Source organism: Flavobacterium glycogeni, from assembly GCF_048286775.1.
Lineage (GTDB): Bacteria > Bacteroidota > Bacteroidia > Flavobacteriales > Flavobacteriaceae > Flavobacterium.
Genome location: NZ_JBLVPV010000019.1, coordinates 1 through 57,671 on the forward strand (window position 1 = coordinate 1; position 57,671 = coordinate 57,671).

The 57,671-nt window shown below is 32.1% G+C and carries 32 protein-coding genes and 1 pseudogene (1 of these 33 running past the window's edge); 23 read left to right on the top strand and 10 right to left on the bottom strand.

The genetic code is table 11. The annotated features are described in order from the left end of the window. The 16 genes and pseudogenes from ACNQGX_RS13775 to ACNQGX_RS13850 form a co-directional block, all read left to right on the top strand. Positions 1-2,060 (top strand): condensation domain-containing protein (locus tag ACNQGX_RS13775; RefSeq protein ID WP_417977156.1); only part of this gene is annotated, 2,060 nt, incomplete at its 5' end. Further along, positions 2,057-9,892 (top strand): amino acid adenylation domain-containing protein, encoded by a 7,836-nt coding sequence (locus tag ACNQGX_RS13780; protein ID WP_417977158.1) that lies wholly within the window; start codon positions 2,057-2,059, stop codon positions 9,890-9,892. The genes ACNQGX_RS13775 and ACNQGX_RS13780, both read left to right, overlap by 4 nt. Beyond that, positions 9,889-10,491, top strand: coding sequence for an AMP-binding protein (locus ACNQGX_RS13785; protein WP_417977160.1), 603 nt, complete (start codon positions 9,889-9,891; stop codon positions 10,489-10,491). Before ACNQGX_RS13780 ends, ACNQGX_RS13785 begins: the two co-directional genes overlap by 4 nt. Further along, positions 10,484-11,758: an aminotransferase-like domain-containing protein gene (locus tag ACNQGX_RS13790; protein WP_417977161.1), complete on the top strand. Its 1,275-nt coding sequence runs from the start codon at positions 10,484-10,486 to the stop codon at positions 11,756-11,758. The genes ACNQGX_RS13785 and ACNQGX_RS13790 overlap by 8 nt, the downstream gene beginning before the upstream one ends. Continuing rightward, positions 11,755-12,870, top strand: coding sequence for a VOC family protein (locus tag ACNQGX_RS13795; RefSeq protein WP_417977163.1), 1,116 nt, complete (start codon positions 11,755-11,757; stop codon positions 12,868-12,870). Before ACNQGX_RS13790 ends, ACNQGX_RS13795 begins: the two co-directional genes overlap by 4 nt. Positions 12,871-12,873: 3 nt before the next feature. Next, positions 12,874-14,250 carry an FAD-binding oxidoreductase gene (locus ACNQGX_RS13800; RefSeq protein WP_417977165.1) on the top strand — a complete coding sequence of 459 codons (1,377 nt, stop codon included), beginning with the start codon at positions 12,874-12,876 and terminating at the stop codon, positions 14,248-14,250. A gap of 2 nt (positions 14,251-14,252) precedes the next feature. Next, a complete protein-coding gene (locus ACNQGX_RS13805) occupies positions 14,253-15,521 on the top strand; it encodes a non-ribosomal peptide synthetase (protein WP_417977167.1) in 1,269 nt (422 codons plus the stop codon). 138 nt (positions 15,522-15,659) lie between these two features. Further along, positions 15,660-17,264, top strand: coding sequence for an MBL fold metallo-hydrolase (locus ACNQGX_RS13810; RefSeq protein WP_417977169.1), 1,605 nt, complete (start codon positions 15,660-15,662; stop codon positions 17,262-17,264). Positions 17,265-17,282: 18 nt separating this feature from the next. Next, positions 17,283-21,950 (top strand): amino acid adenylation domain-containing protein, encoded by a 4,668-nt coding sequence (locus tag ACNQGX_RS13815; RefSeq protein WP_417977171.1) that lies wholly within the window; start codon positions 17,283-17,285, stop codon positions 21,948-21,950. A gap of 455 nt (positions 21,951-22,405) precedes the next feature. After that, a complete protein-coding gene (locus ACNQGX_RS13820) occupies positions 22,406-23,116 on the top strand; it encodes a thioesterase II family protein (RefSeq protein WP_417977173.1) in 711 nt (236 codons plus the stop codon). Positions 23,117-23,254: 138 nt separating this feature from the next. Then, positions 23,255-24,883 (top strand): cyclic peptide export ABC transporter, encoded by a 1,629-nt coding sequence (locus ACNQGX_RS13825; protein WP_417977175.1) that lies wholly within the window; start codon positions 23,255-23,257, stop codon positions 24,881-24,883. 6 nt (positions 24,884-24,889) lie between these two features. Next, positions 24,890-29,422, top strand: a complete 4,533-nt coding sequence (locus ACNQGX_RS13830) for an amino acid adenylation domain-containing protein (protein WP_417977177.1) — start codon at positions 24,890-24,892, stop codon at positions 29,420-29,422. 102 nt (positions 29,423-29,524) lie between these two features. Beyond that, positions 29,525-30,415, top strand: a complete 891-nt coding sequence (locus ACNQGX_RS13835; protein WP_417977179.1) for a DUF6734 family protein — start codon at positions 29,525-29,527, stop codon at positions 30,413-30,415. An 11-nt stretch (positions 30,416-30,426) separates the two neighbouring features. Continuing rightward, the gene (locus ACNQGX_RS13840) at positions 30,427-32,388 is read left to right on the top strand and encodes a lanthionine synthetase LanC family protein (protein ID WP_417977181.1); all 1,962 of its coding nucleotides are present in this window, start codon (positions 30,427-30,429) and stop codon (positions 32,386-32,388) included. Next, complete coding sequence (locus tag ACNQGX_RS13845; protein WP_417977183.1) at positions 32,389-33,027, top strand: 4'-phosphopantetheinyl transferase family protein; 639 nt, start codon at positions 32,389-32,391, stop codon at positions 33,025-33,027. Between the two features lie 669 nt (positions 33,028-33,696). Next, positions 33,697-34,191 (top strand): annotated as a pseudogene (locus tag ACNQGX_RS13850) (Glu/Leu/Phe/Val dehydrogenase dimerization domain-containing protein); the annotation flags it as partial. Here ACNQGX_RS13850 and ACNQGX_RS13855 read toward each other — a convergent pair. From ACNQGX_RS13855 to ACNQGX_RS13880, 6 genes are all read right to left on the bottom strand, one after another. Beyond that, positions 34,156-34,275 carry a DUF6943 family protein gene (locus ACNQGX_RS13855; RefSeq protein ID WP_417977248.1) on the bottom strand — a complete coding sequence of 40 codons (120 nt, stop codon included), beginning with the start codon at positions 34,273-34,275 and terminating at the stop codon, positions 34,156-34,158. The pseudogene ACNQGX_RS13850 and the gene ACNQGX_RS13855 sit on opposite strands and share 36 nt — an antisense overlap. 950 nt (positions 34,276-35,225) lie before the next feature. Then, entirely contained in the window at positions 35,226-36,206 is a 981-nt protein-coding gene (rhuM, locus tag ACNQGX_RS13860; protein WP_417977185.1) for a virulence RhuM family protein/type II toxin-antitoxin system death-on-curing family toxin, read from the bottom strand. After that, positions 36,206-36,547 carry a RhuM family protein gene (rhuM, locus tag ACNQGX_RS13865; protein ID WP_417977187.1) on the bottom strand — a complete coding sequence of 114 codons (342 nt, stop codon included), beginning with the start codon at positions 36,545-36,547 and terminating at the stop codon, positions 36,206-36,208. The genes rhuM (ACNQGX_RS13860) and rhuM (ACNQGX_RS13865) overlap by 1 nt, the downstream gene beginning before the upstream one ends. 354 nt (positions 36,548-36,901) lie before the next feature. Then, entirely contained in the window at positions 36,902-38,884 is a 1,983-nt protein-coding gene (gene mobC, locus ACNQGX_RS13870; protein ID WP_417977250.1) for a conjugal transfer protein MobC, read from the bottom strand. Between the two features lie 17 nt (positions 38,885-38,901). After that, positions 38,902-40,218 (bottom strand): relaxase/mobilization nuclease domain-containing protein, encoded by a 1,317-nt coding sequence (locus ACNQGX_RS13875; protein ID WP_417977189.1) that lies wholly within the window; start codon positions 40,216-40,218, stop codon positions 38,902-38,904. Further along, entirely contained in the window at positions 40,206-40,595 is a 390-nt protein-coding gene (locus tag ACNQGX_RS13880; RefSeq protein ID WP_417977190.1) for a plasmid mobilization protein, read from the bottom strand. Before ACNQGX_RS13880 ends, ACNQGX_RS13875 begins: the two co-directional genes overlap by 13 nt. 668 nt (positions 40,596-41,263) lie before the next feature. On the opposite strand from ACNQGX_RS13880, the gene ACNQGX_RS13885 reads away from it, so the two are divergent. After that, entirely contained in the window at positions 41,264-41,554 is a 291-nt protein-coding gene (locus tag ACNQGX_RS13885) for a hypothetical protein (protein WP_417977192.1), read from the top strand. 175 nt (positions 41,555-41,729) lie between these two features. Here the strand turns inward: ACNQGX_RS13885 and ACNQGX_RS13890 are convergent, their stop codons facing one another. Then, positions 41,730-44,153: an aminotransferase class I/II-fold pyridoxal phosphate-dependent enzyme gene (locus tag ACNQGX_RS13890; RefSeq protein ID WP_417977194.1), complete on the bottom strand. Its 2,424-nt coding sequence runs from the start codon at positions 44,151-44,153 to the stop codon at positions 41,730-41,732. Positions 44,154-44,320: 167 nt separating this feature from the next. Between ACNQGX_RS13890 and ACNQGX_RS13895 the strand changes: the two genes are divergently transcribed. The 4 genes from ACNQGX_RS13895 (at position 44,321) to ACNQGX_RS13910 (ending at position 47,801) form a co-directional block, all read left to right on the top strand. After that, entirely contained in the window at positions 44,321-44,785 is a 465-nt protein-coding gene (locus ACNQGX_RS13895) for a DUF7793 family protein (protein WP_417977196.1), read from the top strand. 33 nt (positions 44,786-44,818) lie between these two features. Beyond that, positions 44,819-45,739 carry a helix-turn-helix domain-containing protein gene (locus ACNQGX_RS13900; protein ID WP_417977198.1) on the top strand — a complete coding sequence of 307 codons (921 nt, stop codon included), beginning with the start codon at positions 44,819-44,821 and terminating at the stop codon, positions 45,737-45,739. Positions 45,740-45,898: 159 nt separating this feature from the next. Beyond that, positions 45,899-47,431, top strand: coding sequence for a MauE/DoxX family redox-associated membrane protein (locus ACNQGX_RS13905; protein ID WP_417977200.1), 1,533 nt, complete (start codon positions 45,899-45,901; stop codon positions 47,429-47,431). A gap of 88 nt (positions 47,432-47,519) precedes the next feature. Beyond that, a complete protein-coding gene (locus tag ACNQGX_RS13910; protein WP_417977202.1) occupies positions 47,520-47,801 on the top strand; it encodes a DUF6520 family protein in 282 nt (93 codons plus the stop codon). 78 nt (positions 47,802-47,879) lie between these two features. Here the strand turns inward: ACNQGX_RS13910 and ACNQGX_RS13915 are convergent, their stop codons facing one another. The 3 genes from ACNQGX_RS13915 to ACNQGX_RS13925 all read right to left on the bottom strand — a co-directional run bounded on the left by ACNQGX_RS13915 (position 47,880) and on the right by ACNQGX_RS13925 (position 54,988). Further along, the gene (locus ACNQGX_RS13915; protein WP_417977203.1) at positions 47,880-50,504 is read right to left on the bottom strand and encodes a S9 family peptidase; all 2,625 of its coding nucleotides are present in this window, start codon (positions 50,502-50,504) and stop codon (positions 47,880-47,882) included. 10 nt (positions 50,505-50,514) lie between these two features. Beyond that, complete coding sequence (locus tag ACNQGX_RS13920) at positions 50,515-51,870, bottom strand: RagB/SusD family nutrient uptake outer membrane protein (protein WP_417977205.1); 1,356 nt, start codon at positions 51,868-51,870, stop codon at positions 50,515-50,517. Between the two features lie 82 nt (positions 51,871-51,952). Beyond that, positions 51,953-54,988, bottom strand: a complete 3,036-nt coding sequence (locus ACNQGX_RS13925) for a SusC/RagA family TonB-linked outer membrane protein (RefSeq protein ID WP_417977207.1) — start codon at positions 54,986-54,988, stop codon at positions 51,953-51,955. A gap of 1,029 nt (positions 54,989-56,017) precedes the next feature. Between ACNQGX_RS13925 and ACNQGX_RS13930 the strand changes: the two genes are divergently transcribed. Continuing rightward, a complete protein-coding gene (locus ACNQGX_RS13930; protein WP_417977209.1) occupies positions 56,018-56,344 on the top strand; it encodes a hypothetical protein in 327 nt (108 codons plus the stop codon). A gap of 544 nt (positions 56,345-56,888) precedes the next feature. Further along, positions 56,889-57,671, top strand: the 5' portion of a protein-coding gene (locus tag ACNQGX_RS13935; RefSeq protein ID WP_417977211.1) for a nucleoid-associated protein. 231 nt of this gene lie beyond the right edge of the window; only the first 783 of its 1,014 coding nucleotides appear in the window; it begins with the start codon at positions 56,889-56,891; the stop codon falls past the right edge of the window.

The window sequence follows — 57,671 nt, forward strand, 5'->3', positions numbered from 1 at the left end:
TAGGAGGTTCAGGCTTAGCGCGAGGTTATTTGAATCGAGCAGAATTGACTGTGGAGAAATTTGTGGATAATCCATTCAAAGAAGGCGAACGCATTTATAAAACAGGTGATTTAGGTAGATGGTTACCCGATGGAAACATTGAGTATTTAGGAAGAATAGACGATCAAGTAAAGATAAGAGGATATAGAATTGAGTTGGGAGAAATACAATCAACCCTTTTTCAATATTCAGAGTCTATAAGACAAGTAGTTGTAGATGTAAAAGAAATTAACAATGAGAAAGTCATTGTAGCCTATTATGTTTCAGAAGCAGAAATAGATAAATCAGAATTGAGAGGATATTTAGTAAAAAATCTTCCAGAATATATGGTTCCTAGTTTTTATGTAGAACTAGATTCTATGCCATTAACTTCAAACGGGAAAGTAGACAGAAAGGCATTGCCAAGTGTGACAGGTGAGGATGTAATTAAAAAAGAATATGTAGCTCCAAGAAATGCAACGGAGCAAAAAATGGTGGAAATATGGCAAGAAGTATTAGGAGTTAAAAGAGTAGGAATCACCGATACTTTTTTTGAATTAGGAGGACATAGTTTATTGGCTTTTCAATTATTTAATAGAATAAATAAAGAGCTTGGTAGAAAAGTAAATTTTGGATTATTTTTTGAAAATCCAACCATAAAAGATTTATGTACTCATCTGCAAGAGTCAGAATATGTAGCCATTCCAAATGCATTAGAATCAGAATCATATCCATTAACAGCTTCACAAAATAGGATGTGGATTTTAAATCAATCGGATAGTAGTTCTTCAACTTATAATATGTCAACATTAATTAAATTTAAAGGATATATTGATGTGCTCAAATTTGAGGAAGCATTTATATTGTTAATTCATCGTCATGAGATATTAAGGACTTTTTTTAAAATTAATAAAGAAGGAGATATTAGGCAGTATATTATGCCTCAAGATCAAATAAACTTTACGATTTTAAAATTAGATTACAGTTTTTTAGAAAATAAAGAGGATAAAGCTCTAGATTATTTGAAAATGAAAGATGTTGAAACCTTTGATTTAGGAAAGGGGCCATTACTGCATTCTACTATAATTAAATTAGAGCAAGAATCTATTTTGTTTTATTTATCTATCCATCATATTATTGGAGATGGATGGTCTATGGAATTATTGAGATCAGAAGTGGTGAAAATTTACAATGCTTTAATTTACAATCAGAAAATAAATTTGCCTGATTTAAAATTACAGTATAAAGATTATGCAGCATGGCTCAATGAAGAAAATCAAAAAGAAAAATTTATCTTAGCAGAGAAATATTGGTTGAAACAATTTACTGGAGAATTACCAGTATTAGATTTACCAAGTTTTAAAACACGACCATTAATTAAAACTCATAATGGAGCTAGTTTCAATCATGAATTTTCAAAAGAATTTCTAGAGATTTTGAAAATGTTTTCAAACGAGCAAGGGATTACTTTATTTATGACTTTAATGGCAGGTATAAATATTTTGTTACATATCTATACCAATCAAGACGATATTATAATAGGAACACCTATAGCAGGAAGAGGACATCCTGATTTAGAAAATCAAATAGGCTTGTATATGAATACACTAGCTATTCGAACGAAATTTGAGGAGGGGGATACTTTTCTAAATTTTGTAATGAAACAAAAAGAAATCTTGTTAGGTGCTTATGAACATCAAATTTATCCATTTGATTCATTAATTGATAAGTTAAATTTAAAGAGAGATCGGAGTAGATCTGTTTTGTTTGATGTTTTAATTATTTTACAAAGTCAGGTAGATATGCATAATGTTAGTGATAATGGATCTTTACTAGGTTTAACAGTTGAAGGCTATGGTTTGGAATTGAAAACTTCAAAATTTGATATTGAGTTTGAATTCACTGAGACCTTAAGGGGTTTATCTTTTAGGATTGTTTACAACACAGATATTTATGATTCGTATTTGATTGAAAGGATCTTTCCACATTTTGAGAATTTGCTGACTAAATTTATAAATGAACCTAAAACTAGTATAGAATGATAGAATTTATAAGTAATGAAAAAAATTATCAATTATTAATAGAATTTAATGATACAAAAGTTGATTATCCTAAGAATAAAACAATAATAGATTTATTTGAAGAACAAGTTGAAAAAAAACCAGATGATATTGCAGTTGTCTTTAAAAATACTGAGCTTACGTATAAAGAGCTTAACGGTAAGGCGAATCAATTGGCGGGATATTTACGTAATAATTACGCAATTGAGCCTGATGATTTGGTAGGAATAAAACTAGATAGAAGTGAGTATATGATCATTGCTCTTTTAGGAGTATTAAAATCAGGAGCGGCTTATATTCCGATAGATCCAAGTTATCCAGAAGAACGAATAGCTTATATTGAAAGCGATAGTAATGCCAATATTATTGTTGACAATAAAGAGTTATCTAAATTCTTAGAAACTCGTAACGATTATTCTAATGAAAATCTTGAATATGTTAATCAATCTAGTAATTTAATTTGTTGTATTTATACCTTTGGTAGTACAGGCCTTCCAAAAGGTGTTAAGATTTCAAATGATAATTTAAATAATAGATTAAATTGGATGTGGCAAAAATTTCCATTTGAGAGAAACGAAGTTGGATGCATTACGACATCTATTGGGTTTGTGGATCATTTATGGGAGTTGTTTGGACCTCTTTTAAAAGGGATTAAAACAGTAATTTACAGTAAAGAAACATTACTAAATTTTAATGTGTTATTGGAAAAACTGATCCAAGATAAGATAACCAGAATTGTATTGGTTCCAACGTTATTGAAAAATATATTAGAATATATTGATGAAAACAATATTCAGTTGATTCATTTAAAATATTGGACTAGTAGTGGTGAAAAATTATCAATGTCATTAGTACATCAATTTTATAAAATATTTAAAAAGCATAAACTATTAAATATTTATGGATCAACTGAAGTGACTGCTGATGTGTTATGCTATGATACCTCAAAACTTTTAGTAAAAAATATTGAAGAAGATATATTTGTTCCAAAATTGTTTTCTAATCTACCTGTTGATTCAAAATATTATCAACTAATGATTGAGGATGTGTTTGAGAAAAAGATTATAACAAATAATATATATGATGTATGTCTTGGTTCTGACGATTTTGAAGAATCAATTTTAGAAAAAACAGTCTCACTTTCAGAGTATAATGATTTTTTAGCGAATCAATTAAATCCGAATTTAGTTAATGTTTATTCAAAAAAATTTATTGGTCATATGACAGGTCCGGTACCTCCAATAATGCAATATTTACAAGAAAATGTTACAAAAAAGAACCTAAATCTTGTTAAATACGAAACTGCTGGCGCTGGAATTCACATTGAAAGACAAGTGATAAAGTGTTTTCATCAATTAATTTTTAACAATTCCGATGATTTTTATTCTAAGTCAACACATGATCCAAATTTATCCTTAGGGATATTCACTAATGGAGGAACTTTATCAAATATAACGGCACTTAGTTTTGCACTTTCAAAAAAATTAAACGGTAATGAAACTGAAGGCATAAATAATATTGGTTTGATAAAAGCTTTACAAAAATCAAATTATTCTGATATTGTTATTTTGGCTCCTTCACTTTGCCATTATAGTATTCAAAAAGCAGCAAAAATATTAGGGCTTGGTATGAATTCAGTTGTCAAATTTGAATTGAGTTCGGATAATTCAGAGCAAAACAAAGCTGAAATGATCGAGGAAATTGAAAGTCTTCAAGATCAAAATATTTTAATTCTTGCTATTATTGGTGTAGCTGGAGCTACTGAGTCTGGTGAGATCGATGATTTGAGTTTACTTGCTGAAATTGCTCATAAATATGAAATACATTTTCATGTCGACGCTGCATTTGGTGGAGCATTTGTGTTTTCAGATACTGTGTCCAAAAAAATTAAAGGAATCGAGAAAGCTGATACAGTTACTATTTGTGGGCATAAGCAATTATACGTTCCAATTGGTAATAGTATGTTACTTTTTAACAATCCTGAATTTGGAAAATTTTCAGAAAATAATTCGGATTATCAGGCAAGGAAAGGCAGTAATGATTTGGGTAAATATACTATCGAAGGGACCAGGTCATTTTCAACATTGCTTTTACATGGTGCAATAAAAATTGTTGGAAAGAAAGGCTATGAAGAAATTTTAGATGATAATATAAGAAGAGCAGAATTATTTTATGATCTTTTATTTGAAAGACCTGAATTCCAAGTTTACAAAAAACCGGAGTTAAATATTTTATTATACCGTTACATCCCCGTTAGTTTAAGGCAGAAATTAATTCAAGGAGAAATTTCAGAATCAGATGAAATGGAAATTAATGAAATTAATGAAAAAATTCAGAGCACTCAATTTCAAAACGGAAATTCATTTGTTTCTTATACGAAACTTAAAAGAAAAAGAGATATTATAAAAAAGGTTTGGCTGAGAACAGTTTTTATGAATCCATTTACGACCGAGGAAGACCTTAAATCGATTTTAGATGAACAAGTTGAAATCATCGAAGAAAATAAAAATAGTAGTTCTGTTTTACTTATAGATTCAAGTATAAAAGAGATACCTATTGGCACTCCAATTTCGAACACAAAGGTTTACATTTTAGATGAGAATTTAATTTTATTACCTATAGGAGTGCCAGGGAAAATTTATATATCGGGATTAAGTTTGTCATCTGGTTATTTGAACCAACCCGAATTGACGAAAGAGAAGTTCTTGAAAAATCCTTTTGAAGAAGGCCAAAAAATGTATGATACGGGTGATTTGGGCAGATGGTTGCCTGATGGTAATATAGAATTTTTAGGCAGGAAAGATCAGGTTAAGATTAGAGGATTCAGAACAGAGTTGGGAGAAATAGAAAATACAATTCTGCAGTTCTCTGATTTTTTAAAACAAGTTGTTGTTGAAGTAAAAGAAATCAACAACGATAAAGTATTGGTTGCTTATTTTGTTTCTACTTTAATTATAGACAAATCACAGTTACGAAGTTTTATAGAAACTAAGCTTCCTGATTATATGATTCCTAGTTTTTATGTGGAATTAGAAGAATTACCCTTAACACCCAATGGAAAAATAGATAGGAAAGCATTACCGAGTGTAGATGGAGAAGATCTTATCAGAAAAGAATACGTGGCTCCAAGAAATGAAACAGAAGAAAGTTTAGTTGCTATATGGAATGAAGTGTTAGCAATCGAAAAAATAGGTATAACCGATAATTTCTTTGAGTTAGGTGGTCATAGTTTAATTTTGGTTCAGGTCGTTAATAGAGTTTATAAGCAACTAGGAAAAACAATTTCTTTTCAAGTGTTTTTTGCTAATCCAACCATTAAAGAATTAAGCAAACAATTAAAAGAAAATGAATATCTACCCATACCCAAAGCAACCCAGGCGCTCAGCTATCCATTGACAGCTTCACAAAACAGATTCTGGATAATGAGTCAATTACAAGGAGGTTCTTTGGCTTATAATATGCCAGCTGCTGTCAAACTTACAGGGGTCGTTGATTTTAATAAATTTGACGAATCCTTCAAATTATTAATTCATCGTCACGAAATTTTAAGAACCTATTTTAAATCCAATGAAGAAGGGGAAATCCAACAATATATTTTACCTTCTGAACAAGTTGACTTCAAGATAGTAACGAAAGATTTTAGCATAAAAGAGAATCCAGAAGATGAAACTACTCATTATTTAGAAGAAATAAACAACATACCCTTTGATTTAGAGCAAGCACCTCTTGTTAGAAATTCGCTAATCAAATTAAAAGAAGAAGAATATGTTTTTTTCTTATCCCTACACCATATTATTAGCGATGGATGGTCAATAAGGTTATTGATATCAGAAGTCGTAAAAACATACAACAATTTAATTGCAGGACGAACAATAGATCTACCCGAACTAAGTATCCAATACAAAGATTATGCAGTTTGGCTTAATACATCAGAACAGCATCAGAAGAATCAGAAATCTGAACAGTACTGGCTGCAACAATTCGAAGGAGAACTACCGGTATTAGACTTGCCGAGTTCAAAGGCACGACCATTAATCAAAACCTATAATGGTGATAGCCTTCCTTATCAATTCCCGAAAGCATTTCTTGATAAGTTAAAATCTTTTTCAAAAGACCATGATGTTACCTTGTTTATGACCTTGATGGCGGGAATTAATGGATTATTGTATAGATACACAGGTCAGGATGATATTATACTTGGAACACCAATAGCAGGTAGGGAACATCCTGATTTAGAAAATCAACTTGGTTTATATCTTAATAAATTGGCAATCCGAACTAGTATCAAGAGAGGAGGTACCTTTTCGGATCTAATAAACAGTCAAAAAGAGAATTTATTAGCAGCTTACGACCATCAAAATTATCCTTTTGATGAATTAGTCGGTAAGTTGAATTTGAAAAGGGATATGAGCCGTTCGGCTTTATTTGATGTTTTAGTTGTTTTACAAAATCGGAGTCAGTTAAACAATCTCAATAGTGAGGAACTCATAGGTCTTGAAGTAAGTGGATATAATTTTTCCAGAAAAAAGTCTCAATTTGATGTTGGCTTTACCTTTGTTGAGACTGAAGGACTGGGCCTCGTTATAGAATACAATACAGATATTTATGACAAATATCTAATACAAAGAATGTTTGTTCATTTTGAAAATCTGTTACAAGAATTAATAAAAAACCCTGAAAGAAAAATTCAAGAAATTGATTACTTAACAGAACAGGAGAGGCAGCAGCTTTTGGTAGAATTCAACGATACAAAAGTTGATTATCCTCAGGATAAGATGATAATAGATTTATTTGAGGAGCAAGTTGCCAAAACTCCAGATAATATTGCAGTTGTCTACAAGAATACAGAGCTTACATATGAAGAGCTTAATAGTAAGGCGAATCAATTGGCGGGATGTTTACGTGAAAATTACGCAATTGAGCCTGATGATCTAGTAGGAATAAAATTGGATAGAAGTGAGGATATGATCATTACTATTTTAGGGATATTAAAATCAGGAGCAGCATATGTTCCAATTGATCCTGCTTATCCTAAAGAAAGGATTGCCTATATAGAGAATGACAGTAATAGTAAGATTGTCATAGATAAATCTTTTTTAGATTTATTTGTAGCTGTTCAGGATATGTATTCCAAGGAGAATATAGAGAAGATCAATAGAGCTTCTGATTTGGCATATGTGATTTATACCTCTGGAACAACTGGGAACCCTAAAGGGGTTATGATTGAGAATAGAAGCTTGTGTAACTATATAAATTGGTGTTCTAACTTTTATTTTGAAAAAGAAGGACATGGAAGTTTTGGTTTGTTTAGTTCATTATCTTTTGATTTGACCATCACAAGTATTTTTTTACCATTAATCAGAGGGAATAAGATTAAGGTGTTTGAAAATAATTTGAACGCACATGAAGTTTTACTTGATTATACATTAGATTCGAATACTTTGGATATAATAAAATTAACTCCATCTCATTTGGAGTTATTAAAGGTTTTAGATTTAAAAGGAATAGCCCTTAAAAAAATTATAGTTGGAGGAGAATCTTTGGTAAAGAGACAAGTAGATGAAATTTTTAAACAGAGTAATGAAACTAATATCTACAACGAATATGGTCCGACAGAGAGTACAGTCGGTTGTATTGTGAAAAAAATATCTGAGAATACTCAAATAACCATAGGCAAACCTATTTCGAATACTCAGATTTACATACTAGATGAATCATTGCAATTGTTGCCAATGGGAGTTTCTGGTAAGATCTACGTGTCTGGATCAGGAGTTGCAAGAGGTTACTTAAACAAGCCTGAATTAACAGCTGAAAAGTTCATTTCAAATCCATTTATAGAAGGCTCTAAAATGTATGACACAGGTGATTTAGCGAGATGGCTGCCTAATGGAGAGATAGAATTTTTAGGCAGAAAAGACCATCAGGTTAAGATTAGAGGATTCAGGATAGAGTTGGGAGAAATAGAAAATACAATTCTGCAGTTCTCTAATGTTTTAAAACAAGTTGTTGTTGAAGTAAAAGAAATCAACAACGATAAAGTATTGGTTGCTTATTTTGTTTCTACTTTAATTATAGACAAATCACAATTACGAAGTTTTCTAGAAACCAAGCTTCCTGATTATATGGTTCCTAGTTTTTATGTAGCATTAGAAGAATTACCCTTAACGCCCAATGGAAAAATAGATCGAAAAGCATTACCGAGTGTAGATGGCAAAGATCTTATCAGAAATGAATATGTGGCACCAAGAAATAAAACGGAAGAAAGTTTAGCAGTAATATGGCAGGAAGTGTTAGCAATCGAAAAAATAGGTATTACCGATAATTTATTCGAATTAGGTGGACATAGTCTTATTGTGGCACAAGTAATTAATAGAACTTATAAAATATTAGGTAAAAGCATTTCATTTAGGGATTTATTTTATAATCCTACGATTGAAGGATTGATCAAACTGCTTGCAAATTCGAGTTATGTTACTATTCCAACAGCTCCCGAATCAGATTCATATCCATTAACACCTTCACAAAATACGATGTGGATTATGAATCAGTTTGATAAAACTAAAACTCATAGAATGTCAACATCAATTAATTTTAAAGGATATATTGACGTGCCAAAATTTGAGGAAGCATTTAGATTATTAATTCATCGTCATGAGATATTAAGGACTTTTTTTAAAATTAATAAAGAAGGAGATATTAGGCAGTATATTATGCCTCAAGATCAAGTAAACTTTACGATTTTAAAATTAGATTACAGTTTTTTAGAAAATAAAGAGGATAAAGCTCTAGATTATTTGAAAATGAAAGATGTTGAAACCTTTGATTTAGGAAAAGGGCCATTACTGCATGCTACTATAATTAAATTAGAGCAAGAATCTATTTTGTTTTATTTATCTATCCATCATATTATTGGAGATGGATGGTCTATGAAATTATTAACCTCAGAAGCGATGAGAATTTACAATGCTTTAATTAATAATCAGAAAATAAATTTACCTGATTTAAAAATACAGTATAAAGATTATGCAGTATGGCTCAATGAAGATACGCAACAAGAAAAACTTCTGTTGTCAGAGAAGTATTGGTTAAATCAATTTGCGGTAGAATTACCTGTATTAGATTTGCCAAGTTTTAAAACACGACCATCAATTAAAACTCATAACGGAGCTACTTTCAATCATCAATTTTCAGAAGAATTTCTAGAGATGTTGAAAACATTTTCAAACGAGCAAGGGATTACATTATTTATGACTTTAATGGCAGGTATAAATATTTTGTTACATTTTTATACCGATCAAGATGATATTATAATTGGAACAGGTATAGCAGGAAGAGAACATCCTGATTTAGAAAATCAAATAGGCTTGTATATGAATACATTAGCTATTCGCACGAAATTTGAGGAAGGAGATTCTTTCCTAGATTTTATAATGAAACAAAAAGAAATCTTATTAAATGCTTATGAACATCAAATCTATCCTTTCGATTCATTAATAGATAAATTAAATTTAAAAAGAGATTTAAGCAGATCGGTACTGTTTGATGTTTTTGTTCATTTAAAGAGTCAGGTAGAAATGATAAATCTTAATAATAAAGAATACTTAACAGGAGTTTATATAGAACCCAATGAGTTGGAGTTGACGATTTCATTATTTGATATTTTGTTTGAATTCTATGAGACACCAAAAAATTTATCTTTAAGACTTATATACAATACAGATATTTATGATTCGTATTTTATAGAAAGAATCTTTACCCATTTTGAAAATTTAATGACCAAATTAATAAATGAACCTGAAAAAAATATATTATGATTGACTTAATAAGCAGTGAAGAGAGGAATCAATTAATAGTTGAATTTAACGATACAAAAGTTGATTATCCTAAGAATAAAACAATAATAGATTTATTTGAAGAACAAGTTGAAAAAACACCAGATAATATTGCTATAGTATTCAAAGATGTAAAATTAACATACAATGAACTTAACGAAAAGACAAATCAGTTAGGATCCTACCTCAGAGAGAATTATTTGGTTGCTCCTGATGATTTAATTGGAATTAAGTTAGAAAGGAATGAGGATTTGATTATTGCTATTTTAGGAATAATCAAATCAGGAGCAGCATATGTTCCAATAGATATTAGCTATCCTCAAGAAAGAATAAATTACATTGAGAAAGATAGTAATTGCAAAGTTGTTATCGATGAACTTGAATTAAAACAATTTAAAGCTGTTCAAGACAAGTATGGGAAAGAAAACATAGCAAAAATTAATTCTCCAAATGATTTAGCATATATTATCTATACATCTGGAACGACAGGGAATCCTAAGGGAGTGATGGTAGAGCATAGGAATATTGCGGGATTTTGTTTTAATATATTAAACAAATTTATTGATGTTGAGAATGATTAGTACTTTAAATCCAATGCTTGAGAATTTGAAAGAAGATGTCATGGGGTTTCTGAATGAAATTCAGCTAAATTACCCCAATGCATTATCTCTGGCTTCAGGTAGACCAGATCGGAATTTTTTTGACTTTGCGGATATATCTAAATATATTGATATTTATTTAAAATATGTTTCGAATAATAATCTGCTGAATGATATAAATGATTTAGGACAGTATAATAAGGCTAAAGGAATTATTAATGATTTTGTTTCTAAATATTTAGAAAAAGAATACACAATTAAAGCGAATCCTGAAAGTATACTTATCAATGTTGGAACGCAAGAAAGCTTATTAATTGCGGTAATGACTTTATGTGATAAAGAAAACGATATCATAGTTGTAGAAAATCCGGCATATATAGGATTAACTCATTATTCATTATTAGAGGGATATAAGTTGGAACCAGTTGATGTAAAATCGGATGGAATATGTTTAGATAGTTTAAGACAAAAAATTACACAAGTTGAGTCCAATGGTAAAAAAGTCAAAATTGTATATGTTACTCCTGATTTTCAAAATCCTACAGGGGTAAGTATGTCAATAGAAAATAGACTAAAACTTTTAAAGATGGCAGAAGAGCATGACTTCTATATATTAGAAGATAATGCTTACGGTGATTTTATTTTAGAAGGAGAAAAAAAACCGACTTTAAAATCATTAGATGAGATGAAACGTGTTATTTATCTCCATTCATTATCGAAAATAATTTATCCAGCACTTAGAATTGGTATTATGGTGGCAGATCAAGTAATTAATGGTTTCATTATTAGTGATTTAATGGCTAAGGTTAAAGGATATACGACTGTTAATACACCATCCTTAACACAAATTGCATTTGCAGGAATTTTGATTGAAAATAAATTTAGTCTTCAAAATTATAATGATAAAAAATTAAAAAATTTATTTTTAAGAAGAGCCCTAGTTCTTCAGGCATTGGATAAATATTTTATTCAAAATGACGAAGATTGGTCTAGAAAAATCATCTGGAATAAACCTAAAGGAGGATTTTTTCTAACTCTAAAGCTACCAATAAAAATTTTGAAAGAAGATGTAATTGAATGTGCAAAAAGGTTCAATGTTATTTGCACTCCCATGTCTTTTTTCTATTTAAGTGAAGGTGGTGAAAATGAGATCAGATTAGCTTATAGTTATGTTGAAATCGAGAAAATAGATACAGCAATTTGTAACTTATCTGAATATTTAAAATTTAAAATAAACAAAGAAAAATGAAAGTCAAAAATAAATTAATAGAGTCAGATTTTTTAGATATTGGTTATGATTTTGTGGAATATTATGTTGGTATGGCGAAAATGGTTGTTTACTGGCACGTTAAAGCTTTAGGGTTTAGAGTAGTTGCATATAGTGGTCCAGAAACTGGATGCCCTGATAAATGTTCATATTACATTGTAAAGAATAATATAAAATTAGTTATTACTTCTGCATCACAACCTAGTTCGTATAAAATAGTTTCTTTTGTAGACTTACATGGAAATGGAATAAAAAAAATAGGAGTAAAAGTGCAAGATGTAGAACAATATTTTAATAATGCACTAGAAAAAGGTGCTATTCCGATAAGTTTTCCTCAAATTATCTCTAATGGTGAAGGAAGTGTTGAAATGGCATCTATAAAAATATTTGATGATAATGAAATTGTTTTAATTGATTATAAAGACTACAAAGGTGATTTTATACCAGGTTATGAAAATATTGAAGGCGAATGGTTTGTTAATGAAGAAGATTCGGAATTGTTAAATATAGATCATATTGCTTGTGCATTGAGAATTAATGAAATAAAGTTATGGGAAGAGTATTTCAATAATATTTTTAAATCTAAGACAGTTAAATGTTTTGATGAAAGACAGTCGAATCATGAGGAAAAAATAGGAATATTTTTAAAAGTTCTTCAAAGTGGGAATAAACAAGTAAATAATGTTTTAGTAGAGCCAGATATAAATAAAAAAACTCAAGTGCAATTGTTTATTGATGAAAATTATGGCTCTGGAATTCAACACATAGCGTTTGAATCGTCTAATATATTTAAGACTGTTGAATTATTAAGGAAAAACGGGGTGAAATTTACTTCATATCCAAATTCTTATTATACTAGTTTAAAGGAAAAGTATGCTAATTTAGATGTTGAATTGCTTAAAAAACATGGAGTGATTTGTGATGTAATGGAAGATTCATTGCTCTTTCAAATATTTACAACACCAATAGGGGATAGATCTACTTTTTTCTATGAAATTATACAGCGAGTAAATAAATATGAAGGTTTTGGATTAGATAATATTCGTACATTATTTGAGGCTATGGAGAGTGAAATAAATTTAGCAAATAACTAATAGATGAACTATAGTAATAAAATAATTCAAGATATAATATCTATCGTTGGAGAAAAATATCTAATAACGCAATTAGACAAAATGTATAATTATTCTTTTGATATTACTTCAAATGAATGCATTCATCCTTTGGGTGTGATATTGCCTAAAAACACTGAAGAGGTGTCTGAGATATTGAAATATTGTTATAAGAATGATATTAAAATCACTATTAGAGGTGGAGGAAGTAGTGTAAGTGGAGGTAGTATTCCCCGTGGGAACGATTTCGTCTTGTCGATGGAAAGATTAAATAACATTATAGAAATTAATAAAATTAATAGAACAGTAACTTTAGAATCAGGAGTAATAACAGAGACTTTAAAAGAAGAGGTCTCAAAACACGGATTATGTTTTCCACAAAATATGAGTAGTGCATCTCAAAGTTTTATAGGAGGAAATATTGCAATTTCAAGTGGCAGTCCAAAATCTCTTAAATATGGAAATATTAAGAATTCGGTTTTAAATTTAGAAGTTGTTCTTGCAGACGGTCAAATATTATGGACAGGTAAAAATGTTAGTAAGAATGCGACTGGTTATAATTTAACCCAATTGTTTATTGGCAGTGAAGGTACATTAGGTATTATAACAAAAGCAGTGCTTAAATTAGAGATACCTAAAAAAGAAGTATTGTTTCTAATTCCTTTTAAATCTTTGCAACGATTATTTGAGTTTACAAATGAGTTTTTCTATCAAGGTTTTAGTGCTTCATGTATAGAGTTTTTAGATAAGAAGGGTTACGAATTAGTATCTGATTTTTTAAATAATAAAAAAGAATTTGGTGATAATATTGAAGGATTATTATGGATCGAATATGAAATAGATTCTGATAATCAAATAGGAATTATTGCAGACTTTATTTCTGATTACATTGATGAAGAAGATGTTTTATTTGCCGATACCAAGAATGAAATGGATAAGTTATGGGCTTATCGAAAAAAAATAGGTTTGGCTTGTATCAATTATTCGACTTTTAAAGATATTGATATTGTAGTGCCTCGATCCAGTTCTTCTGAAATTTATAATGAAATAGTGATAGCCTGTTCAAAATATAATTTTGAGTATATAGTAGTCGGTCATATTGGAGATGGCAATTATCATATAAATATTTTCAATAATACGTCCAATGGGCTTGAGTGGGAAAAAAATATTGAATTGTGTTTTAATCAAATTTTTAATAAAGTAAATCAATTGGGAGGAACCTTGTCTGGTGAGCATGGCGTAGGAAGTTTATATAATTCGTATTTAAATATAGTAATGCCACAAAACCAAATTGATTTGATGAAAAATATCAAAAGTATTTTTGATAAAAAGCAAATATTAAATTCAAACCTTATATTTTAAATATGAAAAATAATATAAATATGCCTTTATTGGCTAATAGTAGTTTTGACATTTCGTTATTCGAACTTTTTTTACCGTTATTATCTGGCGGCCAAGCGACATTATTAGATAATAATGATATTAAAGATATTGATAATTTAAAAAAGCAATTGAAGGTAAATAATGCATTTCATGCCGTTCCAGCTTTAATGAATCAAATAACAGATAATATTATATCGTCAAATGATAAAGAAATAGCTTCTCATATTGAAGAAGTTTTTGTAGGAGGAGATAAAGTGCCTACTGAAACATTAAGAAAAATAAACCAAGTGTTTTCTAATGCAAGAATTAATATTTTATATGGTCCAACTGAAAGCACAGTATTTACTACAGTAAATCAATATTTGACTGGTAATAAAGGGTCAATGTCTGGCTCTATTATTGGGAATCCAATCTCAAACACTCAAATTTATATATTGAGTAAATCATTTGAGCCGTCGCCAATAGGAGTGAGTGGGAAAATATTCATATCTGGAATTGGAGTCTCAAAAGGATATCTAAATAAACCAGAGCTTACGGAAGAGAAGTTTATTGCAAATCCTTTTATTGAAGGGGAAAGAATGTATGACACAGGAGATTTAGGTAGGTGGTTACCAGATGGTACTGTAGAGTTTATGGGCAGAAAAGATAATCAAGTAAAAATTAGAGGATTTAGGATAGAGTTAGAGGAAATTGAGGCTGTTTTGTTGCGATACTCTAAAGAATTGCTTGATGTTATAGTAGAGGCTAAAGATATTAATGGGGAGAAGAACCTGATTGCTTATTTTGTAGCAAACACAATAATAGATAAATCAACGATTCGTAGTTATCTACAAGAAAAACTTCCAGAATACATGATTCCAAGTTTTTATATAGAACTTGAAAGTATTCCTTTAACAGCTAACGGTAAGGTTGATCGAAAAGCTCTTCCAAATGTAACAGGAGACGATTTAATAAGAAAAGAATATGTAGCTCCAAGTAGTGACATAGAAGCAAAATTAGTATTAATTTGGGAGGAAGTATTAGGCATAGAAAAAGTTGGTATTACGGATGATTTTTTTGAATTAGGAGGGCAGAGTATTAAGGTTATAAAAATTATTGCTCAGATTAAAAAAGTATTTAACATTAACATAGACATGGAAAAAGTATTTAAATACACTACTATTAAAATTTTTGCACAAGAGATTGCAAATCAGATTTGGTATAAAGAGGATGTGTCAAATGATGATATTGAAGATAAAATAATTATATAAAAGAGAGTAATAATTTAATGCTCTTACTAAAATATTATACATAAGTATAGTCAATTTCGATTAGGCTTAGAGTTTAAATTTTATAAAAAATAAAGTTTAAATGGTAACTAAAAAAATAACTTAAAATTAAAAGAAGCGATGGACACAAAAAAAGAATTGTATTATTTAAAATTAAATGTAGCTATTGAAGCTTTAATAGATAGATGGTATGCATGGTCTCATTTAGTATCTCCTGCGACAGCAGCAATGAATATAAAAGATAGACATTTAAAAATTATGGATTCATATATTAAAAATCCTAAAATACATGCAGCAGCAATAAAAAACCCTAAAATGTTAGGAGGACCATTTATTGATTACGAAGGAGGTCGAGTTGAAGATATTAAAGCATTATATGATAGTACACTAAACAAACGTTCGGATTTACTCGAATTTGGAGAAGCAATTTTTGAATTAAATAAATTGCTACAAAATGAAGCAAAAGGTTATTCTTTAGATTCATTATATGAGAAAGTTCCTGAAACTTTAAAAGGATTTGTTGAGTTGTACTATGATTTAAATAATCAACCAAATTTTAGATTTTTCGAATTTTTATTATATAAAAGTAAATATTATGATGAAACGACTCAGTCTATTTCTCTGCAGTTAGTAGAGGCTGATGATTCGAGGTCCTTTGTATTGAGTACACCAAGACTTAATGACAACCATTTAATACATTTAGATATCCCATTCAAATCAGAAGTAATAGATGAATTGTTCAAAATGAAAAAAGTTCCTTCTGAGTACAATAAGATAAAAAATCTTTTAGGAATTACTCCTAATCAGGAAGAATTATTTCAAAATTTTTTCACCAAAGAGGCTCCAGTAGAATTCAAAAACTATAATGGAAATGGAGTTAGAACCAGATATTTTGGACATGCCTGTGTTTTAGTTGAAACAAGTGAAATATCAATTTTAGTTGATCCAGTAATTAGTTATGATGGTTATGAGAAAGAGGTAAATAGATATACAATCAATGACTTGCCAGAACAAATAGATTATGTCATAATTACACACAACCATCAGGATCATGTATTACTTGAAACATTACTACAATTAAGACATCGTATAAATAATATTATAGTGCCTAGTAGTGGTAAAGGAAATTTGCAAGATCCTAGTCTAAAATTAATGTTTAATGCAATTGGATTCAACAATGTAATTCAGTTGGATGAAATGGAATCTTTAGAATTGGAAGGTTGTATAATAACAGGTTTGCCATTTTTAGGAGAGCATTCGGATATTGATGTGAGAAGCAAATTATGTTTTAATATAGAACTTCATAATAATCTAAGAATTTTATTTCTTGCTGATTCGTGTAATATTGAACCTAGAATATATGAAAAAGTTAAGAAAATAATTGGAAATGCTGATATTCTCTTCTTAGGCATGGAATGTGATGGAGCACCGTTATCTTGGCTTTATGGACCTATAATGAGCGAAAAATTAGAAAGAGATAAAGACATATCACGCCGTTTAGCAGGATGTAATTTTGAACAAGGAATATCTCTAATTGACATTTTCAACCCTAAAAATGTATTTGTTTATGCTATGGGACTGGAACCATGGCTACAATTTATAAGCTCAATAAAATACACTGATGAATCTAGGCCTATTATAGAATCTAATAAACTTGTTAATGAATGTATTAAAAGGGGAATTGATGCTGAACGTTTATTTGGAGAAAAAACTATTGAATATTAGTTAAAAGTATATTAGAAAATGATAAAATTGGTTAAAGATTTACTTACAGAGTTAAGAGCCCAAAATATAAATTTAGTACTAAACGGAGAAAATGATTTAGAAATTATATCCTATAAGGGAAAAATTTCTTCCAATTTAGTGCAAGAAATTAAAGAACAGAAAGAGGGTATAATAGACTATTTAAAAACGTATAAGGAGGAATCAATTCCGAGACTCCAGTTAGTTGAAAAATCTGAAAGTTACGTAGTGTCTTCTGCTCAAAGAAGTTTATGGATCGTAAGTCAATCTGAGAGTGCTTCAATAGCCTATAATATGCCTTCAAGTAATAAATTAGAAGGCATTTATAATGTTTCTTTCTTGGAAAAAGCAATAGAATCAGTAATTGATAGGCATGAAATATTAAGAACGGTATTTAAACAAGATCTTGCAGGAGAGATAAAACAAGTTGTACTGGATAGAAGTGAATTAGGATTTAAAATTGATTTTCAAGATTTTCGTAATGAAGAAGATACGAGAATTACTAATTTTATTGGGCAGGATTCAATAAAGCCTTTTGATTTAGCAAAAGGGCCATTATTAAGAGTTAGTCTTTTACAGACTTCTGATGATTGTTATGTCCTCTATTTTAATTTGCATCATATAATTGGTGATGGATGGTCAATGGAGGTTTTGAATAAGGAAGTTCTTTCCTTTTATCAAGCATACGAATCAAATACCAATTCAGATTTGCCAGAGCTACGTATCCAGTATAAAGATTATGCTGCATGGGAATATAATCAATTTGAGACAGGTAAAATGCAAGCGCATAAAGAATTTTGGCTAGAAAGTTTCTCTGGGAAATTACCTGCCTTAAATTTGCCAAGTTATCATGTAAGACCTAAATTAAAGACTTACAATGGACACTATCTCCTTAGTTATATTCCTTCTATGGAGGTGCAACGTTTAAAAAAAATGGTGCAATCTGAAGGAGGAAGTTTATTTATGGGAGTTGTTGCAGTGCTAAAAATACTAATATATAAATACACTTCTGAACGTGATATAATAATTGGTTTTCCAATTGTTGATAGAACAGATTTAGAATTAAAAAACCAGATTGGGTTTTATATTAAAATATTAGCGCTACGAAATCAATTGGAAGCAGAAGATAGTTTTTTAACCTTTTTTAAAAAGGTGAAACAAAATATTTTTTCTGCATTTAAATATCAGGATTATCCGTTTGAAAAACTGGTTGGCAACTTAAAAATAGCTAGGGATGTTAGCAGAAGTCCTCTTTTCGATATCTCAGTTACATTTCATAATATAACTTCAGGTGATAATGGAATAATTTGTGATGCTGATTGTCATAAAATTGAAAGTGGTAGTTATGGGAATTGTAAAAATGATATAGAATTTCATTTTCAAGAAGTTGGAGATTTTATGTCTTTTAATGTAAACTATAATAGGGATGTTTATGATGAGCAGATGATTAGGAGATTTATGTTGAATTACAAATATCTTTTCTCAGAAATAATAAACAATCCAAACGAAAACATAAACAATATAAATTATTTGTCAGGAGAAGAGAAGGGACAATTATTATTAGAATTTAATGATACCAAGGTTGACAATCCAAAAGATAAAACTGTTATTGATTTATTTGAGAATCAGGTTGAGAAAACACCAGATGCTATTGCAGTAATTTTTGAGGATAGAGAACTTAGTTACAAAGAGCTTAATGATTTATCTAATCAACTTTCTTATAGCCTACAAAACGACTATGGTATAGAGAAAGGAGATATGGTAGGTGTTCAGTTAAATAGAAGCGAATGGTATATTATTTCTATTCTGGGTATTATGAAATCAGGAGGAGTTTATGTACCAATTGATCAGGAACTACCAAGTAAGCGTAAAGCATTTATGGCAGAAGATACCCGATTGAAGCTTTTGATAACGGAGACTTCTTTCATATTAGAGTTGGATTTTTACGAAGGCAATGTATTTTCTATTGATGTTGAGTTTTTGCCTTCATCAGATTTTCAGAGCTTAAAAAGTGATCTAAAAACGAGTGATTTAGCCTATATTATCTATACATCGGGTTCAACAGGAAATCCAAAAGGGGTAATGATTGAGCATTCAGGTGTTTTAAATACGGTATTGTCTCAAGTTCAACTTTTCAAAAGTTATAAAAACAGTTTACAATTTGCATCCTTTTCTTTTGATGCCTCTATTTGGGAGGTTTTTATTACTCTTTTATCAGGAGGTAGTCTATATGTAATAAATGAGAATGTTCGTAAGGATATAAAACTCTTCGAAAGCTATATTAAGGATAACAATATAGAAATCGCAACACTGCCACCAGCCTATTTGAAGTTGTTGAATGTTGACAGTCTTCAAGGCTTAAAGGTCTTGATTACTGCTGGGGAATCGGCTGTGTATGATAAGGTTTCAGAATATTTAAAATTTGGAACTTATTACAATGCTTATGGGCCAACGGAGACAAGTATCTGTGGAACGATATTAAAGGTAGAAAAGGGAAGTAAATTAAATTCTTTGATTATACCAATTGGTACTCCAATATCAAATACATCAATTTATATTTTGGATAATTTCAACAATTTACAGTCAGAAGGTGTTATAGGGGAGATTCATATAGGAGGTTCTGGATTGGCTCGGGGCTATTTGAATCAACCGGAGTTAACATCAGAAAAATTCATCTCTAATCCATTTGTAGAAGGAGAGCGGATCTACAAGACAGGGGATTTGGGGAGATGGTTACCGGATGGTAATATAGAGTATCATGGAAGGATCGATGATCAGGTTAAAATACGAGGATATCGAATAGAGTTAGGCGAAATAGAGGAGTTAATTTCTAATCAGGACTTTATTAGTCAATCCGTAGTAATTGTAAAAGAAAAAGAAAAAGAAAAGTATATTGTGGCTTATTATGTTTCAGAGCATGATATTGATAAAAAAGAGCTGCAAAATAGCCTGAGTAAAGTTTTACCGGAGTACATGCTTCCTAGTTATTACATACAATTGGAATTGATTCCATTAACCATCAACGGTAAGATTGACCGAAAAGTATTGCCTAATCTGAAAGATGAAGATTTAATCAAGGAAGAGTTTGTAGCTGCAAGAACTAAAGAAGAAGAGATTTTAGTTTCAGTCTTGTCAGATGTTTTAAAACACAATCAAGTTAGTGTGAGAGACAATCTTTATAACTTGGGTGTTCATTCAATTATAATTATTCAATTAGTTTCCCGATTAAAACAATTAGGCTATACAATATCGGTTGAGGAGTTCTTAAATTATCCTGTTATTGAAGATCTGGCCGAATTTATCAAATACAAATCTAATAGTGAAACGCAATCAGAATCAATAGAAGAAACATTTTTAATTGATCAAGATCTTGAAAGTGAAGTTGTACTAGAAGAGAATAATTATCTTAAAGAATGGAAATATGGTGATGTAATATCACTTTCTCCAAATCAATATCGCTTTTTTAAGCTGCCACATTTAAAATCAATATTTAATTTCGAAATGTTGGATTTTAGTGAAGAAATATTTGAAAGAGAGTTTAGATTATTTCTTTCGCAATTTCCAATTTTAACATTAAAATATGAGGAATTCAATGGTCAAATATTTCAACGTTATATTTCGGCTGATGAGATAAAATTTAAATTACTTGTTCAAGATGCATCTTTAAAAAATTATGATGAGCTCGAACAAATCGGGCAATCATTTATTTATGAATCTAGTGATTTACTTTATGCAGAACTTATTAGAGTTTTTGTAGTAATGGATAAGATAAGTAATAAAGCAAAAATTTATGTGTCAATTCCATATTCGATTTCGGATGGATATTCAAGTAATGTAATTCATAATGAATTAATGATTTTTTTTCAAGGTAATAAAAAAGACATAAATTACTATCATCCATTTACTATTATTAGTCATCAAAAAGAGTTTTTAGCGTCTAAAAAGGGGCTTGAAGAAAGAAAGTACTGGGTTGAAACATTAAAAAAAGTACCAATGACTAATAGTGCCATAAATATTATGGATTGTGTGTCAGAACCTGTAATGATTCAGAATACATTTATTTCAGGAGATGATTTTGAAAAAATTAAAAAGTTTGCTGTAAAATATAATCTCCCTATAAGTGCTATTTTGAATAGCTTCTTTGAAATGATTGTTAGCGATTTTAATAGTAGTGATAAAAAAATATATGGTGTTTTAGTTGATGGGAGAGAATTGGAAATTAAAAGTTTTGATGTTTCTAAAATTATAGGAGTGATAAACAATATGATGCCATTAACTTATATTGATTATTCGGGTTTTAATATTGATGGTATACTTAAATGCTACTCTAAATATCTTAATGCAAGAAAATACCAAAGTATACCTTACGAAACTATTTGCGACGATTTATTAAAAGTTTCAGGTGATGAGTTGAACAAAAATGTAATCGGTTATTTTAATTTTAAGATAATTGAGAATTTTAAGACTGTAATTAATTCAGGGATTATAAATACAACAATTATGGATACTAATCCAAGTACATACGATATATGCCTATCTTGTGATTTACATCCAAACGGAATTGATGTGAGATTATTTACCTTAAATAAAATATATGAAAAAAATAAAGAGGTTTTGTCTTTAAAAAGATATATTTATAAATTTTTAAAAATAATCAATACTCAATAATATTTATTTTAGCACAAGTAAACAAAAAAACAATAATTAAAAATTTAATACAATTAATGCTTTTAATCCCTTTTTTTAGTTATTCTCAAATAAAAATAGAAGAGAATGTAAAAGATAATAAACTATCCCTTTTACAAATGTTTTTTTATATGATCTGTCAAATTAGATTGTTATAAGTTGCAGTTAACGATGTAGATGGATTATTTGAATTAAATGCTCAAGATGGAATTTATAAATTAATAATAAGTAATGCTATTTATGAAACTGTTTAGAAAGAGATTATATTAAAGGATTTAGTAGTTGGTCATATCATTTTAATTGAAAATAAAATAAGCTCGTTATTAAGTTTAGATTACAATTTTGGTTGTTTAGAGACAGATTAAAAAATTAATATAGATTTCACAAGCGTTAAAGAACTACAAGAAATAGAAATAATTAATTAAAAAATTAAAAAATTGAGGCTACAATTATTTTTACTACATTTTGCTGGAGGAAGTGTGTATTCTTTTGAATTTTTAAAAAGGCATTTAGTTTCTGACATAGAATTTATACCATTAGAATTGCCTGGGAGAGGTAAGAGACATATTGAAAAACTTTTGAAAACCCTAGATGAATGTGTTGAAGATTATTTTAACCAAATTAAAAATTTAAGAAACGAGAAGCCCTTTATTATATATGGACATAGTATGGGAGCACCTTTAGGATTATATTTAACATCTAAATTTGAAGTCATTGGTGATTCACCAAGTCAACTAATAGTATCAGGAAACGCTGGATTAGGAATAAAAAAAGAGGGAGAGATTGTTTGTTATCATAAATTGGATGATTTACAGTTTAAGGAAAAATTGAAGAAATTAGGAGGAATGCCCAATGAGGTATTTGATAACGAAGAACTTTATAATCATTTTGCGCCTATTATTCGATCAGATTTTGAATGCGTAGATAATCTCAATGATATTCAAGACAATATTCAAATTAACACGGATATCTACGCAATTATGGGAAATGGTGAGGAAACTAGTTCTAAAATAGATAATTGGAAAAGATTTACCAAGGGAAATTTTCAGAATAAAATAGTATCTGGAAATCACTTTTTTATATATGATCATCCTAAAGAAATAGTTAATGCAGTTGTTGAAACTATTGATAAACTTAAAAATATATAGAAGCTATCAGTTAACTAGTTCAACACGCAGCGAAATATTTTTTAAAATCTAATTATAAGACGATGTATAAAAACAAATTGGTTTAAACAGAATTAAAATAAGTGCATAACTTTACTCCTCTAAAAATATATTTAATCAATGTTCAAACTTAAAACAAAGTATATAACCAATCTTTTTTTCTACGCCTTTCAAAATACCATTCTTAGTTTCGGAATAATATATATTATTAACAGTGTAATATCGGGTAAGGAAAATTTTTTAAACGGTTATATGGGAATTGTATTCGTATCTGTTGTAATTTATACCTATTTACTAAATATTATATTCCAAAAAAGAATCAATAGGTATTCATTTGAAATGTTGTATGAAAATGAAAAAAAGATATTTGATAAAATATTAAAAACACCGCTGATTATGCTCGAAAAAATGGGTACTCAACGGTTTTATACCGTTATTGAGGATATAAGAACATTTTCATCTTTTCCTGAGGTGGTTACCCAATCCATTAATTCTTTGTTGATGTTGGTACTTTCTATGATATATTTGTTTACACTATCAATAGCAGCTGCTTTGGTAGTTATTGTTTTAATTATTTTAATAGTAGTTGTTTATTTTATTGTAATCAATGCGATGTCACACAAAGTCGATAGAATTAGAGAATACAATGAATATTATTATATGTACGTTGATGATGTCATTAAAGGATTTAAAGATTTTAAACTTAGTGGGCAAAGGAGGGAAAATCTAATGGTTAAGCACTTATCTCCCAATCGAGATGATGCCAAAGAATTGGATTTTAAAATTAATAGTGTATTTCTGTTAATCAATTTGATAAATCAATACGGTTTATATTTAGTAATAGGTGCTATACTCTTTTTATTACCAGAATTAGGGATTCTTAAAAGAGAAGACGTTATTTCCTATGTAGTTATTTTGTTGTTTATGGCTGGGCCAGTAAACAATTTAATTAATATGCAAAATATCTATACCCGCTTGATGGTTGCCAATACCAGAATTGAAAAATTCTTAAAAGATTTTAATGCAGATGAAATAGGTTTAGAAATTGAAAACATAACTTCCGATAATTTTAGTCAATTAAAGTTTGATAATGTAGCATTTACTTATGAAAGTGATACTATTGAGGAATCTTTCGCTTTAGGCCCTATAAATGTTTCTGTGGAAAAAGGAGAAACAATATTCATTATCGGTGGAAACGGTAGTGGTAAAAGTACATTTATCAATATTTTAACTGGTTTGTACCAACCATCTGAAGGCGAAATAATTTTAAATGGAGTTACCGCAAATCAAATGACAGCTACACAAAATCTAGTAGCAGCTGTGTTTACAGACAACCACATCTTTTCGCATAATTACGATAATTATTCGTTGGAACAAAATAAAGAATATCAAGAATTATTAAAAATTATGGAACTCGATAAAATCGTTACAGATGACAAAGAAGAATCGGCAAGGCGCTCATTTTCTAAAGGCCAAAGTAAACGAATGTCAATGATTTTTGCGCTTTTAGAAAACAAACCGATTTTAGTTTTAGATGAGTGGGCTGCCGACCAAGATCCGCATTTTCGTAAATATTTTTATCAAAACCTATTGCCGAAACTGAAAAAAGAAGGTAAAACAATCATTGCGGTTACACACGACGATGCGTATTTTAAGTATGCCGATAGAATAATAAAATTTGATTATGGTAAAATAATTATGGATAAAAAAGTAATAGATAATGTACCACTCGACTCAATATGGAATTAGTTTAAAATGAATTTTATGAAATTAACCTTACCGCAACAAGACATTTATTTCGAGCAATTAATATTTCCTGATGAGCCTTTATATAATGTTGGGGCAAAAACCGAAATTAAAGGGCCAGTAAACATTGACATATTCAAAAAAGCGTACAGTGCATTAATCAATCAGCACGATGTGTTCAGAAGTGTTATTAAAAAAAATGAGGGAGAAGTAAGTATCGGGTTTCTTGAAGACCATCAATCTGAATTGGGATTTATTGATTTTTCTGATTTTATGGATCCAATTGAACAAGCAAACCAATATATGCAAAAGGGATTATTGAAACCTTTTGATTTAATAGAAGGAAATCCTCTTCAGATATTCACTCTGCTAAAAATCCGGGAAGATTATCATTATTTATTTTCAGTTCATCATCATATTATAACGGATGGTTGGGGAACCTCTTTAATGTTTCAGAGATTAGTTCAAAATTATAACGAGATTTTTGAATTTGGGTCAATTACATCCACTTACCCGTTCAGTTATAAAGACTTTGCAGAAGATGACTCTCAATATCAAAATTCAGAATCATTTGATAAGGATTTAGAGTATTGGTCTCAAAAATTCAAATCACTACCGGAGAATTTATTTGAAAAACTAAACGATAAAGTTGAGATAAATGAAAGCAGCCGAAAAGAATTAATTATAAAAAGAGATGTCTATAACCAATTAAACGAATTAGCCGCAAGTAATAAATGTTCTACTTTTCATTTGATTTTAGGGATTCTTTATACCTATTTTGGAAGAAAACACGAAAACAGTGACTTTGTTATTGGCATGCCTGTTTTAAACAGAAGTAAATTCCTTTATAAAAAAACGGTGGGGCTTTTTATGAGCGTAACCCTTCTAAGAATGTTACTGGATTTTGAAGCTACTTTTCAGGACTTAATAATAGAAATAAAAAATCAATTGAGACAGGATTATCGTCATCAGCGGTTACCATTGGGAAAGTTAATCAAGGAGCTTCAGATATACAGTCAAAAAGACAGATTATTCAATATCATGATTTCCTATGCAAAACAAGATTATTCCCCTCATTTTAAAAATACACAAACTAAAGTAATCCCCTTAAGTCATCATTCAGAAAGGGTAGCTTTAACTATACATGTAAGGGAGTTTGATGAATCGGACGATGTACAGATTGATTTTGATTATAATTTGAATTATTTTGATAATGAAAGTATAACCCAAGTGGTTAATCATTTTGAAAAGTTAGTTGGTGAGGTTTTAACTAATTCTAACAAAAAACTAAAAGAGCTAGATTATTTAACAAAAGAAGAAAAGCAACAATTACTATTTGATTTTAACTATACAAAAGCTTATTACCCAAAAGATAAGACTGTTTTAGATTTATTTCAAGAGCAAGTTAGAAAAAGACCTCACAAACTTGTATTAAAAGATGATGTTAAATCTTATTCTTACTACGAATTGGACAAACTATCAAGCCAAATAGCAGCCTATCTTATCGTAAAATGTGGTCAAGAAGATAAATCGCCAATTGCAGTTTTATTAGGTCGGTCGACTAATATAATTGCTGTTTTATTAGGTATTTTGAAAGCAGGTAAGGCTTATATTCCGTTAGACCCTGCTTTTCCCAAAGATCGTTTAAGTTATATTGTTGCCAATAGCCAACCCAAAATAATTATTAAAGAAAATCAATATGAAATTGAAGGAATTGAGCAAGTAACAATAATATCATTAGAAAATATTTTTGATGAAATTGATGAATTGCAAGTAACCGAATTTGAAATCGTGTCTCCAAAAGATACCGCCTATATTATTTATACATCAGGATCAACAGGAAATCCAAAAGGAGTTGAAATAGGGCATCAATCACTGCTTAATTTCTTAACTAGTATTCAACAAGTACCAGGCGTTAATGTAAATGACACCATATTTTCAATAGCAACTTATTCTTTTGATATTTCCATATTAGATTTTTTTGTGCCCTTAATTTCAGGAGCAGTTTTATATATTGCTAATAAAAATGTGTTATCCGACCCCAATTTAATCATTAAAAAGTTAGAAGAAGTTAAACCAACTATTATCCAAGCGACGCCTAGTTTTTACCAAATGTTATTTAATGCCCATTGGCAAGGAGATAAAAAGTTGAAAGTATTATGTGGTGGCGAATTATTAAACGAATCATTGGCAGAGAAATTAATTGCCAATTGTTTAGAGTTATGGAATATGTATGGTCCAACTGAGACTACCGTTTGGTCAAGTTTAAAAAAAATAGAACAACTTACAGATAGGTCTAACGTAGGTAAACCAATAAATAATGCACAATTTTATATTCTAGACGAATTTTTAAGTCCAAAGCCAATAGGGACACACGGAGCTATTTATATTGCTGGTGACGGATTAGCAAAAAGTTATTATAGAAACGAAAAATTGACCAAAGAAAAATTCATTCAAAATCCTTTTGATTCAAATAGCTTATGTTATGATACAGGAGATGTCGGAAAATGGAATACTGTTGGTGAAATAGAATTTTTAGGGCGAAATGACAATCAAGTAAAAATAAGAGGTTATACAATTGAATTGGGAGATATTGAATCGCAATTAAATAAAATAGAGCAGATTAAAGGCTCAGTCGTCATTGCTAAAAAAGGAGAACAACAAGAGGCTTTTTTAGTAGCTTATGTTTTAAAAAATGAGGAATTTATAGATGCAGTTAAATCTGACACGAAGAGTTTTTCTTCCAATAAAAATGAAAATGCGGTTCTAGACAACCAAAATTCAAATACTTTTTCGGAAGAAATTATGAATCAATTAAAATTGACACTTCCGTACTATATGATTCCGAATACAATCATTCCGATACAAGAAATTCCACTTACACCCAATCAAAAAATAGATCGTAAATCTTTGTCGCTAAGGAATATTGAATATAATACGAATAATGATAATTTTAAAGAACCTATATCAGATTTAGAAATAAATCTATTACAATATTGGAAGGAAGTATTAAATACAAAAGAAGCTATAAGTGTAAACGATAATTTCTTTGCACTTGGGGGTCATTCCTTAAATGCAGTAAAATTGATTGGATTAATTTCTCGAAATCTTTTTTTAGAGATTACTTTAAAAACAATTTTTGATTATCCTTCTATTGAGTCCCTATCGATTTATTTAGAAGGACTAAAGCCAACTAGATCGAAGATTATACCATTATCTGAAATCAAAGATTTATACAATTTAACTCCAGCTCAATATACAATTTGGTTAGCCTCACAACAGACAAAAAGTTCTATAGCCTACAATATGTCTGCAGGTTATGCTATTGAGGGTATTGTAGATACCGTAAAAATTAATAAATCAATAAATCAAGTAATTGAGAAGTATGAAATCCTAAAAACTAATTTTATTGAAATTAACGGAATACCTTATCAAAAAATAAATATCTCTGAGAAAATTAGGTTTGAAATCGCTGTACAACAGTTAGAAGATGAAAACATTGAAGAGGCCATCAATCGATTAATCAATACTGAATTTGATATAGAAAAAGAGGTTTTAATAAGAGTTCAACTGATACAGATTGAAACTAATCAACACCTACTACTATTTTCTACACATCACATCATAATGGATGGTTTATCGCTGGAAATTTTTATTAAAGATTTTATTCGAAATTATAATGAAAATGCTCAAGACGTAGTAAAAGAAGATACTTTAAAATTCCAATTTAAAGATTATTCGGAATGGCTTAAGAAAACGTTAGAAGAAAATCAATCTAAGAATGAATTATTTTGGAAAAATTATCTTCAAAATTATAAACCTAAAGATTTATTTATTAGAGATTTTAGTATTCAAAATAATAAACAAAATGGAAGTAAATTATTGTTTGAACTCACAGAAGAAGTTACGTTCCATTTGAAGAAATTTGCTACTGAAAAACAAGTTACTTTCTACACTCTTTTAGTTACTTCAATCAATGTTTTAATTTATAAACTAACCAAACATTCTGACATATGTGTTGGAACGGTAAATTCAGGAAGAGATGTTGCTGAATTAAGTGATCAAATAGGGATGTTTGCTAAAACTCTTGTGTTAAGAACTCAAGTAGAATCAGAACAAACTTTTGTTAATTTATTAGAGTCTGTTAGTGCCAACATATTAGAAATAAATGATTATTTAGATATACCGTTTGATAAAATAGCACCAAATATTATCGATGTGATGCTAGTCTATCAAAACCCAGATTTTACTTTTGAGAATAGTATTGAATTGAATGAATTGAAATTTAAGCCTTATCCTGTTGATAATAAATTCAGTAGAATGCCTATCGTGTTTAACTTATTTGAAAGTAATCATTTGTTAAAAGGGGGTGTAGATTATAATTGTGATTTATTTGATGAAGATACAATACAAATGATTGTATCAAAATTTAGTGAAATTTTAAATGAAATCGCTATTAATCCTTTAATTCAAATCGGAAAAATAGAAGCTAGATTGGAACAGGAAATGAATACAGCCTTAGATTTTGATTTTAATTTTTAAAAAAAAAAAACATATAAAAAAGTTTAGTATTAAAGAATCTAATGAAGTATTTCGAAAAAAATTAAAAGACTGTATAATATAAAAATAAGAAGTTATAAAAAAATGAAAATAATTCAAAGTTTATGGGTAAAACCTAGTTTAAAAAAAGAAAATATTAATGTTTCTGATAGAAATAGAGGAGGTTGGGTAGATAAAAAATACAACTATATGAGTTGGGCACTTAGTTGTCTCCAATTTAATAAATATTATAATAAAGTTGAGTTAGTTACAGATTCATTAGGTTATGATTTATTAATAAACAAATTAGAGTTGCCATATACAAATGTAGACGTAAGTTTGGATCTTCTAAATGATTATCATCCTGATTTATGGGCCTTGGGGAAGATTTATGCTTATAGCATACAAAAAGAACCTTTTATTCATGCCGATGGGGATATTTTTGTTTATAAAAAATTTGAAGATAGTTTTGAAAATAATCCATTAATATGTCAAAATATAGAAAAGGGATTTGATTATTATAATGATGTATTTAAATTAATTGAAGAAAATTTTGATTATATCCCCGATTGTTTAATTGAGTCAAAGATTAAAAATAATCAAATTATAGCCGTTAATGCTGGACTTTTAGGTGGGTCAGATTTAGATTTTTTTAAAGAGTATACTGATGAGGTTTTCAGGTTTGTAGATAGAAATGTCGCTAATTTAGATAAAATAGATATAGGAATGTTTAATACAGTTTTTGAACAATTTTTATTTAAAGCAATAGCAGAAAAGAAAAAAGTTGATATTAGTTGCTACTTAGAAAATGTTAATCATGCGTTTGATGGTCTTGCAGATTTTACATCTTTACCTGAAAAAGGTAAATATATACATACTGTTGGGTTTTATAAAAGAATTGAATACATCGGAGATTTATTAGCACACAGATTACTTACAGATTATCCTGATTATTATTATAAAATAATCAATCTCATTCGTACCAACCAAATTTAATTTTTTAATTTATGGAATCATTGCAAGAAAATAAAATTAATATCCTATCAAGAGTTGAAGATTTCTCAAATTTAATATTGGATTTAACTTTTGAACAGCTTATTGAAGTTTCAGAAAAAAACAATACAAAATTAAATCAGTATTTACTTTCAAATAATATAGAGAATATTGAAACTGGAGTTTCTGGTTTTTTACTTTTTTTATTAGAAATGTATAAGTTTACTAAGAAAGATATTTATTTGGAAAAAGCTGAATTATTGTCTAAGAATACTATTTCTTATTGTGAAAAAACAGCAACTAATAATTATTCTCTTTATCGTGGAAGAGCTGGACTAATTTATGTATTGATACAACTGTATGATATAAATAAAAATGTAGACCTATTACAAGTTAGCGAAGATTTAATTATCCAATCTGAAAATGAGTATTTAGAGTCCAAATACACATCTGATTATTTATATGATGGAAGATCGGGAACATTATTGGTTTTAAACGAGTTATTTCAACGATCTAAATCTGAAAGAATATTAGGAATTTTAAATAAATTTATATATAAAATTGTTAACAATGCATTATTTACTGAAAAAGGTATTTCCTGGAAAGCAACTGAAGAAATCAATCTTAAGAATTCTTGTGGATTTGCCTTAGGGTCATCAGGAATTCAATATGTTTTTAAAAATTTGAATATAGATTTTCCAAATAATCATTTAGACTATATTATTAAATATATTGATAAACACAAACTCTCTTGTTGGGATGAACAACATCAATCATGGCTCAATTTTGAAAAAGACATTACTAATAGTATTGTTTTAAATCAGTTTAAACTACAGTATTTAGATAATGATTCGATGTTATATAATCCAACAAATGAACTAAACTGGTCTAAAGGGAGCATAGGCATATTATTGTCTGAAAATCAAAATAAAAAAATATTTTTTGAATTAGATAATTATAAAATAAATAATCTTCCTAGTAATATTTATGATGGTCTTTCAGGAATTGGATTGTCCTTGTTAGAAAATCATTCTATGGACAATAGAGAGAGATATCTTTCGTTAATTAAAGACGAAATATTAGGTCAACAAAATCAAACTACACTAAACGGTGGCTTGTTTTTTGGGGATCTAGGAGAATCCTATTTTTTATTAAAAACTCTTACATATATTGAATATCCGGATAACATTATAAAACCATTTAAAATCAAAAATCAAACGGTTAATAAATGCGACTTAAGCATTGATATCAGATATATTAAGAAGAGTTTATTGTCAAAAGTTTATGATAAAACTTTGCTTTTAATAGAAAATATATTTGATCTCGAGTTATGTAGTTTTTTAGATAATTTAGAGTATGACATAAATAAATCTGAAATTAGAAATTTTGAGGATTTTGTATTTAAAACATTTATAAAAGTTGATTCCAATATAAATAGAGTAATAGAAGATGTCTTCATTTTTGAAAAAAGAAAAAAAAAGTATGTCAATCAGGAGTTAAAAACCAATTTGCAAATTTTTCTAGATAAATTACATCATAATGAAAAAATAGTTAGAATTCTCAATAATTCTGATGAATGGATTTTAAACCAAGAATTAAAAATCTCAGAGCATATAAAGATAGTAAATACTAAATGGGATTGGGAGTTTAGAGAAAAGCATAGTTTTGTTCATAATTTTTATAATGAACCTAGCAATAATGAATTTATATTTATTAATACATTTAAAAATTTTGCTATTGAATATCCGCTAAGAATTGATGGTTTGGTTTTGCATCGATTTGATTCACAAAAAAAAGTTAAAGATGCATTATTTGAAATTAAAGAATACTGTAAATCTCAATCTGAAGAAATGATAAAGGATTTTTTAGAAACTTCAGGATCAAAAGATATTGAAGATTTTATTAAAAGATTAGATTTTTTAATTCTTCATAATATAAAACAGTTATTGTACGATAATATTTTAAAGTTAGTTTAGATGTTGTTGTTGTATTCAAAGATATCTGAACATTTTCATGAGAATATTATTGAGAAATATTTAAATTATTTTGATAAAGATTTTCAAAGAAAAATTTTAAGTTACAGAAGATGGCAAGATGCTCAATTATCCTTAATCGGAAGGGTTTTGCTTTTAAAACTTTTTGAAGAGAATGGAATTTCAAGTGATGAAATTAATAATATTCACTATAATAAATTTGGTAAACCATTTTTAAAAGGTAATTCCTTATTCTTTAATATATCTCATTCAAGTGATATAGTGGTTTGTGTGATAAGTAATAAATGTGAAATAGGTATTGATATTGAAGTAATATCAGATATTGAAATATCCGATTTTGAATCACAATTCACCGAAAAAGAATGGAATAAAATTATTTCTTCCAACAATAAGAAAGATACTTTTTTTGATTATTGGACACAAAAGGAGGCAGTTGTAAAAGCAAATGGAAATGGATTGATGCTATCATTAAAATCATTTGATATTTTAGAAAATAAGGCGGTTATCAATGGGGAAAATTACTATTTAAAAGAAATAAAAATAGATGAGCAATATAAATGTTACATCTCAAAAAAAATGAATATTTTTGAAATTTCAATAAAAGAAATTTCAATTGGTTAATTTTTTTTCAATCAATTAATATAAAAAAATGAAAAGTATTGGAATTTTTTTTTATTTCTATCATTGTTGCCATGTTGTTTATTTGCCCAAGCAGAGTCTTTTAAATTTGAAAAAACAACAACTTTTTTTTCAGAATGGAAAGAATTAAAAAAAGAAAAATTAAGTTGGTATTATTTATCAGTACCAGAAGTCTGGGATATTCCTGAGGATAAAAAAAATTAAAATTGCAGTAGCGGTTTTAAAAAGTAAATTAAAAAATCCAAATTCAAATGCGACAATTTATATTGAAGGAGGTTCGGGTATTGGTGGAATAGTAGGGGTATGGAAATGGTTTGAGCACCCAATAAGGCAAAATAATGATATAGTTCTTGAGATGTTTGGATTACTGGTTTTTCGTTTCCTAAATTTTGTCCAGACTTAGGGAAAAATTCTTAGAAATACTATCAAAAAATCAGAGTAGCACAGAAGATGAACAGCAAAAAACTATTGCTTCAATAGCTTGTAAACAAGATTTAAATAATAGGGATATTGATTTAAATTCATTTAATAGGAAATCAATTGCCAAAGATTTAAACTCTTTAAAAACTGTATTAAAGTATTATAATTGGATTTTTTTTTAAAGAATGAGTTTTTAATATTGTGAAACACGAATTGTTAAAAATAAATATTATGAAAGAGTTATTAGAGCAATTTGTAAATAAAGAGCCTGAAATTGTTTTTAATTGGAAAGATTCTGAAACTTATGCTGAAGGTTGGATTGTAATTAACTCGCTTCGAGGTGGTGCAGCTGGAGGTGGAACTCGAATGAGAAAAGGTTTAGACATGAATGAAGTGTTGTCATTGGCCAAAACTATGGAAATCAAGTTTTCAGTATCTGGACCAGCTATTGGTGGTGCAAAATCTGGAATAAATTTTGAACCTAGTGACCCTCGTAAAAAAGGTGTTTTAGAACGATGGTATAAGGCAGTTTTGCCTTTATTGAAAAGTTATTATGGAACTGGTGGGGATTTGAATGTCGACCAGATTCATGAAGTAATTCCGATAACTGAAGAATGTGGGTTATTACATCCGCAAGAAGGTATTCTTAATGGGCATTTTAGTCTTATTAAATCAGAAAAAATTAACCGATTAGAACAATTGCGCCATGGTGTTGTTAAAGTAATAAACCGTTTCTGTCTCTTGTTCGTTTTGAAAAAGGATTATAAAGCTATTGGTGAAGGTGACTTTTTGAGATTTACCACTGTTCATTCCTTTGTTCAGGATATAGAGTTGGTTTTCGCTGTGGGTAGTATCTTTTCTTTGGATTTTGATGATAAAATTTGATATAACTTCGGATTTAAAATGATTTCCGCACTGCTCTCGGCACCATATATTTTTAAAAGAAAAAGAAAAAAAAGAAAGTCGTCGCTGCAGTGTAGGTTTCAAAAAGGCACGTTTTTTTAATAAAATACTACCCGATTCCTTCCCGTAAACAGCCTTCAGAGGCAGCTTGTCTTTTGATATGTTTCACTTTTTTCAGAATGATAAATACAGGGTGGAGATTTTACTAAAAACCCAGAAGGCTTGAACGTTCCTTTTTAAGAAATCGGAACTACCTTTACTTTCTTTTATTTATTTTTAATAAGAGCAGAGTCGTTCTGGCGTATAGTCTGTTTTAAAGCGTAGCTGCTTATAAAAGGGTAATCGAACCCTATAAGAATTACAGAAAAAAGGAGTAGAACTTATGAAGTAAGCAGAGGAAGAAAGGACATGGAAATAAGTATTGTATCCTTTGCCTTCCCTGATTTGGGGCAAAGAGGAGCGGAGCCAAACCAGAAGGCGTTAAGAAGGAGCAAAGCAAAAAACACAAAGGGCGGCAGACACGATACGGCTGGAATGCAGTGAAACGTAGCCTGCGGAGTGTAGCGGAATGAAGCGGTATTGTGGTTGTAGTAGCCCTGCCGAAAGTAGGGTAGAGAACGTGTGAAGATGAGGAATGAAACGGCACAAAAAAAGCAGCTGTCCAGCCTTTTGGGTGGACTGCTGTTTTTTTTATTGCGGTGTAATAGCTGCGGAAGGGAGGAAGGAGGTCTTTTGTGTGGACGACCGACTAGAGCTACCGAACGTAATAAAGAGAACTCCAGAAGAGAGACCATATACTACTTAGCAGAACTCTACTTGGGGTAGTTTATTCAAGTTTTCTGAATTCTCTTTATTCATTATTTATTGTTAATCAGATTAATTATTACCTTAACCATCATATCTTTATCATCGGATTTCGACTCCGCTATCATTAGTGTTAATGCTACTAAGGCATTATCGTCTATTACTTTTTTTCCTTCGTGATACAGCAATGCGTTTCGCTCTAAAAACCAAACAAAGAGAAAAGCGGCAATTCTTTTATTCCCATCAGAAAAGGAATGATTTTTGGTGACAAAATATAGCAAATGACCTGCTTTTTCTTGGACTGAAGGATATAAATCGATTCCGTCAAAAGTTTGGTAAATCGTTGCCAAAGAGCTTTTGAACGAATCATCTTTCTCATTGCCAAACAAATTAGAGCCTCCAAATTTAGTTTTTAATCCTTCAATAGCTTTCTTTGCTTCAGGATAAGATATTTTGAAGACTTCTTTCGTATCGGTTTCTTCTATTTTTAAAGTTTGGTGGTCGTACTGATCTAAAATATCCAAAGCAAAAGCATAATCGCTCAATACTTTTAGTAAACCTTGTGCTTCATCACCTGTTACTATTTTAGTTTTTACAATGTTGTCCAGTAAACGTACTGCTTGTTTCAATTCTTGAAACTTGTTTTCAGTTTCTTTTAATCGTTTTTCGTTAATAGCGTACCCTTTGACTAAATAGTCTTTTAAACGTTGGGTTGCCCATTGGCGGAATTGGGTACCTTGTTTAGAATTTACACGATAACCTACAGAAATTATAGCATCTAGATTATAAAATTTAATGGTTCTAGATACATTTCTTTTACCCTCTTTTTGAACTACCGTAAAAAACTCGGTAGTTGCCATTTCATCCAATTCACCTTCGGAGTAAATGTTTTTTAAATGCAATCCAATAGTATCGCTATCTTTATCAAATAGCTCTGCCATTCTCTTTTGAGAAAGCCATAAAGTTTCTTGCTCAAATTGAACATCAATTTGAACTTGATTGTCCGTGTTCTTGTATATAATTATCTCGCTCATTATGCTGCTACTTTATTATTTTCATCCAATTGTTGTGTTGCCCATTGGCGAAACCGTGTTTCTTCTTTAGATTTTACATGATAACCAAATGAAATGGTTACATGGAGATTATAAAAATCAACAGATTTATCTGCATTTGCACTGTGCATTTTTTGCACAGTGTTATTTTTATCCAATTCACCTTCTTTAAAAACAGTGTTGATGTGCTTGGTTATTACTGATTTATCCCGCTGAAAAAGTTGGGTTATCTGACTTTTTGATAGCCAAACAGTTTCCTTTTCAAATTGAACTTCAATTTGTGTTTCGTTGTTAGCAGAAGTGAATAGTATTATATCTTTCATACTGAGGACATTTTTAGTAATTCAAAAATAATACTTTAATAATTGGTTTAGCTATTGGCGGAATTATAATACCAGTTTAAAATTTATAGAATAAGATTATATTAGTTTATATTTCTTAGTAAACCGATTTAAACATGTAAATAAAATTTTCAAAATCATACAAATAAACGAAACTCTTTTCGTTATTAGGCTTTTATGCCAAATGTGATGAGTTAAGTTTGTGTAGCAATTTCTCTTTAATAATCACTTGATTATTGAGGATGTATGATATTAATGAAATGTAGATAAGTGTTTTAATTATGTTTTTAAAACCCTTTAAGTAAACTAATAATTCATTTTTAAGAAATTAATATCTCACTTCTTCAATACCAAATAAGCCAGCCCTGAATCATTCAGTAGCCGCTCGATTTCAGATTGCATGATCTCTTGAATATCCTGTTTTACCTGCAGATAATTTCGTTGTACCATCGTGGAATCAATCTTCCTAATTACGGCAATATCTTTATAATTATCTTCTTCTTTTTTTAGCGCATCATGGTCATTGACTATTTCACAATGAAATGTTTTTAATTCAATTTTACAATCAGGATCATCGGCAACCATACCGACAAATTCACCTGAACTTAAGGAAGAAATCTTGGAAGGAGGGACGGCCGACTCTAATTGTTTGGAACGGCTGATGGAGGTGTCACCGCTATTGATAGATAGTGATTCTCTGTCTTGCATAATTTTTCCAAAACGTTCAGACAATTGCTTGGCAGTGTCACCGGTTACTTGACCGCTAACGATGTTTCCGGTGATGTTCATAATCACATCAGCCTGTTCACGACCGTAATCTTTGCGAAGCTGGCTGAAGTCTTGAATCCCCAAACAAGTAGCTACTTTATTGCTTCGGGCGGTAGCGATTAGGCTGTCCATATTGTTGAGATAAATAGTCGGGAATTCATCGAAAATCAGACTGCTTTTCAGTTTTCCTTTTTGATTCACCAATTTTACCAAACGGGAGACATACAAGGATAATACAGCACCATAAATTTGTATTTTCTGAGGGTTATTACCCATGCAGACAATCTTTGGTTCATCCGGATTATTGATGTCTAAAGTAAAATCATTTCCTGATAATACATAATACAATTGGGGAGAAGAAAGTCTGGCCATGGCAATTTTGGCGGAAGCAATTTGTCCTTCCAATTGCTCCATGGCATCATTGAGATAGGCATTTATAAAAGGATTAATGAGCACCTCAATTTCCTTCTCTGTGCGCAATATCGTAAACAGACTGTCATAGTCCAGTTGCATGAGTTCAATCACATGCGGCAGCGTACAGAATTGACCCTCCTTATACTTCCTTAAGTACCATATAATAGCGGTGAGGAAATTGATAGGCGATTCGACAAAAAAGTCTCCCTGTCTTTTTATCCATTCTTTGTTTAGTCCCAATAAAATCGTTCGGGCTGATTCCGCTGCATCAGTGATGTCTGTCATAGCAGAAGGCTCTAGGGGATTGCATCGGTGTGTGCGGGTCAAGTCATCAAAATTGATTACATAAAACTGAGGTGGGATAGGATAGAGGTGCTTGTATTTAAGCCATGTATTGTACGTGATTTTAGAAAGGTCATCAAATTTAAAATCATAAATAAACATGGTAAACCCTTTGCGGATATGCTGGGTAATTACATGCCGAATTACAAAATAAGACTTACCCGATCCGGGTGTACCCAAAACCATTAAAGCCCGAAAAGGATTGATAATGTTGATCCAGCTGTTTCGGACTTTATCTTTCAAATGATAGCGTGCCGGAAGATTGATTGAATATTCATTTTCCAGCAATCGTTCTTCCTGCGGAAAAGTTTCATTCTCTTTATTGAAAATATCGTTGTTATTCAACCTGTTTTTTATAATTCGGGATAGTAAGGTACCGCCGGAAAGTACCAATAGAAATCCGATAGTGGTACTACTGATATAGACTATTGCTACTGTAGTACTATTTGTTTTTACTAAAAGTGATAGATAGCTTAGAAAGTAAATTAATACACCTGTTATGATGTAGGCAAAGGCTGTTTTATGATTCAATTTCTCCTCTTTACGCCCTTTTGCTCCAAGTAAAGAAATCAATAAAAATCCCAAAGTAAAAATCTTGGATTTATGAAAATAACTGAACAATCCAGTACGCTGTATGTTACCTAAAATAGAATCACTGAACTCACTAACAAAACCCCATTCTTGGAAGGCGGTATAGCAGTAATAATAAAAATGGAGTAGTAAAATTGCGATACTGATGAGTCGGGTCATATCGAGTATTTTCCGCAATGCCTGTTCGTTTTCTCCGGTTTGCATAGCCATAATGATATCTTTTATTGGTTATCAGATTGCCCTTTTCGTTTCTTCTTTTTCCTCTTCCCTTTGAGTTGATTCGGCAGGAAGGAGGAATCGTGTTCCGACTGTGTGAGTGCGTTTACTAATTTCCCAATCTCGCTAGTATTATTAGGTGGTATATTTTTTTTGGAATCATAACCGATTAATGTATGACTAATTTCTTTGGAATTTACTTGCAATACAGCTTCATGGGATTTTTCAATTTTAGAAACTGCTGTTTTTTGCTGCGCCACTTCATTTAAACCACAACGTTCCTGAATGGCTTTTGCACTATATAATTTTCCCAAAGCACTACCATTAAAAACACATTGAGTTTGGTGGTCTACATAGGTAATACCATACAGTAAACCTTCCGTGTTTTGTCTAAATACCATATTGATTCCGGACAGTTCCACTACTTTTGCTAATTCCTGAATCGGCATTTTTTTGTTATCCAGTAATGCAATATCAATCGCATTTTTTATTCTGGACCTGTAGGGCGTTCGTGCCTTTTCATTTTGAATAAATCGTTCTTCTAAAAATTTTAGAGTGGGATTACTGTAAAAATCACTGGCTTTAATCGGAACACCTATCTTATTGCCACCTTCATCCAGTATGCGATACACCAATCCTCTATTTATAAAAATCCTGGAGTTTTCGCTGCCTCTGTCCGCTACAACATTATACTGCTGGAGTACCGCATTTAATTCGGGCAGGCTAGTGTATTTATAATTTTGAAGTACTTTATCCAATACGTTGGTTATGGCTCGTTTGGTGTCGGTACGTCCGTATTCCACTTTGCTGGCATCAACTGGTTTTAAACCTAAATCCTTTTCTCTTTTATGCTTTTCAGCTGGAACCAATCCATACGTTATTTCAATTTCTTTTCTGGCTTTTTCAGATTGGTTCCGACCAATATTCTGCATGTCAATCCGGCTACCGTCATCCCTGACTTTTAAGGATATGATATGAATATGAGGATGTCCGGCATCATGATGCTGGTAGACCAGATAGGGCTGTTCCCTAAAACCAATTTTATCCATATAGGTATCTGCTATTTCCATTAGTTTCTCTTTTGAAATTCCTTTTTCAGTCACATCAAAATTGAGCGAAATATGCACACTGTTTCGTTTCACATTTTCATTTAAATCAGCCTGTTTCAAGAACCGGTTTAGTTTCATGGTAAAGATCATTTTTTCGATATCGACAGGGTAATTTCCTGCACCGATACACTCGGCCACACCTTGCTGAACTTTATTTTCATTGTAGTTTAAAATCCGATGGATGGAGTGCCCGGTTTTGATTATTGCAACCATGATTCCGCAAATTTTTGAATGTGTTTTTTTATTTCATCCACCTTATTAAAAAGAATCTTTTTTTCCAATTCATAACTGATCAGCCAGTGCTTAAATTCGGTAATCTGATGTAGCGTGTGCAACTTTTTTACAGCCTGATTAAAGTTGTTCCCAATAGCATTAAGTTCACCTCTCAGTCGTATCATTTCTGCCATAAAATCGTCTAAAGATTCATTTCTATATTTGTTTACTATAGGTTTCTGTAATAGGTTTTTCCTGGCGTAATCGCTTAGTTTTCGGCAGGTCGATTTGCTGAATGCTGCAACTATTTTTTGGTATTCATCAGGGGTTAAGCGCAGATGAAGCCACTTTGTTCGGTTGTTGTTTTGCTCTTCCATCATCTATCATTTTCATGTTTACAAACTCTTTTATTCTTTCAGTGTCACTGCCCACGAGTTCCGAGTGACCAGGCAGCAAGATATCGGTTGTGATACAACCGGACATCTTGCCGATTGCAGGAACGTGGCAATCTTCGGGATACTTTAAACGTCTATTAGACTTTTCAATATTTCTAGAATGCTCAAAAAGCAGATTTCTGATTTATGGCCTCTTTTTAAAATCCGATATAGGAAAATCGGTATTTCGAAGAGTAAGAAGTACTACAGATAGAATCATTAAAATTGTATAGTTTTTATAAAGCGTATCTTCATCTCTGTACTTAGTACTCAAGGAAAGGGCACGCTACCTATAATTTTGTACTGGTACAGCCTAGTAATCACATAGCCGGTTTGGTTCACAATTTTCGATTAAAGGGGCGTGCTCTTTCAAAGCAAAAAATCGATTTTAAAGTAACAAAGTCCTGACTGTTTTCAGGAAGGTTTTTGGTACTTTCTTTAAAGGGAAAAAGTGTCTATAACAATTTGCTTTTAAGTTCATTAGTATAATCAAATGCGAAGTTAAGTAAGCGTTAGGAATCTCACCCATCATAGGTATATTTTGCCCATGATAATTCAGAGCCGCCTTTATACCTTTGTAATAGTAAATTATTAATTAAAACGTGAAAATTATGCTTACAACAAATGATGTGGCCAAAGTGTTTGATACAATATTGAGCACGCCTGGGATGAATGAGATAGTGAAAATTGATTTGAAAATTTCACGAAAAAATGTACTGTTACTAAACCATGTTATTGAGCGTGGTTTGTCTGCTAAAGAGGATGACAAATCGTTGTCATTATTAGGGAATGTTACTGAAGAGAGTTTACAGGAATTAAAAGTGGTAGCAGACGAATGTTTGCAGAAAGCCGGGCTTATAGAATTAAGCGAGAAACTCAATACATTGGGCGACGGGAAGTAAAAAAAGTCGCCAGTCAATTATTGAGTAGTGATAAAAATTTGTTACTCAGAATAATGATTGGCGATTTTATAGAACATTTATAAATCGTAGTATTATAAATCCGGATTTTGAACTAGCACTCCGCTAAAAAAAAATATAAGATAAATTGACATTATATTTCTAAACGAAATACATTTTATTTGGTCTGCATGGTATCCATAAATTCCATCGAAAAATTATCTTTTGCCTGAATGTAAGCTACTTTTGGAATCACTTTGGCTCCCAGCTTTCTCTTCTCAAATGTGGCCGTAATTCCAAAATCAATTCTTTTATAACTCAGTTCCCGAGCCCGTTTAATTCCCTGAAATAAAAGTTGACGGTATAAGCTTAACTTTTTGGGAACGGCATAGTCCATACCAATTAAAGAGGGTACATACGTTTGACCTGAGTTTTTGTAGCAGAAAAGGATCCCCACAAGAGGATTTACATTTTGTGAATCTTCAGTATCTTTTAGATGCAGCAGTATAAATTCCCAATGAGGATGATCAGCCATTTTTTTAAAGACTTCGATCGAATACGTAAATGTATTAACGGCATAATTATTTTTTTTTACATTCTTGTATAAATTATACCCTTGCGTAATTTCATCGGCTGTTAATTGTTCTTTTATGATGATATCGAACGCTTTCTCATAAGGTAAAATCTCTTTCATAAAGTGCTTTTTGGAACGAGCGGAAAGGGTAGAGGCAAACTCCTCAATAGTGTTCCAAGAGACATTTTCTATGATGCAGGTTTCAGGCATGTTTATTTTTATAAAGCCTTGATTGTGGAAGATACGATTCAGTTGTACATCTTCGTCAAAATCACGTAACACCAACATGTCTGCGCTCAAATTCTGATTTAAAATTTCAACCTGTTCTAAAAGTAATAGCACTGCATTTTCAGACAAAGGATGTGCCCTGTTTATGTAGCAATGGTTCCCTTCCGTGAAAAGTGAACCCATGCCTAAAACTTTTGAGGTCAGATAGAAAGGATCTCGGATTCTTTTTTCTTCAAGCTGCTGCGAAACGGATTCAGGGGCAAGCATATCGTCTTTCCATAGTCCAAAGGTGAAAAAAGTGGCCAGTATCGGGACGTGATTTGTATCACTAATTAGGTAATAGTGAAAACTCCAATTATTTTCAGCATCAGTTGAGTTTTTAAAAGTATCTTCCAGAAAACAAAGTCCATCCCAATCAAATGTACTTTGCCCGCCAAGAAGCGTATTCCAAGTCTGCTTATCAATTTCTTTTATCGATGTTTTATAGTGAAGAATGAGCGATGATTGCGGAATCAATTTTTCTTTTTTCTCTGTAATTTCAGGAGTGCCAAATGCCATTGAAATTTTATGCATCGAGTTGGAGGTTTCTTCCAGCGCTTTTGGGAAATGGTATTCCAGCGCTTGGACAAGTCCCCTTATATCTTCTTCTTGATTGTTGCGGGAAACGGTAATACGGATTCCCGAATTTTTTACGGGGACAGCCGGATACAGCCCTGGATTAACAAAATATCCTTCATTGAAAAGCCGTTGCACTAATCGATAGGCGGTCAGTGGCATTGCGGTCCCAAGGAAAAAAACGGGAGAACTATTGGGGGCGATCATCGGAAGCGATGTTGCTTTAATCAGCGAATTGAAATACCCAATCTTTTGCGCGAGTTCTTCCTGTAAAATAGTAATTTCAGCAGAAAGATGGATATCCGCTGAAGCCGCTGCTGCCGCCACCGCTGCAGGTTCCAATTGAGCTGAAAAAGTGAGCGGTCCTCCAAAATTCTTAATTCGATTTCGCAACTTAGTATCAGAGGTGATGAAGACCGCTCCGCTGGCCCCAAATGTCTTGCTTAGGGTACCTACAATCATAATATTTTCCGGCAGTTCTTTTAGACTATCAAGAACATAGCCTGTACCATTTTTCCCCTTCCAGCTCATGCCATGTACATCATCAAAATAGAGTTGCAACTGAGCATATTTTCTGCATAGTTCCAGTAGATCTGTTATGGGTGCAAAATCGCCAAACATGGAATAAACACCATCGGCCATATACCATATCTTTTTGCATTTGGAGGACAACTCTTTTATCTTGTCTTCCAACATTTGCAGATTGTTGTGACGAATCATCTCAACAGGAATCCCCCTTAATTTTAAAAGCTGGCAGGCGTTTTGGACACTCCAGTGTACCTGATGATCGAGCAGGACTCCATCTTCATCTCGTATCGCAGTTGGTATGACAGCGAAATGTCCAAGGGTACTGTTCTTGGTTACAATTCCCGGTACATCATACATAGCCTCAATTTTGGTTTCGAGTTCATGATATAATGGATGCGAAATGTACGTTTTAGAAAGCGGGAATTGAGTACCATATTTCGTAATAGCGGAAATGGCAGCATCTTTCAGCCTAGGATAGTATTCAAGTCCAAGATAGCTGGTAGTGGCAAAATGAAATAACTCTTTTCCGTTAATTTGAAGGGTCCGCCCATTTAGGATTTTGTCCTCAGCATAGAGATGAATAGCCCCTTCATTTTTTGCTGCGGATAACATTTCATCTACCGTATCGATAAAATTGTTGTGTTTTATTTTTGCCATTTGTATCCTAATATTTTAGTTAGTGGATATTGTTTCTTTTAAAGCTATAGTGTTAGATTTTAAACTGTTAAAGTTCTGAATTTAAAAGGGTAGAATGGAAGCCACTTTGTAGATAATCCCGATTTGATAAGTAATAATCCCGAATTGCTATGTGTATAATAAAATGATTGATTACTATTACATTTTACCTTTTTTTGGTAACTAATCTCAGAAAAGGAATAGCTAATTTGCCAGGTTCTAATAAAAGATCAGATACTATGGAGGACTATTTTGAAAATGAATTTGCCCAATTCTGGATTAGCGGGAACATACTTTTTGTTGAGTATAAGCCGGATGTGGTCATTAATTTAGTAGCAGCACAGCGTATTGTAACAGATAGAATGCAAATGCAAAATGAAAAGGCATATCCAGTTTTATGTGATGTTAGAGGCATTGCCGATTCTGACAAAGCTGCCAGAGATTATTTGGCGCAACATGGCTCTGTTCTGACTAAAGCCGTCAGTATATTGGCAAACCAAACGATATCGATTGTAATGATTTCATTTTATCTTAAAATTAGTAAGCCTCAAGTACCAACCAAGGTATTTAATGATAAGGCTAAAGCGCTAGAATTTTTGAAAGCATTTGTCTAGGATTATAATTTTTAACAATTTAATTAATAGGTTATGGAGCAGGAAATAGACCAACAGCGTATCAATAATATTTGTCAAATGCTTCTGGAAATGGCGGAAGGGAATTTTGCGTACCGCATACCAAGAACTGCAAATGATGACGAACTGGAAGCACTGATAATCTTGGTAAATTGGATGGCGGAAGAAATGAAAGAATCTGTATTTCATTACGGTTATATTAATCCGCATCACAGCTATCAGTATGTAGCTCAAAGTACATTCATGATAGATAATAGATTCACTGTAAAAGACTTTAGTGTAGATGTTCCACTTCTTTTGGGATATACCTCCAATGAACTAGTAGAATTGGATTTTACTGCGCTTCTTGCAAAAGAATCAGTTCCTTTATTTAAAACGGTATGGAATGATGTAGTAGAGAATAAATCCCATAGCACAATTATTTCACTGGAACTCGTTAGTGTTGAAAAATTAATTATTCCAGTTCCTTGTACTATTTCCAAGCTCTTCGGAAGCACAGAAATGATGATTACTTTCTTTTCTGCCAATAGTAAAAACTCCATCGAAAAAACAGCGGGGCCAAGAGAAATTTTGACAGCTGAAGAACGAAAAATTCACAACTATTTAGATGTAAAATCAACACAAGCGGTTTATGATTACATATTGGCCAATATGGATGCAGCGATGCCAACATTAAAAGAGCTCTCCCGCATTTTTGGTACTAATGAATACAAATTAAAGAATGGCTTTAAGCATGTATTTAATACAACAATACAACAATTTTATAATAGTGAAAGACTCAAGCGGGCACAACTTCTGATTCAATACACCAAAATACCATTAAAAACGATTGCTATTATGACTGGTTTTTCTACGTATCCAAATTTTTCAAGAGCTTTCAAAATCAAGTTTGGGTATTCCCCATCAGACCTTGAAAGGCAAACGACAACTATATAAACGCCAGTTTTTATGTAGCGGTAGGGATGTTCATGAAACAAACGGAGGTCTTTCATAAAATAAAAAATCCTGATTTGATATTTCAATATCCTGATTTGATAATACTTATGTGAGTAGGTTTTGAGAATTTTACATAATAAACCTAACACAAGTACTGAAATGAAAACTATTATCCATTGGCAAAATAAAGTAGTAAGAGTAATTTGTTACCTGTACATGTTACTATTTACTTATGCAGCATTTGGTAAACTGCTTGATTTTGTCAACTTCAAAGTTCAACTAGGACAATCTCCATTGTTAAGCGCTTTCGTCGAATATATTTCTTGGGCTGTACCTGTAACAGAACTGTTAATAGTCGTGTTACTCGCTATTCCTAGATTCCGTCTCATAGGATTATTTGCTTCTTTTAGTCTCATGGTAATGTTCACTGCATACATATATATCATTTTAAATTACAGTTCATTTATTCCTTGTTCCTGTGGTGGAATTCTTGAAAAACTGGGTTGGAAAGAGCATCTGCTATTTAATGTGGTATTCGTCCTGCTAGCTGTAATAGGTATATTGATTTTGAGGAAGCGTGAGCAAGAAATTTATAGTTCCTTAAGTTCGAAGGTGACAGTGGCTAGTCTTTTTATTGCTACATTTTGTAGTATTGGGTTGGTAGTTGGACTATTTCTGATGTCCGAAAATATTACCCACTACAGTAACAATTTTATAAGGCGTTTTCCACACTTTCCAGCTGTAAAAACACATGATACGAATCTTCAGTTTAATTCATTCTATATCGCTGGGACCGATACCGACAAGGTTTATCTGGGAAGTTCAACAGCACAATTACTGGTTACTGTATTTGACTCTACTTTGCAGAAAAAAACAGAATTTCATATTGAATTAGACCGTAAAGACCTTCCTTTCAGGGCAGTCACCTTACGAGTAGAACCACCCTATTTTTATGTTTCTGACGGAACAGTACCTTGTGTATTTAAGGGCAATATAAGTGATTGGAAAGCGCGTCTGATAAAAACGGGCAGCGAATACTTTACTCTTGCAGAGCCGATCGATTCTACAACAATGATAGTACGCACACAGAAGCGTGGTAGCGCGGAAAGTATAATCGGGAGGATGAATCTCCAAGATGATTCGGAGACAATCTTAAACCCCAAGATTTTGGAGAAACAAATTGACGGACTTTTTGATACAGATGGACATCTCGTATATAGCAAACAGTTAAAGCGTTTTGTCTATTTATATGCCTATCGCAATCAATTTACTGTTGCTGACCGTAATCTTACTATAGACTTCAGAGGTAATACTATAGACACAATGAGTCATGCTAAACTGGAGATTGTTACTATAGACAACCACGGTGTAAAAAAATTGGGTAAGCCTGCATTAATTGTAAACAAAGGATGTTCGATATTTAATAATCTGCTTTTCATTAACTCAGGAATACCTGGTCGTTACGAAAGTTTAAAAATGTGGAAGCAAGCCAGTATCATAGATTTATACAGCATTCCCGAAAACAGTTATCTGCTTAGTTTTTACATTTATGATGAGGACGAGAAGAAAATGAAAAATTTTGTAGTACAGGATAATCTATTATATGCATTAATCGGCAATCGGTTGGTGAGTTATAAGTTTAGAACATCAATAGCTACCAACTATCATAAAATTGCTCAAAATATAAAGTAACTTATACTAAAATCTATTGGCCAAATAGCAGGGACTAGATCGAAAACCTGTAAAAAAGAGTAGATCATAAACTATAAATAGAATTATTATGAAAACTGAAATTTTAAAATTAGCATTGCCAATGGCAGTAATTGCATTAGGATTGGCAGGAGCATTGAAAACCAGTGCAATGGACAAAAGCGATAGTAAATTAGCGCCTGTATGGGGTTACAAACACGTAAGTGCCCCTCAGAATTGTCAAAAGATCCAAAAGTGTGACAACACCGGAAACTTTATTTGTACATCAGACATAGATGGATCTACCCTTTATGCATTGACCTCTGAAAATCCGGCATCTTGTCCAAACGTGCTTAAAAGAACTGTTCAATAACTAAAGAACTGTTTTTTAAAATGCCGTCCGGAATACTCCAGACGGCATTTTTTTAATAAAAAAAACTTATGTAAACTCTTATGGATGGTTTGCTTCCATCCAGATTTCACGTTTTTCATTTTTAAGATAGTAACCAAACCATTCACTGATACGCTTTGTCAGGTCCTTTTGATTAGAGCCATCCATCAACGCATGGTCTTCATTAGGATAAATTAGCAGAGTATGCCTTTTTTTTAGCTTTCTTAAAGCAAGATAAAATTCAATACTTTGGTAGGGATTAATAGTGCGATCTTTTGCGCCGACCCATGCCAACAATGGAGTACGAACATTCGCGGCTTGTAGTATAGGAGAGTTCTTGATATAACTGAAGGGATCTTCAAATAATGATTTTCCAATACGCAACTGATGATCTTCAAACCTCCAAAATTCTGGTTTAAGATAACTTTCCCCAATATAAAAATAAGTACTTATTAAATCTGTCCACGCTGCACCAGAAACTGCAGCAGCAAATTTATCCGTTTGTGTAATAATGAAGTCAGTTTCATATCCTCCGAAAGAATGTCCAATTAAGCCAATCTTCGAAGGGTTTGCAAAGCCTCTGTTGATCATATTGTCAGTTGCGGCTATTACACATGCTGTAGCCGATGCTCCAGTATCACCAAACTGATAATCAATATCAGGAAGCAAGACAAAATAGCCCTGTGTGGTAAAATTAGTAATATTAAATCCTCCCTGTTCATATACAGAAGGATTTACGTAATCATTTACATAGTGCGATTGCCGCTCGTAAATTTGAACTACCATGGGGTACTGTTTTCCTTTTTTGTATTCTGCTGGATAAAAAAGCGCACCGAATAATTGTTTCCCATTAACCATATAACTTACCAGTTCTGATTTTCCCCAATAGAAATTTTCTTGCTGTTGATTACTTTGCACGAGTTCTTTCTGTTTATTCTTATAGTTTGATTGAAAAACTAATCGCGGTGCCTGTTGATAGTTTTGTTCGAGATAAACAAATGCTTCACTTCTTGCAGCTTTTGTAAAATGACTGGTTTTCATTCCGGTTTGCACTAATGGCCTTTCTCCATTTTTCCTGTTCCATAAATAATAGCCACTTGTTTCCGTGTGTTTATCATAGGCTTGCAAGATAAGTGTATCATTACTATGGAATCTGCGTGTTGCAAAGTCAAGGAAACTGTCGCTAAATTGTTGTTCAGGAGGCAAGGGATTAATCCTGAAGCGCAAGTGTTTTTCCCTGCCATGTGTCAACTTTAAACTTGAAGTGCCGTCAGGCGATATTTCCCAAATATCAAACTGGTCGTATAAATAAATGGCTTTGTCATTTTCAGTCCAACCCGGATTCCCATACATCTGGGCTTCTCCTGGCGTATTATTATCCTCTCTGAAAAAATAAACATCCTTCTTGCCGGTAATATTGGTATGGCTCTCTTTGCTTACATCATAAATCCACCAATTCCCTCCTTTGGGATAGGATATATATTTTCCGTTGGGAGACATAATTAAAGTCAGGATATCACCAGAATGTTTTTCAAGAAGCAGTTTTCGTTTTCCTGTTGAGAGATCAGTAATATAAATATCACGTTCGCTGTTAAACTTAGATTGAGGTTCATATCCTAAAGGATCAAAAGTAAGGGCATATTTATAATCACCATTGAGCATGGCTGACGGTAATTCTTTGCTTGTTATCTGTAGAATTCGGTTATTCTGTGGCCACCAAACTGCGAGCTTGTCACGAAGTGACGAAAACCCATAATTTTTTCTGTTTTCGTATAGTTGCTTGTCCTCTGCGTTCCATATCTGTACCGTTGTTTCGGATTTTTCAGAAACAATATTATTTTCCTTAAGTAAAAAGAACACGCGCTGACCATCGGCTGACAACGTAAGAGAACCATATGCATCAGAAATTCTCATATCGATCGGAAAATCTTCACGTCCCTCAGGATTGTATGAAAGCAGCTTTTTTGTACTGGTGTTATAGCAAAATAATTTTGTCGTAAGGGTGTCTTTTTGCGTAAAAGCAACGATATTGCCACGCCACGCAAGGTTTTGAAATCCTGCAATGGTATCATGTGTTATTGATTCTTTAATTATTTGCTTTGCGAAATTAATCTTACCAACTGAATATTGTTTGCCTAGATCAGTACAATAGACAATCGAATTCCCTGAGGAATCTATTTTCCAGCTACTAATATTCGGGATACTTTCCACGATTTGTCCTTGCATATTCTTTATAACGATCCGCTTCTTGTCTTCAGGTTCGTTGAAAAAAATCAGTAGAAATTTACCGTTGGTGGTAAAAGTGAAACTACTGACATTTGGGGTGTACTGTATAGTGCCTTTAACTAAATTTTGAAGCGCAAGCGTATCATGCATCTGGCAGGCAAACCACTCTTCCTTGTTAAATATCCCGTCATGACCATTCGGAAACACATATTTTATATCTCCTTCTGTCTTCTTTACAAACAGGGTATCCCGATGCAATTCATACTGTAACGCATAGCTTGCCCATTCTCCTTTATCTGAAATCTTTTTAGGCCAAAGCGTACTCCACTTATCGTAATTATCTGAGGTAAGTTGCCTTTTTTGTTTAATCTGTCCATTTATAAGGGAGGGAATTAGTAAAAAATAAAAACTGACTAACCGCAGAATTCTACCCATATTTGAAACATTCTTTTTTTTCATGGAAAACAGTTTAATACCCTGCATTTTGAGGCAAGAGATTATCATTTAACAAAAGTTCAGATTCAGGAAGCGGAAAAAGTCTGTCCGTACTATTCCATCCTGTTTTAATTGGTGTTAGAACAGTGTCAAGCATTCCTGTCCTTTTAAGATCAAAGAATCGATGACCAAACTCAGTAAAAAGTTCCAGTCTTCTTTCTTCTAAAACAGCATTAATGATCTCAGCAGCGCTAATGGCTGAAGTATCAGCAAGTCCTGCGGTATGCCTAACCACATTAAGATCTTCATTTGCCCCAATGAGATCGCCTTGGTGAGCCCGTGCTTCCGCACGGATTAGATATTGTTCCGCAAGCCTGAACACAATCGAATGTTCTTTGGAGCTTCCTGTAGTATAGGGCTCTTTATATTTGGAAGCATGGTACCATGTCTCAGTACTATTTGTCACAGCAGTAATCCAGTGTGTTTTTCTAAGGTCATCAGCTGAGAAAGCAGCAAGTAGTTCAGCAGAAATCGCTGACGCTGGTGGTGGTCCCGAAATAAAACTAAAGGTTGCAGCTTCAATGGTATTTCCACCTTCTAGGTCAGGCATCAATTGCCAGATTGTTGTCGTAGCATCTTTAAGGAATATTTTATCAATGTTCGGCTCTTGGATATAAAGCCCTGTTTGGTTGAGTACTGTTGATGCGGCTTCAGATGCCTCATCCCATGCTTGCAAATATAAATTGACTCTTGCCAGAAATGCCTCCACAGTCCATTTATTGGGTCTTACCCGTTCTGCCGTGATATAATCTTCTGGCAATAATGCCTTAGCATCATTTAAGTCTGTTTTGATAAGTTGATACACTTCACTTTCAGGCATGCGGTGAACACTTCGGTTTTGCTCATAATTAGTGGTGCGGATATAGGGAATGTCCCCAAACACATTTAATAGAGAAAAATGTAGCAGTGCACGCACAAATAGCGCTTCTCCTTTCAATTCATTTTTGTCTGCTTCAGCAAGAGCAGTGCTGTTTTGAACTCCTTCTATTACTGAATTTGTGGCATAAATTTGGCTGTAGCTGCTGTTCCATAACTCAGAAATTTCATAACCTGACGGCAAAATCGCATTGTTGTAAAAATTTACTTCACCACCGTATAAAGTGAGCTCGTCAGCATACAATCCAAGCTGACTCGAAAGCCCAGTCGGATTTCCTGTGAGTAGTCCGTTATCGCGGATTTTCGCATAAATATCTACCATTGCTGCCGTTGCAGTGGCTTTGTCTTTAAAAACTGCCGTTGCTGGTAACTGTGAAGCAGGAAGGTCAACTTCGGTGAAACTGTCGCAGCTTACCATTATATTGGAAATAATTCCCAAAAACAGTAAAGACATTAATGAGGTCACTTTATAATTTCGGACGGTGGTGTCCTGTCGTAAAAAAATAGTATTCTTTTTCATGTTTATGATCTTTAGGTTAAAAAGTAAGTTGCAAGCTTGTTGTATAGATCCGAAGTGGAGGCAAGGAACCTGCCGTTTTAAATTCGGGGTCTGCACCTTTGTAGGAAGTAATAGTCAGCATATTCTGTCCCTGTATACTAAGCCTGCACTTTATTTTTTTTGTCCATCGCTCCGGCAGGTCAAACGAAAGCGAGATATTCTTAAGCCTGATGTACGAAGCATCACTAATTCCAGCATCACTTTGTGCATGTCTTGTGTTGGCTACCTGTATAGTATAATTATTGCCACTACTGTAAATCTGGTATGGACCAGGATCCCCGGAATTTTGCCAGCGCTCAGTAGCTGCCGCAGGCTGATTAAGCATTCGTCCTGGCATCATGGATCTAAAAGTTTGGTTAAAGTTGAGTTGTTTCACAAACTGAAAAAGGAAATCAAGCTGTACAGGTCCATATTGAAATTGATTCTGTAATCCACCGTAGTACTTAGGATTAAGGTCCACTATATATTTTCTGTCAGCACCTGAAGAAATTATCCCATCGCTGTTCACATCTTCGAATTGGTAGATGCCACTCTGAGGGGCTAAACCCAAATAATGATAAACTTTTGTAATATTTAATGGTTTCCCGATTTCAAATTGGTATTTGTATGGAGAGCCTTCCAGATTGGGAAAAGACAAAAGTTTGTTGCGTGCTTGAGTAAAATTAAGATTTGTTACCCAGCTGAATTTAGAAGTTTTTATGTTCATAGTTCGAAGACTAATCTCTAAACCTGTATTTTCAACTGTAGCATTTAAATTTGCTTGTACTTCAGTAAATCCGGTCGTCCCGGGTAGCGGTATACCCACGAGTTGGCTTGACGAACGATTGCGATACCAGCCTATAGTAGTAAAAATTCGGTCATTTAGAAAACCTGTTTCCAGAGCCACTTCAAACTTTTTATTGGTTTCCCATCCAAAATCTGGATTGTAGAGTCTGGTTGGGCTGAGCCCATTAATTCCCTGATAATGGCTTCCCGAAGTACTGTAAGTGTCAAGGTACTGGTAATCGCCTATCTGATCATTTCCAGTAGTTCCGTAACTTGCCCGTAGTTTTCCAAAACTTAAAAAAGATGCATTGTCTTTTATAATTTTCTCATTCCCGAAAAGCCATGCAGCACCTACTGCCCCAAAAACTGCAAATTGTTTTCCTGCACCAAAACGACTCGAACCATCCCGTCGTCCGGTAAAATTGATAATATACCGCTCCTGCCACTTCAAGTTTAGCCTTCCGAAAAAAGCCTGGTATTTATAAACGGATTGATTACTGCTCCTGATTGAATAGTGATAAGCTGCTCCTGGATCATTGATCAGACTGTTACTTGCAAATCCATATCCCAAATTGACGATCTGATTTCCAGTCTGCTGCTGAAAAGTTGCTCCCGCAAGAACATCCGTTTTTAAATTCCCAAACTGATAGTCAAAGTGTAGCTGCGGTTCAATTATCCACGACTGCCTATTTGTTTTGTTCTTAAAAATGGAAGAGGCTTCACTACCAATCCCATAACTTGGATTGTATATTGTTGATGGCAATGTTTGTGTCTCTTCATGTCGAAGGTCGCTGAATCCAAAACTCGATTTGAGCTCCAGTCCTTTGATTAGTTGATACGATAAGAGCGAATTAGCAATTAGGTCATACGTATTGCTGTCAAATTTTCCGGCAAGACTGGCAAGTGGATTGTTGAAAGTGTTATTCTCCCAGTTAAGATTTCCCGTTGCGTCATAAAGTGCAGGTGCATTAGGCGCAAGTTTAATGGCTTCCCGAGTAAAATCAACAGGAGGAAGTAAATTATCCTGAATAGTATAACCACCTGTAAAATTAATCCTGAATTTCTTATTGTCAGATTGATGATTAATATTCAGGTGTACATTGGCTTTATTATATTTAAAATCGCCAGGGAAAACAGTAGTTTCTTTACTATAATTGCCACTTAGTATAAACTGCGTCTGTTCTGATCCACCTGATAAAGAGGATTGCAACGTGGTAAAGCTGGCTGTCCCGCCTATAAGTTCTTTTTGCCAATCTGTATACCGGTTTTGGTCCCATGTTCCGTTAACATCATAAGCATCTTGGGGATAATCCGTAATGCCGTCATTAGCATAAGCCTCTCTTCGCATTTGCAGATATTGCGGAGTATTCATCAGTTTAAGAAAGCGTGTTACTTGGCCAAACCCACTTGAATAGTTTGCAGTGAAGCGGGTTTTTCCTTCCTTGCCTCTTTTGGTCGTAATTAGTACAACACCATTGGAACCGCGTGAGCCGTAAATAGCGGTAGCATCCGCATCTTTAAGTATTTCAATACTTTGAATATCACCAGGATTAATACTGTTAAGTGGGCTAGTTAGTTGTGGCGTAGTGCTTGACGTAAAGGAACTTCCGATAGCATCAGAGGCATAAGGTACACCATCAATAATATATAAAGGGCGGTTGCCGTCCGCGCGTAAACTGTTCTGCCCGCGAATTTCAATTTCAAAACCACCGCCAGCCACTCCTGTGGTTTGGGTAATACTCACGCCAGCCATACGTCCTTGCATAGCAGCAAGTACATTGGTAACAGGTTGTTTTTCGATGTCCTTTGCCGTGATTTTAGCAATACTTCCGGTGCGCTCGCTTTCTTTTACAGAATAGTAACCGGCATTTACCACTACTTCTTTAAGTGTGGTTGTATCTTCCTGTAATTGTAGGTGTATTGTTTTTCGACCGTTTACAGGTTCTAAAACAGTTTTAAATCCCATGAAAGTAACCACTAAAGTATCGTCAGGCAATGCTGTTATAGTAAATTTCCCATCGAAGTCAGAGATAGCAGCAGTTGTTGCTTTACCTTTTATGGAAATTGTTACGCCGGGTAAGGGGTTTGTACCATCAGTGATGGTACCGCTTATTTGGATTTCTTGAGGTAAGGACTTCAGTTGCCTCAGTAGCTTGTTGGCGTGAGTAGGGGTGTAGGATAATAAGAACCCGATAATAATCAGGTACCAAAAAGCCGAACCACCCTTGTAAAATGAAAATTTTTTCATAATATTGGTTTAGTTAAATGAAACGTTAGTTTTGTTAGCGATGGTCCTCTATACTAGTTTGCTGACGGGATAGAGGGCCTATTTTTTATGCGCTTACTTTTTGTCACCCTGAGCGCAGTCGAAGGGCTTAGTTATTATTTTATCATAGGCATTATTTAATTAGATTTATATACTTCTTTGTCGGATTCTGTATGCAACATTTGTTAACTTCCCGTAAAACCGTCGCATCCAGAAAACCAAAGGAATATAAGTGCTATAAATGCCACTATTAATGCCGCTTTTATTTGTTTGTAGTATTTCATCTTATTTTAGTGAATTGTTAATGATTATGAGTTATGTCCTTCGACTACGCTCAGGATGACAGGGGGTTGTGGGCTTTCGGTTATTTGTTGTCTGTTGTCTGTTTTTTGCTTAATGATAAAATTACCTGCACCTTTTATTAACAAATTCAAATTAAATTAACTAGGTGTTTTATTCAAAGGACCTTTCAGTGCAGGTGTTTTTAAGTTAGTGGTTATGGGTTTAAAGCTGGGTATAGAAATTCCCGACCGGTTAAGAAAAGGGTGTTATCCTAACTGGGATTTTGTGGTTTAGTGATTGAAACCACTGCTAAGGTTTAGCTTAAGCTGTTTTAGGGACGTGTTTTTATTTTACTCATAGGCATGCGGGTTTTAGCGTGTTAAACTGCTGCGAGACTATGAAAAATGAAGAAGCGTGCTAAGAATGAAGTTGAGTAATGCCAAAATATTGGGCCAAAAAAAATGGCATGGAACTCAGCTTATTGCCTTAGAGGTACTGGTATACCGGGGAACAATAAGTGAGCCCACGCCATGGGACGTGAGCATCTTACTTATCATTTCGTTCCTTTTAAAATTACCAGTTTTCTAAGACGAAATTCAAAGCGAATGCTTCAAATATTTTAATTGAAGAAACGCAAATATATGTATTCAATTACAAACTTACTAAAAAAAGATTAAACTGTCACTATCGTGACAATAAATATCGTTAATAATATATTCTTTTGTCTCAATGGTTAATAAAACGAATAATAAATCTTCAGGCACTAAGAAAGAAGCAGTTGTATTTCTGCTTGACCAATTCATATGTGATTACATAAGAAATGAATGGTTGCATGTTAATAAGCCCGTTTTACCTCAGGCCCAAGAATTAGGAGTACATCGACATATTATAAAAAAAATTCTGGATGACCAATCATATAGAGTGCCGGTGTCAACGTTAGCAATCATTTGTTTTTACAAAAAAATTGCTTTATCAGATTTTTTCAAATTAATAGAAGAAAAATACGGTTCTAGAATAAATGATGATTTCGTATTAAAAACAAAAAAAGATGCCTAGGCATCTTTTTCTGTTTTATAGCGATACTGAACACTTGTCAATTCGGGATTAATAGTTGTCAAAAATGGAGGAATTGATTTCATGCTAAATGTATATAATCTTCTTATATTTGAGATATGGAATGGTATGAAATAATAGGGCTAATTGTTTTTTGGTTTTTAGGTCTTTACCTGAGGGGGAGGTTTTATGAGCATTTGAGGAATAGGCATTATAATGATAGCTGGAAGAGTAGGAGGAAGGAGTAGAAAGATGCTGATGAGGTGTCTTTTTTTTTGTTTTATAATGGGGATAAGATTTAAGCCTCATAGCCTGTCCTGACTTTTTATTAATAGCTTTTGACCCGCCAAAGGGATACGACAAATTAAGAGCCCTTTTGATGATTTATAAGATAATTATTATATATTTGAGAATAAATAAATACTGACGTTTGTCAGACATAGCAAGCCTATTTAGAGTAGATATGTCGGACGCTATCAGATATATATACAAGTTATGCGACACTTTACCACAAAAACAGAAGAATTCAACAACCAAAAGACAAAATATGATATTAAATAAAATTATTATTCACGAATTAAAGAAAGAAAGTGAGAGTAAAAAAGTAGATTTAATACTTTCCGAAGAATTAATACCAGCTAGTGATGAATCTACCGCATTAGTAACTGCACTCTCTGATAGTTTTAAAAGTGATAGAATTTTATATGCAATATTTGATGATTCAGAAGGTAAATATTTTCCCGAAAAGTTCACAGAATACAGAACTTCTACAAGAACTACAAAAGACTTTATAAGCTTTACAAGACTTGTTATAGGAAATTTAGTTGGATTGATTAAACCTGTGTTTTTTGCAACCGGTGGATACTTTGTTTTTACTGAATACACAGATAATGGCTATAATTTTTTCGGAGTATTTTTAATTCGTGATGTAGAAGGCAAAATTTTAAAAAAAACAGCAAATTCATATTCAATACAAACAATTGAATATGTTGACACAAAAAATTTAGCGATGGCTTGTCGTATAAATGAAAATAGAATTGACGATAAGGAAATAAATTATCTTTCATTCACGCAATTAAGACAAAAAGAGGTATCCGAATATTTTAAAAGTTGGATTTCAATTCAACAGCTTGAATCAAGTATTGATTATACAAAATCACTTTATAAAATAATAACACAAATTGAACCTCCAATAAATCCAAAAACTCAAACTGGATATGATATTGAAGAATTTCGAAATTTAGTTTATGGCTTTGCTTCTAATAGTCCAACTGACACAATAAACGTAAGAGACTTGAGTCAATATTTGTATCAAAATGAGGATAAAATT

Coding starts and splice junctions, on each gene's coding strand:
- ACNQGX_RS13780 (WP_417977158.1), top strand. CDS start 2,057: ATGATAGAATTTATAAGTAATGAAAAAAATTATCAATTATTAATAGAA.
- ACNQGX_RS13785 (WP_417977160.1), top strand. CDS start 9,889: ATGATTGACTTAATAAGCAGTGAAGAGAGGAATCAATTAATAGTTGAA.
- ACNQGX_RS13790 (WP_417977161.1), top strand. CDS start 10,484: ATGATTAGTACTTTAAATCCAATGCTTGAGAATTTGAAAGAAGATGTC.
- ACNQGX_RS13795 (WP_417977163.1), top strand. CDS start 11,755: ATGAAAGTCAAAAATAAATTAATAGAGTCAGATTTTTTAGATATTGGT.
- ACNQGX_RS13800 (WP_417977165.1), top strand. CDS start 12,874: ATGAACTATAGTAATAAAATAATTCAAGATATAATATCTATCGTTGGA.
- ACNQGX_RS13805 (WP_417977167.1), top strand. CDS start 14,253: ATGAAAAATAATATAAATATGCCTTTATTGGCTAATAGTAGTTTTGAC.
- ACNQGX_RS13810 (WP_417977169.1), top strand. CDS start 15,660: ATGGACACAAAAAAAGAATTGTATTATTTAAAATTAAATGTAGCTATT.
- ACNQGX_RS13815 (WP_417977171.1), top strand. CDS start 17,283: ATGATAAAATTGGTTAAAGATTTACTTACAGAGTTAAGAGCCCAAAAT.
- ACNQGX_RS13825 (WP_417977175.1), top strand. CDS start 23,255: ATGTTCAAACTTAAAACAAAGTATATAACCAATCTTTTTTTCTACGCC.
- ACNQGX_RS13830 (WP_417977177.1), top strand. CDS start 24,890: ATGAATTTTATGAAATTAACCTTACCGCAACAAGACATTTATTTCGAG.
- ACNQGX_RS13835 (WP_417977179.1), top strand. CDS start 29,525: ATGAAAATAATTCAAAGTTTATGGGTAAAACCTAGTTTAAAAAAAGAA.
- ACNQGX_RS13840 (WP_417977181.1), top strand. CDS start 30,427: ATGGAATCATTGCAAGAAAATAAAATTAATATCCTATCAAGAGTTGAA.
- ACNQGX_RS13845 (WP_417977183.1), top strand. CDS start 32,389: ATGTTGTTGTTGTATTCAAAGATATCTGAACATTTTCATGAGAATATT.
- ACNQGX_RS13855 (WP_417977248.1), bottom strand. CDS start 34,275: ATGAACAGTGGTAAATCTCAAAAAGTCACCTTCACCAATAGCTTTATA.
- rhuM (WP_417977185.1), bottom strand. CDS start 36,206: ATGAGCGAGATAATTATATACAAGAACACGGACAATCAAGTTCAAATT.
- rhuM (WP_417977187.1), bottom strand. CDS start 36,547: ATGAAAGATATAATACTATTCACTTCTGCTAACAACGAAACACAAATT.
- mobC (WP_417977250.1), bottom strand. CDS start 38,884: ATGCAAACCGGAGAAAACGAACAGGCATTGCGGAAAATACTCGATATG.
- ACNQGX_RS13875 (WP_417977189.1), bottom strand. CDS start 40,218: ATGGTTGCAATAATCAAAACCGGGCACTCCATCCATCGGATTTTAAAC.
- ACNQGX_RS13880 (WP_417977190.1), bottom strand. CDS start 40,595: ATGGAAGAGCAAAACAACAACCGAACAAAGTGGCTTCATCTGCGCTTA.
- ACNQGX_RS13885 (WP_417977192.1), top strand. CDS start 41,264: ATGCTTACAACAAATGATGTGGCCAAAGTGTTTGATACAATATTGAGC.
- ACNQGX_RS13890 (WP_417977194.1), bottom strand. CDS start 44,153: ATGGCAAAAATAAAACACAACAATTTTATCGATACGGTAGATGAAATG.
- ACNQGX_RS13900 (WP_417977198.1), top strand. CDS start 44,819: ATGGAGCAGGAAATAGACCAACAGCGTATCAATAATATTTGTCAAATG.
- ACNQGX_RS13905 (WP_417977200.1), top strand. CDS start 45,899: ATGAAAACTATTATCCATTGGCAAAATAAAGTAGTAAGAGTAATTTGT.
- ACNQGX_RS13910 (WP_417977202.1), top strand. CDS start 47,520: ATGAAAACTGAAATTTTAAAATTAGCATTGCCAATGGCAGTAATTGCA.
- ACNQGX_RS13915 (WP_417977203.1), bottom strand. CDS start 50,504: ATGAAAAAAAAGAATGTTTCAAATATGGGTAGAATTCTGCGGTTAGTC.
- ACNQGX_RS13920 (WP_417977205.1), bottom strand. CDS start 51,870: ATGTCTTTACTGTTTTTGGGAATTATTTCCAATATAATGGTAAGCTGC.
- ACNQGX_RS13925 (WP_417977207.1), bottom strand. CDS start 54,988: ATGAAAAAATTTTCATTTTACAAGGGTGGTTCGGCTTTTTGGTACCTG.
- ACNQGX_RS13930 (WP_417977209.1), top strand. CDS start 56,018: ATGGTTAATAAAACGAATAATAAATCTTCAGGCACTAAGAAAGAAGCA.